This window comes from Ensifer sp. EB106-05-01-XG146 (assembly GCF_058791875.1).
On sequence record NZ_JBYTDX010000001.1, the window covers coordinates 4,008,619 to 4,060,708 of the forward strand.

The 52,090-nt window shown below is 63.6% G+C and carries 63 protein-coding genes (2 of these 63 running past the window's edge); 19 read left to right on the forward strand and 44 right to left on the reverse strand.

The annotated features are described in order from the left end of the window. Positions 1-852, forward strand: the final stretch of a protein-coding gene (gene pheT, locus AC3WVQ_RS19695) for a phenylalanine--tRNA ligase subunit beta (RefSeq protein WP_492382912.1). Its footprint begins 1,575 nt before the window's first position; 852 of the gene's 2,427 nt are visible here — the last part of the coding sequence; its start codon lies off the left edge, out of view; it ends in the stop codon at positions 850-852. Between the two features lie 61 nt (positions 853-913). Here pheT and AC3WVQ_RS19700 read toward each other — a convergent pair whose 3' ends face one another. From AC3WVQ_RS19700 to AC3WVQ_RS19710, 3 genes are all read right to left on the reverse strand, one after another. Further along, complete coding sequence (locus AC3WVQ_RS19700) at positions 914-1,312, reverse strand: VOC family protein (RefSeq protein ID WP_110818558.1); 399 nt, start codon at positions 1,310-1,312, stop codon at positions 914-916. After that, the gene (locus AC3WVQ_RS19705; protein WP_034804642.1) at positions 1,309-1,671 is read right to left on the reverse strand and encodes a nuclear transport factor 2 family protein; all 363 of its coding nucleotides are present in this window, start codon (positions 1,669-1,671) and stop codon (positions 1,309-1,311) included. Before AC3WVQ_RS19705 ends, AC3WVQ_RS19700 begins: the two co-directional genes overlap by 4 nt. A gap of 98 nt (positions 1,672-1,769) precedes the next feature. After that, entirely contained in the window at positions 1,770-2,765 is a 996-nt protein-coding gene (locus AC3WVQ_RS19710; RefSeq protein WP_034804639.1) for an aldo/keto reductase, read from the reverse strand. 249 nt (positions 2,766-3,014) lie between these two features. Between AC3WVQ_RS19710 and AC3WVQ_RS19715 the strand changes: the two genes are divergently transcribed. After that, positions 3,015-3,905, forward strand: coding sequence for a LysR family transcriptional regulator (locus AC3WVQ_RS19715; RefSeq protein WP_034804636.1), 891 nt, complete (start codon positions 3,015-3,017; stop codon positions 3,903-3,905). Between the two features lie 78 nt (positions 3,906-3,983). Further along, on the forward strand, positions 3,984-4,619 hold the full coding sequence (locus tag AC3WVQ_RS19720; RefSeq protein WP_034804634.1) for a hypothetical protein: 636 nt from the start codon (positions 3,984-3,986) through the stop codon (positions 4,617-4,619). Here the strand turns inward: AC3WVQ_RS19720 and AC3WVQ_RS19725 are convergent. Then, positions 4,571-5,044: a GNAT family N-acetyltransferase gene (locus AC3WVQ_RS19725; protein ID WP_090296277.1), complete on the reverse strand. Its 474-nt coding sequence runs from the start codon at positions 5,042-5,044 to the stop codon at positions 4,571-4,573. The two genes, AC3WVQ_RS19720 and AC3WVQ_RS19725, sit on opposite strands and share 49 nt — an antisense overlap. Before the next feature lie 19 nt (positions 5,045-5,063). Further along, the gene (locus tag AC3WVQ_RS19730) at positions 5,064-6,014 is read right to left on the reverse strand and encodes an aldo/keto reductase (protein WP_029742451.1); all 951 of its coding nucleotides are present in this window, start codon (positions 6,012-6,014) and stop codon (positions 5,064-5,066) included. Positions 6,015-6,213: 199 nt separating this feature from the next. Between AC3WVQ_RS19730 and AC3WVQ_RS19735 the strand changes: the two genes are divergently transcribed. Beyond that, the gene (locus AC3WVQ_RS19735; protein WP_110818557.1) at positions 6,214-7,200 is read left to right on the forward strand and encodes a Gfo/Idh/MocA family protein; all 987 of its coding nucleotides are present in this window, start codon (positions 6,214-6,216) and stop codon (positions 7,198-7,200) included. Between the two features lie 66 nt (positions 7,201-7,266). Here AC3WVQ_RS19735 and AC3WVQ_RS19740 read toward each other — a convergent pair whose 3' ends face one another. Continuing rightward, positions 7,267-7,722, reverse strand: coding sequence for a hypothetical protein (locus AC3WVQ_RS19740; protein ID WP_051659679.1), 456 nt, complete (start codon positions 7,720-7,722; stop codon positions 7,267-7,269). A gap of 77 nt (positions 7,723-7,799) precedes the next feature. Here AC3WVQ_RS19740 and AC3WVQ_RS19745 point away from each other — a divergent pair, with 77 nt between their 5' ends. Further along, positions 7,800-8,579, forward strand: a complete 780-nt coding sequence (locus AC3WVQ_RS19745; RefSeq protein WP_090296279.1) for a helix-turn-helix domain-containing protein — start codon at positions 7,800-7,802, stop codon at positions 8,577-8,579. Positions 8,580-8,583: 4 nt separating this feature from the next. Here AC3WVQ_RS19745 and AC3WVQ_RS19750 read toward each other — a convergent pair whose 3' ends face one another. The 4 genes from AC3WVQ_RS19750 to AC3WVQ_RS19765 are packed head-to-tail and all read right to left on the reverse strand — an operon-like array spanning position 8,584 to position 10,948. Next, positions 8,584-8,793: a hypothetical protein gene (locus tag AC3WVQ_RS19750; RefSeq protein WP_090296281.1), complete on the reverse strand. Its 210-nt coding sequence runs from the start codon at positions 8,791-8,793 to the stop codon at positions 8,584-8,586. Positions 8,794-8,810: 17 nt separating this feature from the next. After that, complete coding sequence (locus AC3WVQ_RS19755; RefSeq protein WP_244546751.1) at positions 8,811-9,179, reverse strand: DMT family transporter; 369 nt, start codon at positions 9,177-9,179, stop codon at positions 8,811-8,813. 3 nt (positions 9,180-9,182) lie between these two features. Continuing rightward, positions 9,183-9,890, reverse strand: a complete 708-nt coding sequence (locus tag AC3WVQ_RS19760; protein ID WP_060580604.1) for a class I SAM-dependent methyltransferase — start codon at positions 9,888-9,890, stop codon at positions 9,183-9,185. Further along, a complete protein-coding gene (locus AC3WVQ_RS19765; protein ID WP_049811024.1) occupies positions 9,887-10,948 on the reverse strand; it encodes a glycosyltransferase family 2 protein in 1,062 nt (353 codons plus the stop codon). Before AC3WVQ_RS19765 ends, AC3WVQ_RS19760 begins: the two co-directional genes overlap by 4 nt. Positions 10,949-11,084: 136 nt before the next feature. Here AC3WVQ_RS19765 and AC3WVQ_RS19770 point away from each other — a divergent pair, with 136 nt between their 5' ends. The 4 genes from AC3WVQ_RS19770 to AC3WVQ_RS19785 all read left to right on the forward strand — a co-directional run bounded on the left by AC3WVQ_RS19770 (position 11,085) and on the right by AC3WVQ_RS19785 (position 15,990). After that, positions 11,085-12,905: a hypothetical protein gene (locus AC3WVQ_RS19770; RefSeq protein ID WP_090296284.1), complete on the forward strand. Its 1,821-nt coding sequence runs from the start codon at positions 11,085-11,087 to the stop codon at positions 12,903-12,905. 73 nt (positions 12,906-12,978) lie between these two features. Further along, positions 12,979-14,583: an exodeoxyribonuclease VII large subunit gene (gene xseA / locus AC3WVQ_RS19775; protein ID WP_029742898.1), complete on the forward strand. Its 1,605-nt coding sequence runs from the start codon at positions 12,979-12,981 to the stop codon at positions 14,581-14,583. A 66-nt stretch (positions 14,584-14,649) separates the two neighbouring features. Further along, positions 14,650-15,234: a chloramphenicol phosphotransferase CPT family protein gene (locus AC3WVQ_RS19780; RefSeq protein ID WP_090296286.1), complete on the forward strand. Its 585-nt coding sequence runs from the start codon at positions 14,650-14,652 to the stop codon at positions 15,232-15,234. Positions 15,235-15,399: 165 nt separating this feature from the next. Then, positions 15,400-15,990, forward strand: a complete 591-nt coding sequence (locus AC3WVQ_RS19785; protein ID WP_492382913.1) for an NAD(P)H-dependent oxidoreductase — start codon at positions 15,400-15,402, stop codon at positions 15,988-15,990. A gap of 6 nt (positions 15,991-15,996) precedes the next feature. Here the strand turns inward: AC3WVQ_RS19785 and AC3WVQ_RS19790 are convergent, their stop codons facing one another. Then, on the reverse strand, positions 15,997-16,491 hold the full coding sequence (locus AC3WVQ_RS19790; RefSeq protein WP_029742901.1) for a MarR family winged helix-turn-helix transcriptional regulator: 495 nt from the start codon (positions 16,489-16,491) through the stop codon (positions 15,997-15,999). Between the two features lie 89 nt (positions 16,492-16,580). On the opposite strand from AC3WVQ_RS19790, the gene AC3WVQ_RS19795 reads away from it, so the two are divergent. The 3 genes from AC3WVQ_RS19795 to AC3WVQ_RS19805 all read left to right on the forward strand — a co-directional run bounded on the left by AC3WVQ_RS19795 (position 16,581) and on the right by AC3WVQ_RS19805 (position 18,584). Continuing rightward, entirely contained in the window at positions 16,581-17,459 is an 879-nt protein-coding gene (locus tag AC3WVQ_RS19795) for an EamA family transporter (protein ID WP_110818555.1), read from the forward strand. A 75-nt stretch (positions 17,460-17,534) separates the two neighbouring features. Then, positions 17,535-18,164 carry an RNA polymerase sigma factor gene (locus tag AC3WVQ_RS19800; RefSeq protein WP_090296431.1) on the forward strand — a complete coding sequence of 210 codons (630 nt, stop codon included), beginning with the start codon at positions 17,535-17,537 and terminating at the stop codon, positions 18,162-18,164. Positions 18,165-18,185: 21 nt separating this feature from the next. Beyond that, positions 18,186-18,584, forward strand: coding sequence for a VOC family protein (locus AC3WVQ_RS19805; RefSeq protein WP_034804610.1), 399 nt, complete (start codon positions 18,186-18,188; stop codon positions 18,582-18,584). A gap of 90 nt (positions 18,585-18,674) precedes the next feature. Here the strand turns inward: AC3WVQ_RS19805 and AC3WVQ_RS19810 are convergent, their stop codons facing one another. From AC3WVQ_RS19810 to AC3WVQ_RS19820, 3 genes are all read right to left on the reverse strand, one after another. Continuing rightward, positions 18,675-19,928 carry an aminopeptidase gene (locus AC3WVQ_RS19810; protein ID WP_034804607.1) on the reverse strand — a complete coding sequence of 418 codons (1,254 nt, stop codon included), beginning with the start codon at positions 19,926-19,928 and terminating at the stop codon, positions 18,675-18,677. Positions 19,929-20,016: 88 nt separating this feature from the next. Continuing rightward, positions 20,017-20,895, reverse strand: a complete 879-nt coding sequence (locus tag AC3WVQ_RS19815; RefSeq protein WP_244546756.1) for an MBL fold metallo-hydrolase — start codon at positions 20,893-20,895, stop codon at positions 20,017-20,019. 93 nt (positions 20,896-20,988) lie between these two features. Next, entirely contained in the window at positions 20,989-21,660 is a 672-nt protein-coding gene (locus AC3WVQ_RS19820) for a glutathione S-transferase family protein (RefSeq protein WP_110818593.1), read from the reverse strand. Between the two features lie 84 nt (positions 21,661-21,744). Here AC3WVQ_RS19820 and AC3WVQ_RS19825 point away from each other — a divergent pair, with 84 nt between their 5' ends. Next, positions 21,745-22,200 carry a MarR family winged helix-turn-helix transcriptional regulator gene (locus AC3WVQ_RS19825; RefSeq protein WP_246812749.1) on the forward strand — a complete coding sequence of 152 codons (456 nt, stop codon included), beginning with the start codon at positions 21,745-21,747 and terminating at the stop codon, positions 22,198-22,200. A 264-nt stretch (positions 22,201-22,464) separates the two neighbouring features. Here the strand turns inward: AC3WVQ_RS19825 and AC3WVQ_RS19830 are convergent, their stop codons facing one another. The 5 genes from AC3WVQ_RS19830 to tatA all read right to left on the reverse strand — a co-directional run bounded on the left by AC3WVQ_RS19830 (position 22,465) and on the right by tatA (position 25,942). Continuing rightward, positions 22,465-23,052: a dual specificity protein phosphatase family protein gene (locus AC3WVQ_RS19830; RefSeq protein ID WP_060519626.1), complete on the reverse strand. Its 588-nt coding sequence runs from the start codon at positions 23,050-23,052 to the stop codon at positions 22,465-22,467. 109 nt (positions 23,053-23,161) lie between these two features. Further along, on the reverse strand, positions 23,162-23,635 hold the full coding sequence (gene ybaK / locus AC3WVQ_RS19835; RefSeq protein ID WP_090296298.1) for a Cys-tRNA(Pro) deacylase: 474 nt from the start codon (positions 23,633-23,635) through the stop codon (positions 23,162-23,164). 21 nt (positions 23,636-23,656) lie between these two features. Further along, a complete protein-coding gene (locus tag AC3WVQ_RS19840; protein WP_034804565.1) occupies positions 23,657-24,010 on the reverse strand; it encodes an ArsC family reductase in 354 nt (117 codons plus the stop codon). 121 nt (positions 24,011-24,131) lie between these two features. Next, the gene (locus AC3WVQ_RS19845) at positions 24,132-24,764 is read right to left on the reverse strand and encodes a YitT family protein (protein WP_089043143.1); all 633 of its coding nucleotides are present in this window, start codon (positions 24,762-24,764) and stop codon (positions 24,132-24,134) included. Between the two features lie 8 nt (positions 24,765-24,772). Then, positions 24,773-25,942 (reverse strand): tyrosine aminotransferase, encoded by a 1,170-nt coding sequence (tatA, locus tag AC3WVQ_RS19850; RefSeq protein ID WP_090296300.1) that lies wholly within the window; start codon positions 25,940-25,942, stop codon positions 24,773-24,775. A gap of 15 nt (positions 25,943-25,957) precedes the next feature. On the opposite strand from tatA, the gene AC3WVQ_RS19855 reads away from it, so the two are divergent. Both AC3WVQ_RS19855 and AC3WVQ_RS19860 read left to right on the forward strand, forming a co-directional pair. Beyond that, positions 25,958-26,155: a hypothetical protein gene (locus tag AC3WVQ_RS19855; RefSeq protein WP_143034216.1), complete on the forward strand. Its 198-nt coding sequence runs from the start codon at positions 25,958-25,960 to the stop codon at positions 26,153-26,155. A gap of 28 nt (positions 26,156-26,183) precedes the next feature. Further along, positions 26,184-26,657: an Lrp/AsnC family transcriptional regulator gene (locus AC3WVQ_RS19860; RefSeq protein ID WP_089043352.1), complete on the forward strand. Its 474-nt coding sequence runs from the start codon at positions 26,184-26,186 to the stop codon at positions 26,655-26,657. Positions 26,658-26,685: 28 nt separating this feature from the next. Here AC3WVQ_RS19860 and AC3WVQ_RS19865 read toward each other — a convergent pair whose 3' ends face one another. After that, positions 26,686-27,744 carry a M14 family metallopeptidase gene (locus tag AC3WVQ_RS19865; RefSeq protein WP_060519636.1) on the reverse strand — a complete coding sequence of 353 codons (1,059 nt, stop codon included), beginning with the start codon at positions 27,742-27,744 and terminating at the stop codon, positions 26,686-26,688. A 171-nt stretch (positions 27,745-27,915) separates the two neighbouring features. On the opposite strand from AC3WVQ_RS19865, the gene AC3WVQ_RS19870 reads away from it, so the two are divergent. Next, positions 27,916-28,542 (forward strand): glutathione S-transferase family protein, encoded by a 627-nt coding sequence (locus AC3WVQ_RS19870; RefSeq protein WP_090296303.1) that lies wholly within the window; start codon positions 27,916-27,918, stop codon positions 28,540-28,542. Between the two features lie 67 nt (positions 28,543-28,609). Here AC3WVQ_RS19870 and AC3WVQ_RS19875 read toward each other — a convergent pair whose 3' ends face one another. The 6 genes from AC3WVQ_RS19875 to AC3WVQ_RS19900 all read right to left on the reverse strand — a co-directional run bounded on the left by AC3WVQ_RS19875 (position 28,610) and on the right by AC3WVQ_RS19900 (position 32,525). Continuing rightward, the gene (locus AC3WVQ_RS19875) at positions 28,610-29,182 is read right to left on the reverse strand and encodes a 2'-5' RNA ligase family protein (RefSeq protein ID WP_090296304.1); all 573 of its coding nucleotides are present in this window, start codon (positions 29,180-29,182) and stop codon (positions 28,610-28,612) included. Between the two features lie 132 nt (positions 29,183-29,314). Beyond that, complete coding sequence (locus AC3WVQ_RS19880; RefSeq protein WP_090296307.1) at positions 29,315-29,728, reverse strand: GFA family protein; 414 nt, start codon at positions 29,726-29,728, stop codon at positions 29,315-29,317. Between the two features lie 120 nt (positions 29,729-29,848). Beyond that, entirely contained in the window at positions 29,849-30,316 is a 468-nt protein-coding gene (locus AC3WVQ_RS19885; RefSeq protein WP_034804539.1) for an SRPBCC family protein, read from the reverse strand. Next, positions 30,313-30,642 (reverse strand): ArsR/SmtB family transcription factor, encoded by a 330-nt coding sequence (locus AC3WVQ_RS19890; RefSeq protein WP_060519878.1) that lies wholly within the window; start codon positions 30,640-30,642, stop codon positions 30,313-30,315. Before AC3WVQ_RS19890 ends, AC3WVQ_RS19885 begins: the two co-directional genes overlap by 4 nt. A 124-nt stretch (positions 30,643-30,766) precedes the next feature. Then, a complete protein-coding gene (locus AC3WVQ_RS19895) occupies positions 30,767-31,501 on the reverse strand; it encodes an SDR family oxidoreductase (RefSeq protein WP_060580615.1) in 735 nt (244 codons plus the stop codon). 265 nt (positions 31,502-31,766) lie between these two features. After that, a complete protein-coding gene (locus AC3WVQ_RS19900; protein WP_034804533.1) occupies positions 31,767-32,525 on the reverse strand; it encodes an alpha/beta hydrolase in 759 nt (252 codons plus the stop codon). A gap of 147 nt (positions 32,526-32,672) precedes the next feature. Here AC3WVQ_RS19900 and AC3WVQ_RS19905 point away from each other — a divergent pair, with 147 nt between their 5' ends. Next, on the forward strand, positions 32,673-33,119 hold the full coding sequence (locus tag AC3WVQ_RS19905) for a MarR family winged helix-turn-helix transcriptional regulator (protein ID WP_034804530.1): 447 nt from the start codon (positions 32,673-32,675) through the stop codon (positions 33,117-33,119). 101 nt (positions 33,120-33,220) lie between these two features. Here AC3WVQ_RS19905 and guaA read toward each other — a convergent pair whose 3' ends face one another. From guaA to AC3WVQ_RS19925, 4 genes are all read right to left on the reverse strand, one after another. Beyond that, positions 33,221-34,783 carry a glutamine-hydrolyzing GMP synthase gene (guaA, locus tag AC3WVQ_RS19910; RefSeq protein WP_034804526.1) on the reverse strand — a complete coding sequence of 521 codons (1,563 nt, stop codon included), beginning with the start codon at positions 34,781-34,783 and terminating at the stop codon, positions 33,221-33,223. A 207-nt stretch (positions 34,784-34,990) separates the two neighbouring features. After that, a complete protein-coding gene (locus AC3WVQ_RS19915; RefSeq protein WP_090296310.1) occupies positions 34,991-35,629 on the reverse strand; it encodes a 5'-methylthioadenosine/S-adenosylhomocysteine nucleosidase in 639 nt (212 codons plus the stop codon). Then, on the reverse strand, positions 35,626-36,078 hold the full coding sequence (locus tag AC3WVQ_RS19920; RefSeq protein WP_034805179.1) for a PaaI family thioesterase: 453 nt from the start codon (positions 36,076-36,078) through the stop codon (positions 35,626-35,628). The genes AC3WVQ_RS19915 and AC3WVQ_RS19920 overlap by 4 nt, the downstream gene beginning before the upstream one ends. A gap of 76 nt (positions 36,079-36,154) precedes the next feature. Next, complete coding sequence (locus AC3WVQ_RS19925; RefSeq protein WP_060580618.1) at positions 36,155-36,607, reverse strand: TspO/MBR family protein; 453 nt, start codon at positions 36,605-36,607, stop codon at positions 36,155-36,157. An 84-nt stretch (positions 36,608-36,691) separates the two neighbouring features. Between AC3WVQ_RS19925 and AC3WVQ_RS19930 the strand changes: the two genes are divergently transcribed. Next, positions 36,692-37,246 carry a GNAT family N-acetyltransferase gene (locus AC3WVQ_RS19930; protein ID WP_034804517.1) on the forward strand — a complete coding sequence of 185 codons (555 nt, stop codon included), beginning with the start codon at positions 36,692-36,694 and terminating at the stop codon, positions 37,244-37,246. 13 nt (positions 37,247-37,259) lie between these two features. On the opposite strand, the gene AC3WVQ_RS19935 is transcribed toward AC3WVQ_RS19930, so the two are convergent. From AC3WVQ_RS19935 to AC3WVQ_RS19980, 10 genes are all read right to left on the reverse strand, one after another. Beyond that, positions 37,260-38,363, reverse strand: a complete 1,104-nt coding sequence (locus AC3WVQ_RS19935; protein ID WP_244546754.1) for a DUF1513 domain-containing protein — start codon at positions 38,361-38,363, stop codon at positions 37,260-37,262. Between the two features lie 61 nt (positions 38,364-38,424). Continuing rightward, positions 38,425-39,414, reverse strand: coding sequence for a magnesium transporter CorA family protein (locus tag AC3WVQ_RS19940; protein ID WP_060519881.1), 990 nt, complete (start codon positions 39,412-39,414; stop codon positions 38,425-38,427). Positions 39,415-39,655: 241 nt separating this feature from the next. After that, positions 39,656-40,771 (reverse strand): imelysin family protein, encoded by a 1,116-nt coding sequence (locus AC3WVQ_RS19945; protein WP_090296312.1) that lies wholly within the window; start codon positions 40,769-40,771, stop codon positions 39,656-39,658. Then, a complete protein-coding gene (locus tag AC3WVQ_RS19950) occupies positions 40,771-42,300 on the reverse strand; it encodes a di-heme oxidoreductase family protein (protein WP_060580620.1) in 1,530 nt (509 codons plus the stop codon). The genes AC3WVQ_RS19945 and AC3WVQ_RS19950 overlap by 1 nt, the downstream gene beginning before the upstream one ends. Positions 42,301-42,349: 49 nt before the next feature. Further along, complete coding sequence (locus AC3WVQ_RS19955) at positions 42,350-43,630, reverse strand: imelysin family protein (protein ID WP_110818552.1); 1,281 nt, start codon at positions 43,628-43,630, stop codon at positions 42,350-42,352. A gap of 189 nt (positions 43,631-43,819) precedes the next feature. Continuing rightward, positions 43,820-45,106, reverse strand: a complete 1,287-nt coding sequence (locus AC3WVQ_RS19960) for an RsmB/NOP family class I SAM-dependent RNA methyltransferase (protein ID WP_034804507.1) — start codon at positions 45,104-45,106, stop codon at positions 43,820-43,822. 136 nt (positions 45,107-45,242) lie between these two features. Beyond that, positions 45,243-45,617, reverse strand: coding sequence for a septal ring lytic transglycosylase RlpA family protein (locus AC3WVQ_RS19965; protein WP_060519659.1), 375 nt, complete (start codon positions 45,615-45,617; stop codon positions 45,243-45,245). Positions 45,618-46,077: 460 nt separating this feature from the next. Further along, the gene (locus tag AC3WVQ_RS19970; RefSeq protein ID WP_090296317.1) at positions 46,078-46,953 is read right to left on the reverse strand and encodes an SDR family oxidoreductase; all 876 of its coding nucleotides are present in this window, start codon (positions 46,951-46,953) and stop codon (positions 46,078-46,080) included. Continuing rightward, positions 46,941-48,143, reverse strand: coding sequence for a tRNA epoxyqueuosine(34) reductase QueG (gene queG / locus AC3WVQ_RS19975; protein WP_162731847.1), 1,203 nt, complete (start codon positions 48,141-48,143; stop codon positions 46,941-46,943). The genes AC3WVQ_RS19970 and queG overlap by 13 nt, the downstream gene beginning before the upstream one ends. Further along, positions 48,124-48,816 (reverse strand): glutathione S-transferase family protein, encoded by a 693-nt coding sequence (locus AC3WVQ_RS19980; protein ID WP_090296322.1) that lies wholly within the window; start codon positions 48,814-48,816, stop codon positions 48,124-48,126. Before AC3WVQ_RS19980 ends, queG begins: the two co-directional genes overlap by 20 nt. Positions 48,817-48,977: 161 nt before the next feature. Here AC3WVQ_RS19980 and AC3WVQ_RS19985 point away from each other — a divergent pair, with 161 nt between their 5' ends. Then, positions 48,978-49,784 carry an undecaprenyl-diphosphate phosphatase gene (locus tag AC3WVQ_RS19985; protein WP_034804497.1) on the forward strand — a complete coding sequence of 269 codons (807 nt, stop codon included), beginning with the start codon at positions 48,978-48,980 and terminating at the stop codon, positions 49,782-49,784. A gap of 163 nt (positions 49,785-49,947) precedes the next feature. Here the strand turns inward: AC3WVQ_RS19985 and AC3WVQ_RS19990 are convergent, their stop codons facing one another. From AC3WVQ_RS19990 to pyrF, 4 genes are all read right to left on the reverse strand, one after another. Then, complete coding sequence (locus AC3WVQ_RS19990; protein WP_034804494.1) at positions 49,948-50,109, reverse strand: hypothetical protein; 162 nt, start codon at positions 50,107-50,109, stop codon at positions 49,948-49,950. 240 nt (positions 50,110-50,349) lie between these two features. After that, on the reverse strand, positions 50,350-51,330 hold the full coding sequence (locus AC3WVQ_RS19995) for a complex I NDUFA9 subunit family protein (RefSeq protein WP_060519663.1): 981 nt from the start codon (positions 51,328-51,330) through the stop codon (positions 50,350-50,352). Positions 51,331-51,450: 120 nt separating this feature from the next. Then, positions 51,451-51,738, reverse strand: a complete 288-nt coding sequence (locus AC3WVQ_RS20000) for a DUF1330 domain-containing protein (RefSeq protein WP_034804478.1) — start codon at positions 51,736-51,738, stop codon at positions 51,451-51,453. Positions 51,739-51,853: 115 nt separating this feature from the next. Further along, a protein-coding gene (gene pyrF / locus AC3WVQ_RS20005; protein WP_034804475.1) for an orotidine-5'-phosphate decarboxylase crosses the window boundary here: on the reverse strand, positions 51,854-52,090 show its 3' end. The gene runs 468 nt beyond the window's last position; 237 of the gene's 705 nt are visible here — the last part of the coding sequence; its start codon lies off the right edge, out of view; its stop codon occupies positions 51,854-51,856.

Sequence of the window (52,090 nt, forward strand, 5' to 3'; positions counted from 1 at the left end):
TTTGGCGGCGGCGCACCGGCACTGAAGCTTGCGAACCCGATTGCCTCCGACATGTCGGACATGCGCCCGTCGCTGCTGCCGGGCCTTTTGACGGCTGCCCAGCGCAATGCCGACAAGGGTTTCGGCGACGTCGCGATCTTCGAAGTCTCCGGCACCTATGAAGGCGATACGGCGGACGCGCAGCGCCGCGTAGCCGGCGGCATTCGTCGCGGCACGGCTTCCTTGAACGGTGCAGGTCGTATCTGGTCGAACGCCGCCAAGGGCGGCGGCAAGCCGGTCGACGTGTTCGACGCCAAGGCCGACGCGATTGCCGTGCTCGAAGCCTGCGGCGTGCCGATGGGCAACGTCCAGTTCGAACCGGGCGGTCCCGCTTGGTATCATCCGGGCCGCTCCGGCACGATCAAGCTCGGCCCGAAGATCGTTCTCGGCACCTTCGGCGAGTTCCATCCGAAGACGCTGGAAGCGCTCGACGTCTCCGGCGCACTCTGCGGCTTCGAGATCTATGTCGATGCCATGCCGGAGCCGAAGAAGAAGGCGACCCGCACCAAGCCGGCGCTCGATCTCTCGCCGTTCCAGGCGGTCAAGCGCGACTTCGCCTTCGTTGTCGACAAGGCCGTGGAAGCCGGCGCAATCCTGCGCGCCGCTTCGGGTGCCGACCGCAAGCTGGTGACCGGCGTCAGCGTCTTCGACGTCTTCGAGGGTGCATCGCTCGGCGAAGGCAAGAAGTCGATCGCCATCGAGGTGACCATCCAGCCGGTCGAGCGTACGCTCACCGACGAGGATTTCGAGGCGCTCACCGCCAAGATCGTCGCCAATGTGACGAAGACGACCGGCGGCGTACTGCGCGCCTGATCCGATCGACAAAACCGATACCGAAGGGCCGCTGCACCGCAGCGGCCCTTTTCGTTGCGGCCTATTGCGCGCGCTGCATCAGCTCGATGCGGTTGCCGAACGGGTCGTTGACATAACATCTGCGGTAGCCGGCAAGCGGCTCGTCCTCGGCGATCGTCACGCCGCCGGCTTCGAGCCTGAGGATCATCCGCTCGAGATCGTCGACCAAAAAGGCCGGATGGGCCTTGCGCGCCGGCACGAAATCCTGGTCGATGCCGAGGTGCAGGCGGATGCTGCCCCGCTCGAACCAGCAGCCGCCACGGCCAACCAGATTGGCGGGCTTGACGACCTCCGTCAGTCCGAGCAACCCGCCATAGAAGCCGCGCGCCAAGTCTTCGCCGCCTTCCGGTATCGCAAGCTGCACATGGTCGATGGCGAGCAGCCGGCCGGTCGATGTGGACTCGGGTCCGCCGTCCGTCATTGCGCGTGCAGGTGATAGATCTTGTTGACGATCAGCCAACGGCCGTCGATCTTCACCAGCGACAGGTAATCGGAGAAGCGCTCTCCGGCGAAGCTGTCGATGACCTTCACCGTGGCGGCGTCGCCGGTGATGTCGATCATCTGCACGTCCATTTCCGGCTGTGTTCCGGGTGGTGCCGCACCGGTATCGAGGATCGCCTTGATGAAGCCGTCACGCGTCATCCATTCGAGCGCGCCCTGGTAGTTGCCGATGATCGCCGCATCGGGATGGAACGCCTTGCGCAGCGCCCCTTCGTTGGCAAATGCCATGCCGTCCACATAGAGGTGCACCACTGCACTGATCGCCTGCTCGTCGGACATCCCGCTCCTCCCCAGTTGCTTGTTGCTCAGAGGTAGTGCGTTCAGCGGGAATTTCGATGGGCATTCTCTCCGCTGGGAGAGCGGAGAGAAATTTTGGCTCAACGATTGGTGAGTGCCAGCGAGGCGTCGGTGTAGCGTTTTCCTGCGACCAGGGTCGGCGAGAGTGCGTCGGACAGCCGGGTGGTTTCTTCGACCGTGAGCCGGATTTCCGCAGCGGCGGCGTTCTGCTCCAGATGGTCGAGCTTGCGGGCACCCGGGATCGGCACGATGAAATCGCCTTGGTTGATGACCCAGGCGAGCGCCAGCTGGGCGGCGGTCACGCCCTTCTCCTCGGCCAGCGCCTGCAGCGTCTCGACCAGTCGGACGTTGGCGTCGAAGTTCTCCGCCTGGAACCGCGGCAGCGAGCGGCGAAAATCGTCGGCTTCCAGATCCTCGGCTTTGCGGATCGCGCCGGTCAGCATGCCGCGTCCAAGCGGGCTGTATGGCACGAAACCGATGCCGAGTTCGCGGCAAGTGGCAAGCACGTCTTCTTCCGGATCGCGCGTCCACAGCGAATACTCGCTCTGCACCGCGGCGATCGGATGAACCTTGTGGGCGCGGCGGATGGTGGCGGCACTCGCTTCCGAAAGGCCGAGCGCGCGCACCTTGCCCTCGCGCACCAGCTCGGCCATGGCGCCGACGGTGTCCTCGATCGGTACGTCAGGGTCGACGCGGTGCTGGTAGTAGAGATCGATGACATCTGTGCCGAGCCGCTTGAGCGAGGCTTCCGCTACCGCCTTCGCATGCTCCGGCCGGCCGTCGACGCCCCTGATCGCCTGGACGCTCGGCACGCCGGTCTCGATGCGGAAGCCGAACTTGGTGGCGATGACCACCTTGTCACGCACCGGGCCGAGCGCCTTGCCGACGAGCTTTTCGTTCTCGAAGGGACCATAGACTTCGGCCGTGTCGAAGAAGGTGACGCCGAGATCGACGGCGCGCTGCAGCGTGCGGATCGATTCCGCTTCGTCCGCAGCGCCATAGGCGAAACTCATGCCCATGCATCCAAGGCCGATGGTGGAGACGGTAAGCTCACTTCCGAGTTTGCGGGTCTTCATGTCGTGTCCTTTATGGCTGCCATGCGTCGGAGCTAGCGCGTTGGGAGCGCACGTCTATCGTCCGAGGCATGAAATGGTGGGTGGCACCGCCGCCCACGCCCTTTTGTGGCGGCGCGACGGGTTCCTCTGCCTCATCGCCAGACGAGCTCCTCGCTTCGTCCTGACGCTGGCGACATGTGAAGAATAGGGCTCGATGGGGCGGCTGAAAATCACTGTCAATTCTCACGGGCTGTTCTATTATTTCGATCAATGAACAGAACACAGCTCTCCCAACTCGCGGTATTGGCCGCCGTCGCCGCCCACGGCAGCTTTCGTGGTGCCGCGCGCGAACTGGGCGTCGCACCTTCGGCCGTCAGCCACGCCGTCGGCAGCCTCGAGGCGAGCCTCGGCATTCGTCTGCTTGCCCGCACCACCCGCAGCGTCGCCCCGACGGAGGAGGGGCGCCGGCTGCTCGAACGGTTGGCGCCGGCGCTCGACGAGATCGCCCATGCACTGGAGGCAGCCGCCGACGCCCGCGAGCGCCCGGCCGGCAATCTGCGCATCACCGCACCGCGGTTCGCTGCCGATCTGATCCTGGCGCCGCGCCTGGGCGCCTTCCTGGATCGGTATCCCGAGATCGTGCTCGAAATCGCCAACGAGGACGGCTTCACCGATATCGTCGAAGAAGGTTTCGACGCCGGCATCCGGCTCGGCGAGAGCCTGGAGGCCGACATGATCGCGGTGAAGGTCGGCCCGGAGCTGGAAAGCGCCGTCGTCGCGTCTCCCGAATATTTCCAACGCTATGGCCGGCCGCAGCATCCGCGCGACCTCGCGCAGCATCGCTGCATCCGCCGGCGCTTCTCCAACGGCACGCTCTATCGCTGGGAATTCGAGAAGCATGGCGAGGAATTGACGGTATCGGTCGAGGGACCGCTGATCCTTGGCGAGGACCGGCCGATCATCAAGGCGACAATGGGCGGCGCCGGTCTCGCCTATCTCTTCCTCTCACGGGTCGAGACCGCGATTGCCGAAGGGAAGCTGGTGCGCGTCATGGAGGACTGGTGCGCGCCCTATGCCGGCCCCTATCTCTACTATCCGAGCCGCCGGCAGATGCGGCCGGCACTGCGCGCTTTCATCGACTTCTTCCGGCACAGCGGATAGCAGCCGGCGCAAAATCGGGTGGCGCGACGGGCCCGGATGGAATGCCATTGGTTTCGTGTCTTGATGAGAGGAAGGCCTATGAAAAAGCCCGGTTCGATGAAGGGTCTTGAAGATCTCGGCCGGGTGCGGCTTTCTCGAAACTTCTTCTTTCGCGATTTCCTGCATTCGGAAATCGCCGACTTCTACCGTATCCCGAACATTCCCGATGATCCGGATCTGGCGATCGAGGCCGGGCGCCGTCTCTGCGAGGAACTGCTGGAACCGCTGGAAGCGACCTTCGGCCGCCTCGTCATCCGCTCGGGCTACCGCAACCGCGCCGTCAACGGCTTCGGCAATGCCAATGGGCTCAACTGCTCGACCAATGCGGCCTCTGCCGCCGACCACATCTGGGACATGCGCGATGCCGACGGGTGCATCGGCGCCACCGCCTGCATCGTCATTCCCTGGGTCTGGGATCGACGCGGCGAGATCGGCGGCTGGCAGTCGATCGCCTGGTGGATCCACGACCATCTGCCCTACGCCTCGCTCTGCTTTTTCCCGAAGCTATGGGCTTTCAACATCCAGTGGCACGAGCGGCCGGCGCGCCGGATCATGAGCTTCGTTGAGCCGCGCGGTGTCCTGACCAAGGCCGGCATGGAGAACCAGGCCGGCCGCCACGCCGAGGCCTATGCCGGGTTTCCGGATTTGAGGGCCGCGCCGATATTCACCTTGTAGCGCACGTGCTCGTCGGTGCCGGAGTAGCGGTCATAGAGCCGCCGCGCCGTCGCATTGTCGGCCTCGGTGTACCAGTAGAGCCGGTCCCAGCCCTTCTCCTGGCAATGCGCAATGAGATCGTCGATCATCGCCCGCGCCACGCCCTGGCCGCGCGCTGCAGGATCGACATAGAGATCCTCGATGTAGCATATCGACTGGCGAAAGAAGGTGGCGAGCTGCTCCTGGCAGATCGCAAAGCCGACCACCTGCCCGTCGAGCATCGCCAGCCGCGCAAAGAGCGGTGCGGCGGGATCCATAAGCCTCTTCCAGGTGAGGTCGATGATGTCTTCGGCGAGATCGGTGCCGGAAAAGGCGACATAGCCAGCCCAGAGGCGGCGCCAGTCCGCCTCGTCGCCGCCAGTCGCGGCGCGTATCGTCAATGCCATTGTGTGGTTTTTGCTCCCGTCACTCACCGACGTCGTTGAGTTTTTGCACCGCCTCGTCCGACAACTTGAGTTCCGCGGAGCGAATGAGGCTTTGCAATTGCTCAAGGCTGGTGGCGCTGGCGATCGGCGCTGTGACGCCCTTGCGTGTCCGGATCCAGGCGAGCGCGATTTCCGCCTGGGTCGCGCCCGTGTCGGCCGCGATGTCGTCGAGAACGCCAAGGATGCGCATGCCGCGTCCGTCGAGATATTTCTCGACGCCGCTGCCGCGCACGGAGCCTTCGAGGTCCTTGTGGGTGCGGTATTTCCCCGAAAGGAAGCCCCGCGCCAGCCCGAAATAGCTGATGACGCCGATCTCCTCGGCGATGCAGAGGTCGCGCAGCGGTCCTTCGAATGCGTCGCGGTCGTAGAGATTATATTCCGGCTGCAGCACCTGATAGCGGGGCAGGCCCTGGTTGGCGGACACGTCGAGCGCCTCGCGCAGTTGCAGCGAGTTCAGGTTGGAGGCGCCGATCGCCCGCACCTTGCCTTCGGACAGAAGCTGGTCATAGGCCGCAAGCGTCTCCTCGTAAGGCGTGTCGGGGTCTGGCCAGTGCGAGAGATAAAGATCGATATGGTCGGTCTGGAGCCGCTTCAGCGAATCTTCGACCGCCTGCAGGATCCAGCGGCGCGAAAGCCCCTTGCGGTCGGGGCCGAGCTCCGAGCCGACCTTGGTGACGATGACGGCCTTGTCGCGCGACCGGCCCGACTGTTTCAGCCACTTGCCGATGATCGTTTCGGACTCGCCGCCCTGATTGCCGGGCGCCCAGGAGGAATAGACATCGGCGGTGTCGATGGCATTGAAGCCGGCATCGAAAAAGGCGTCGAGCAGCGCGAAAGAGGTCTTCTCGTCGGCGGTCCAGCCGAAGACATTGCCGCCGAAGACGAGGGGCGCAATTGTCAGGTCGGTGCGGCCAAGTCTCAGTTTTTCCATGGTTTCGCTCCATTGGACTGGATGAGGGCATGTTGCGATCGGGAGGATTGCGAAGGAAAGATAGGGCAGAAAAGCTGACATTGTCACCCGCCTTTCGGCAACTTTCTGCACGTCGTACTTCTTCGCCAAACCGCTCACTGCCGCTTGCTAGGTACGTACCTCGGCGCTAGTCTCTGCCACCAAATCAGGGAGCCTTGTCATGTTACGTTTCGGAATTCTGTCCACGGCCAGGATCGGCCGCGACCTCGTCGTGCCGGCCATTCAGGATGCGGAAAATGCCGTCGTCTCGGCTGTCGCCAGCCGCGACTTCGCCAAGGCCCGGGCAATGGCCGATCGCTTCTCCGCGCCGCACGCCTTCGGTTCCTACGAAGAGATGCTCGCTTCCGATGTCATCGATGCGGTCTACATTCCGCTGCCGACGGCGCAACATGTGGAATGGTCGGTCAAGGCCGCCAATGCCGGCAAGCATGTGCTTTGCGAAAAGCCGATTGCCCTGCGCGCCTCTGAGATCGACCAGCTCATCGCCGCACGTGACCGCAACGGCGTCGTAATCGCCGAAGCCTTCATGGTCACCTATAGCCCGGTCTGGCGAAAGGTCCGCGCCCTAATCGCCGAAGGCGCGATCGGCCGGCTGCGCCACGTCCAGGGCGCCTTCACCTATTTCAACCGCGACCCCAACAACATGCGCAACATCCCGGCGCTCGGTGGCGGCGGCCTGCCGGATATCGGCGTATACCCGACGATCACCACCCGCTTCGTCACGGCCAAGGAGCCGGTGCGCGTTCAGGCAAACACCGATCGCGATCCGGAATTCGGCACGGATATCTATTCGAGCGTGCGCGCCGATTTCGGCGACTTCGAGCTGAGCTTCTACATCTCCACCCAGTTGGCGGCCCGCCAGGTCATGGTCTTCCATGGCGACAAGGGCTTCATCGAGGTGAAGTCGCCCTTCAACGCTGACCGCTATGGCCGCGAGGAAGTGGAGTTGACGAACCAGAACCACGCCCAATCCCAGCTTTTCCGCTTCCAGGACGCGCGCCAGTACAAGCTCCAGGCGGAGGCTTTCGCCCGCGCGGCCAAGGGCGAGGACGAGGAAGTGGTGACGCTGGAAAACTCCCGCCTCAATCAGAAATTCATCGACGCGATCTACCGCGCCAGCGCCAAGGACGGTTGGGAGACCATCTGATCAACGGAAAGGGCCCGCTGGTTTTGCCGGCAGGCCCGTTCCTCTTCATCTCCAGCGATCATCCCGTCAGGCAATCGCTGCCTGTTCCCGCGCAAGGCCGCGCAGCTTGAAGATCAGAAAGTCGGCGACCGTGATCAGGCCGATGACGATGAAGCCGATACCCGCGACTGTGAGGAACGGGTAAGCCGCGACCAGCAGTGCTACGCTTGCCACCTGCCAAAGGATGTCGCCAGCGATGCTGACGCGTGCCGCTGCTGCGACCGGCCCGCCGTTGCGCGCCGCGGCAAGGTGGAAGATCCCCCAAAATACCAACCCGACGCCGAGGATCTTCATCATCGGCGCTGTCGCGGCGGGGCTGAAGAGCGAAGCAAGCGGGGCGGCAAAAAGGATCAGCACGGCGCCGACGGCAAGAGAGTAGACGCCGTCGGCAAGGAAGGTCTTGTTGAGCAGGCTGCGGTTCGAGAGGTTCATCGTCGGCTCCATCGGTTTGTCGATGACCGGAGATTGCCGGTTCGGTGTCATCAAACCAATTACCTCTGAGGTAATGGATTTTACGACCGGCGCGCGCCACTCTCCGGCAGAACGGAGAATCACGATCCATGCAGTTTGGTGAACATCTGAAGGAATGGCGCGGGCATCGCCGCATGAGCCAGCTTGATCTTGCGGTTGCCGCCGGCATCTCGGCGCGCCACCTGTCCTTTCTCGAAACCGGCCGCTCGAAACCGTCGGAGGGCATGATCCTGCGGCTGGCCTCGGTGCTGGAAGTCCCCGCCCGCGACCAGGGCACGCTGTTTTCGGCAGCCGGCTATCGACCGCGGATGGCGACGCGGCCCGCCTCCGGGCTGGACGCCATGCCGCCGGTCGTTGCCAATGCCATCAGGCTGATCCTGGCGCGCCACGATCCCTATCCGGGGCTGGTGCTCGATCACGAGTATACACTGCTGGTCGTCAATCCGGCGCTGGCGAGCCTCGCGGTTGCCGCCGACATTCCGTTCCAGCCCGGCGAGAACTTTCTCGACACCTTTCTCGGCAACGACAATGTGCGCAAGCTGGTCGTCAACTGGGAGGCCGCGGCCGCCGATCTGGTGCAGCGGGTCAGAACCGAAGCCTGGCTGCAGGGTCCCCGCAGCCGCCTCGGCAAGCGGCTGGAAAAAGCGGCGTCCAATCCGGCCGTGACGCGTGCGACCGAAAACCATCCGGACACTGACCGGTTGCCGGTGCTGCCGATCGAGCTCGACGTCGGCGGCTTGCGCTTAAGCTTCATCACCACGCTTCAGACCTTCGGCTCGACCCAGGATGCGCTGGTCGAGGGGGTGCTGATCGAATCTTTCTTTCCGGCCGACGAGGAGACCAGGACGTTTTTCGAACGCAAGGGATGATCGGCTATCGGTCGCGCTCCAGGCCGATGGCAATCGCGCCGCAAATCATCAGCGCGACGCCCATGTTGTAAGCGCCGATCGCTGCCGCCGCCTGGATCCAGTCGCCGTTTGCGCCGGCAAGCGCCAGCAGCCCCGTGCCGGCAAACAGGCAGGCGCGGGCGGATTTGAGGCCGCATATGGCAATGCCGAGGACGAAGGATGCGGTGACGATCATGAGGCCCGCTTATCCCCTTAGGAGTTGATGATGATCATGCCGCTGATGATCAGCGCGGCGCCGAAGGCGTAGCGCAGCGTCACCGCCTCGCCGAGAAAGACGGCGGCAAGCAGCGGCACGATGCAGAAGGTAAGACCCATGAAGGAATAGGCGATCGTCAGTGGCACCGACTTGATCGTGAAGATCCAGATGATCGTGCCGATGCCATAGACGGCGAGCGCAATCAGCAGGGTAGGGCTGAGGGCCAGAGCCAGGAGCCCCTGGGCACTGGCATTCCCGGTCTTCGCGCTTGTCAGCTTGAAGAGGATCTGCCCGGCCGAGATCAGCACCGGCGTGAAGAACAGCCCGAACCAGACGGTGGGCGTGAGATTGAGGTTCATCGCCATGCCTCACTCCGCCGCGGCAGTTCTGTCTTCGCAATAGAAGATATCGCGGCCGATATCGACGCATGTGTGCTCGGCCGGAACGGGATGCATCGCCCGCAGGAAGGAGTGGGTATAGGGAAAGAAATTGAAGTGCGGATTGAAGGTGTAGCGGTACTCGCGCTCGCGCGGCACGACGATGATCAGGCGCCGGCGAGTGACCCGGCGAAGCTCGGCGATCGCCTTGCGGTAGTCGAGAATGTGCTCGATCACATGCGTGCAGACGACCGTGTCGAATTCGCCGTCCGCAAAGGGCAGGTCCTCGATCATCGCGGCGTGATATTCGATGCCTTCGATCCGGGCCGCATCGTCGATGGCGAAGTCGACACCGGCGAGGCGTTTAAGGTCGGGCTTGGCTTCCCGGATACGCTTCAACAGAACGCCGGTGCCGCAACCGACGTCGCAGACGCTGTCGCCGACGACGCTTGCCGCGATCTTGCGCACGCAGGCTTCGGAATTGTCCGTTCCCTCGTGCACTCTTGGGTGCTGCCGGTAGAGGTCCTCGTACTCGTTCGCCGACAGGAACGGCGCCCGTGCGCGAAAGTCGGCGAGATGGGCGATGTGCTTGCCCCAGGCGAGGCTCGCCATACCCTTGAACAGGCGCGAATCCCTGAGGATCGGCGGCATGACGTCTTCGATCAGGAAGCGTATGCGGTTGGTCGTTTCCCGGTTCATCCGCGGCGCTCCCGCACAATGCGTGGTGCCGACTGCAAGCCGGCTTCCTGGTCCTCGCCCCGGGGCAGAGCGACGCCGCTATCGACCTTCTCCAGCGGCGCAGCCCGTACCGGTGTCGCGATGTAGTGCAGCCGGAGCTGCTCGGTGCGGGCGCGCGAGACCGAATCGAGGATCAGGCCTGCGGTGAACATGATGATCGACATCATCAGCATGGCCAGCGCGAGGACCCAGGTCGGCATGCGCGGCACGAGGCCTGTGGCGAAATATTCGAGCAAGACAGGCATCATGAAGCCGATGCTCGTCGCAAAGAACGCCATGGCGATCACGCCGAAGAACGTGAAGGGCCGCGTTTCTTTCATGAGCATGGCGAAGGTCCAGAGGATCTTGGCGCCATCCTTGTACGTCGACAGCTTGGAATGGGAACCTTCCGGGCGCCGGCCATAGTCCAGTTCAAGCTCCGCGACCGGCAGTTTGAGACGCGAGGCATGGACGGACATCTCCGTTTCGATTTCAAAGCCGTTGGAAATCGCCGGGAAGCTCTTGGCGAAGCGGCGCGAGAGCACGCGGTAACCGGAGAAGATGTCGTTGAAATCGGTACCGAAAATTTCCCGGTACAGAATGTTGAAAAGCCTGTTGCCGAAGGCGTGACCCTGCCTGCCGGCATCGTCGTGAACGCCGCGCCGCGTGCCGACGACCATGTCGGCGCGCTCGGTGATCAAGGTGCGGATCAGGTCTTCCGCATCGGTCGGGCAATAGGTGCTGTCGCCGTCGGCCATGACATAGATGTCGGCGTCGATATCGGCGAGCATGCGGCGCACCACGTGCCCCTTGCCCTGCCGGCGTTCACGTACGACGGTCGCGCCGGCAAGCATCGCCTTCAACGCCGTGCCGTCGGTCGAGTTGTTGTCGTAGACGTAAATTCGCGCCGTCGGTAGTGCCGTCTGGAAACCCTCGACCACCTGTCCGATGGTCGATGCTTCGTTGTAGCAAGGCAGGAGAACGGCGATGTTGAAGCGGTCGAACATCAAGGTGGCTCGGTTGCTGTTGGATCGCGCCATCATAGGATCAGGGTGTTAACAAGACGCCAAGGTGCGCCGCGCGGGCCGGTCGAAGCGACCGGCCTCGCCGCCGCGCGCTTTACGCTTTCTTGATCGCAGGGACGTAAGATCCACGCGATCTAGAGGGCGGGAACCTATGTCGAGCGGAATGGCGGCACTACCGGAAATGGCGGCTACGCCCAGGCAGCGGCGGCTCTCGTCGAGCCTCCTTGGGATGGTGCTCGCCTATGGCGTGCCCACGGTTCTTTTCCTCGTCACCCAGTTCATGCGGGCGCCGGATTATCTCGGCCGCGACAATGACGATGCCATGCGCCTGGTCGAGGTGCGCGACCTCCTCGCCGGACAGAGCTGGTTCGACCTCACCCAGCCCCGCCTGGGGCTCGAGGGCGGAACGCTGATGCACTGGTCGCGCCTGATCGATCTGCCGATCGCCGGGCTCATGTTGATTTTTCGGCCTTTTGTCGGCGTGGAGCAGGCGGAAGTCCTGGCGCTTGCGATCTGGCCGATGGCGCTCGCGGTCGGGCTGCTTGCGGCGATGGGGCTCGCCGGACGCCGTGCCGGCGGCACGGTCGCCATGCATTTCTGCCTGGGGCTGACCGCGATCTTCATCGCCACCTCGAACCGTTTCCTCGGGGGGGCCATCGATCACCACAATGTGCAACTGGTGCTGGCCGCGGTCATGGCGGCGATGCTCGTCGATCGACGGTATCGTGCCCTAAACTATGCGCTTGCGGGAGCGGCGGCCGCACTCGCGATCGCCGTAGGTGCCGAAACCACGCCACTCGTGGCGGTCGTCTGCGCAATCGTTGCCTGCCAGTGGCTCTGGGCCGGCCAGACGGCCGCGCGTTCGACCGTCGCCTTCGGCCTCTCGCTGGCAGCCGGCCTCAGCGTCATCTTCTTTTCGACCGTCCCGCCGCGCCTCTATTTCGTCGCGACCTGCGACAATCTCTCGATCGCCTTCTATTCGCTGGCGCTGACGGGAGGCGTCCTCCTCGCGCTCGCCGCCGCCACTGTCAGCCACCGCGCGCCAGCGCTGCGCTTCGGCGCGCTCGCTCTCTGCGGTCTCGTCGTTGCCGCGGTCGCCCTGTCGGTGGCGCCGCAATGCCTCGGTAATCCACTGGCCGGTCTCGATCCGCTGCTCATCGAGCTCTGGCTCGACCATATCTCCGAAGCCCGTTCCGTCACGCTGATCGCTGCGCAGGAGCCGACCAATATCGGCGCCTACTATTTCACCGGCGCCTTTGCCTCGGCCATCTGCCTCTGGCGCATCTTGCATCGCGACCGGATCGATCTCCATCTGGTGCTCCTTGCCTTGGTGCTTTCGAGCCTGGCGATCGCCCTCGTCCAGGTCCGCGGTATGGCATTTTCCAACCTGCTCGCCATCGTGCCGATGGCCCTGCTGCTTGCCGACCTGCGTGCGCGGTCGAGCGGCGGAACGGCTGGCGCCCGCGCCTCCCTTCTCTATGTCGGAGCGCTGCTCGTTTCCGTTCCGGCGATGTGGGCCGTTGCCGGAACGCTTGCGGAAAAGGGGATCAGCGGGTTTGCTGCCGCGGAAGCAGCGGTCACGAACGGCGAGGCGTGCCTGACCGACGCCGCCCTTGCCGATATTGGGCGGCTGGCGCCGTCGCTGGTCGTCGGACCGTCGGATATCGGCGCGACGCTGCTTCGCCGCACCGAACACCGCGTGCTCAGCGCGCCCTATCATCGCAATGCCGGCGGCATGCTCCGCGAGCTGAAGATCGGCCTGGCCGAGCCCGAAGCCGCCGCCGTCCTGTTGCACCAGCTGGGGCAGCCGGTGCTCGCCTTCTGCGCCGTTGACGCTCAAACGCAGGTCATAGCTGCCCGCGCTCCGCGTGGTCTCTATGCGGATCTCGCCGCCGGGCGCGTGCCGGCATTCCTGTCGCCCCTGCCGGTTTCGGAAGGCTCGCCCATCCGGCTCTATACGCTGGCGCCTTGAGCGCCACGCCCCTGGCGCGTGGAAAGCGTGAGGGATGTGCTGGCCTTCGGCGAAGGGTGCGGTAAAAGAGGCAATGGCCTCTTTCTTCGACAGCGATTCTCCGAGCAACCTCACCGAATATTCGGTGTCCGAGCTTTCGGGCTCGATCAAGCGAACGGTCGAACAGGCCTTCGACCAGGTGCGCGTGCGCGGCGAAATCTCCGGCTATCGCGGCCCTCATTCGTCGGGCCACGCCTATTTCGCGCTCAAGGACGATCGGGCGCGCATCGATGCAGTCATCTGGAAGGGCACCTTCTCGCGCCTGCGCTTCCGTCCGGAAGAGGGCATGGAGGTGATCGCGACCGGCAAGGTCACGACCTTCCCGGGTTCGTCGAAGTATCAGATCGTTATCGAGACGATGGAACCGGCCGGCGCCGGCGCGCTGATGGCGCTGCTCGAAGAGCGCAAGCGCAAGCTGGCCGCCGAAGGGCTGTTCGACGCCAATCGCAAGCGGCAGCTGCCCTATATGCCCAAGGTGATCGGCGTCGTGACGTCGCCGACCGGTGCCGTCATCCGCGACATCCTGCACCGCATCGCCGACCGCTTTCCCGTCCATGTCGTCGTCTGGCCGGTTCGCGTGCAGGGCGATGGCTCGGGTGACGAGGTGGCAGCGGCGATCCGCGGCTTCAACGCGATCGAGCCCGGCGGGCCGATTGCGCGGCCGGATGTCCTGATCGTCGCGCGTGGCGGCGGCAGCCTCGAAGACCTCTGGGGCTTCAACGACGAGGCCGTCGTGCGCGCCGCCGCCGCCTCCGGGATCCCGCTGATTTCGGCCGTCGGCCACGAGACCGACTGGACGCTGATCGACTATGCCGCCGACCAGCGCGCGCCGACGCCGACGGGTGCTGCGGAAATGGCGGTGCCGGTCAGGGCCGATCTCGAAGCCGGTCTCTCCGGCCTGTCGGCACGCCTCAAGTCGGCTGTCGGGCGCCAGATGGACAATCGCCGCCAGGCGGTGCGGTCTCTGGCGCGGGCGCTGCCGTCGCTCGACCAGTTGCTGGCGCTGCCGCGCCGCCGTTTCGACGAGGCTGCACTCGGGCTCGGGCGCGGGCTCACGATGAACACGGCCAACAAGCGTCGTCAGTTCGAACGCGTGTCTGCCGAGCTGCGTGCCGATCTTCTCAAGGGCAAGCTTTCCGAGCGTCGCCAGCGCCTGGTCGACGCCATGAACAAGGCCGACCGCATCGTCGAGCGGCAAGTCCATCGCGGCGAGGCGCGGGTTTCTGCGGCCGACGCTGCGCTGCGCGCCTTGCCCTCGCGCCTCATCGGCCAGATCCATCGGGCATCCGATCGCGTCGCCGGGCTTGCTGCCCGGTCCGATGCGGCCGTGCGCGCCGACGTGCGACGCCTGCGCAGCGTCATCGTCGCCCAGGATCGCATCCTGCAGTCGCTTTCCTATCGTAACGTCCTGCAGCGCGGTTTTGCGCTGGTGCGCGATGCCGAAGGCGGGCCGGTGCGCCAGGCTGCGTCCGTCTCGGTCGGGATGACGCTAAGCCTGGAATTTGCCGACGGTCGCGTGTCGGCGATTGCCGGCGACGGGGAGGGCGAGCCAGGTTCTCCGCCGACGGCGCCCCGCAAGAAGCAGCCGAAGCCCGCAGACCCGGCGGGAGACCCGCCGAAACAGGGCAACCTGTTCTAGCGCGTCATCACGCTGTCATGCCGACGACATAACGCCAGCGTTCGCAAGAAAGTGACGGAGCCCGGCATGGTCGAGCGAGCCAAGATTATCTTCATCCACGGCGCTTCCAGCAGCGGGAAATCGACGCTGGCGCGGGCGGTCCAGGCGCAGATCGGCGCGCCGTTCTGGCATGTTTCGATCGACCATCTTCGCGCTTCGGGGACGGTGCCAATGGAAAGGTTCCGCCGCGGCGATTTTCGTTGGAAGGAACACCGGGCGCGTTTCTTCGACGGTTTTCACCGCTCGCTGGTCGCCTATGCGTCAGCCGGCAACAATCTCCTGCTGGAGCACATTCTCGAAGAGCCCGGCTGGGCGTCTGAGCTCGCGGTGATGCTTCAGCCGTTCGATGTGTTTTTTGTCGCGCTTCATTGTGAACGCGACGAACTCATCCGGCGCGAACGGCTTCGCGCCGACCGGCCGATCGGCAGCGCCGCAGATGATTTTCACCGCATTCACGTCGGACAGTGTTACGATCTGGAGCTTGGTCCGGGACAGGCCGCCGATGACGCCGCCGCGCAATTGATTTCCGCCTGGTCAGTGCGCCGCTCGCCCTCCGTCTTCGACACACTGGCGCTGGAAGCCCGGGCAGGATCGGGCAAATCCCCGTTCTGAAGAAGGCGGCTGCTGGCGGTCTAGGGAGCGAGCGTGTCGGCTCGCATGACTGCCTCCTCGGCGCGGCCTGACGGTCGCGAAAAACGGCATTGTATTCGGTTGATTTTTAAGCTCATTTTCCCGGCGACGGATCTTGATTCCAGATCGATATGTTAGGAACACCGCATGCGCATTCTGCTCGTGCTTGCCCACCCGCTCGAAGACAGTTTTGCCGCGAACGTGGCGCGTGAAGCGCGCGCCGCCTTGGAGGCGAGGGGACATTCGGTCGACTTACTCGATCTCTATCGCGAGGATTTCGATCCGCGCCTCAGCGTCGCCGAGCGCGGCAGTTACTTCACCGACACCTATGATGGGTCAGGCGCGGCAGATTGGATCGGCCGGCTGCAGGCGGCCGATGGGCTGGTGCTCGTCTTCCCGCAATGGTGGTTCAATTTTCCGGCGATCCTGAAGGGCTTCTTCGATCGCGTCTTTGCGCCGGGCATCGCCTTCGACAACGACCCGGCCGGCGGCCGCATCATCCCGCGGCTCCACAATATCAAGCTCTTCTGGGCGCTGACGACGACCGGCTCGCCCTGGTGGGTGGTGCATCTCTACATGGGTAATCCGGTGAAGCGGCTTTTGAAGCGCGGCATCGCCGCCTTCTGCGCCAAGGGACTGAACTTCCGCATGCTCGCGCTGCACGACATGGACCGGGCGACCGACGCCAAGCGCAAGGCGCATCTGGAGCGTGTCCGTCGGCTTGCCTCCAGTTTGTGATCGCGGCTACTCGAAGGTCGCGAGATATTTGCGCAGCAGTGCGTTGAGCACTACGCGTTCCTCGGGCGACAGCGCGGAAACGACGCGATGCTGGTTTGCCACATGCGCGGTCGCGGCCTCGTCGACACGGCGCAAGCCCTCGTCCGTCAAGGCGATGATCACCCCCCGCCTGTCCTCGGGATTGGCGATCCGTTCGACGAGCCCGGCCTTTTCAAGCTGGTCGATGCGGTTGGTCATGGTGCCGGAGCTGACCATGGTCGTATCCAGAAGTTCTCCGGGCGAAAGCCGATAGGGCGGTCCGGACCGACGAAGCGTCGCGAGCACGTCGAAGCTCGACGCATTCAATCCGCGCTCGGAGAACGACTTCTCGATTTCCCGGGCGATATGTGTCGAAACCCGTGAGAGCCGGCCAAGCAGGCCCATGGCCGAAACATCGAGGTCCGGCCGCTCCCGGTGCCATTGGGCCAAAATCCTGTCGACGCGATCCATCAAAACCTCCATGCATTTATCTCAGCATAGAGTATCTTGACTTAGAGATAAACCGCGTTATCGTCATTTTATCTTGATATAGAGATTCTTGAGGTAAAGATATGACTTCGAACCGCACCGTCGACCTTGCCTTGACCGCGCTGGCACCGGCCATCTGGGGCAGCACCTATCTCGTCACCACAGAGTTCCTGCCGTCTGGCTATCCGTTGACGGTTGCCATGCTGCGGGCCCTGCCGGCGGGGTTGCTCCTGCTCCTGATTGTGCGGCGCCTGCCGGACGGTATCTGGTGGCCGCGGACCTTCGTGCTCGGCGCGCTCAACTTCTCCTTCTTCTGGGCCATGCTGTTCGTTTCCGCTTACAGGCTGCCAGGCGGCGTCGCCGCAACCGTCGGTGCCGTTCAGCCGCTGATCGTCATCCTGTTGTCGCGCGTCTTCCTGGGCTCGCCGATCCGCCTGCTCAGCGTGGTTGCCGGCCTTGCGGGCATTGCCGGCGTCGCCCTGCTGGTGTTGACGCCGGGCGCCGCGCTCGATCCGCTCGGGGTGCTCGCTGGTCTCGCCGGAGCCGTCTCCATGGCCTTCGGCACGGTGCTGAGCCGCCACTGGGCGCCGCCGGTTCCGCCGCTCACCTTCACTGCCTGGCAATTGGCGGCCGGTGGCCTCATGCTCGTGCCGGTGGCGCTGTTCTTCGAGCCGTCGCTGCCGTCGCTGACCACCGCCAACGTCTTCGGTCTCGCCTATCTCGGCCTGATCGGCGCCGCCTTCACCTATCTGCTCTGGTTCCGCGGCCTGTCGCGCCTCGAACCTTCTGCCGTCTCGCCGCTCGGTTTCCTGAGCCCGGTCGTTGCCATCCTGCTCGGCTGGGGCGTGCTCGGCGAGCAACTGACGCCGGTGCAGGCGCTCGGCATCCTCGTCGTCTTCGCCAGCGTCTGGCTCAGCCAGCGCGCGCAACTCGCCCCGAAGGTGCGACCGGCGCGCGCCTGAAAGCAGGGCTTGCAACCACAGCGCATGCGCTTCACATTGCCGGCAACGTCAATCCTCAAAGAAGCGCACGCCCTGATGACCGAGCATCTGACGCCAGCGCTCTATTCCGATCTCCTCCGTTTCGCGAGGCGGCAAAGCCGCCGTGCGGCCGAAGCGGAGGATTTGCTGCATGAGGCGCTGATCGTCGCGCTCAAGGCAGGGCGTTTTCCAACCGGCGGCGATCGCGCCTGGTTCTGCGGTGTTCTCCGCAAGCTCGCAGCGATGCAGGCGCGCACCGCTGCTCGCCGTTTGCGCCGGGAGCTCCAAGCGGACGTTCCCGAAGTGGAAGAGCGGCGCTCTGGCGATCCGCTGGCCTTCGCCGTCACGCTTTCCCCGAGCCTCAGGATCGTGATGCTGCTGGCGATCGGCGGCCACAATCGCCTCGAAATCCGTCATCTCCTCGGCATTTCCGATGAAGCGCTGCGCCAGCGCATCCTGATGCTGCGCCGGGCCTGGCGCGATGCCGGCCATGTCGAGACCAATCTGGAGCTGACCGGACTTCGCTATCCGCTCGAAAGCGGCCGTATTCGTCAGGCCCTGCTGCCGGTCACCCGCGGCGGCCGCGCCGCCTTTGCCAGCCACGATCCGGACGGCCATCTCTTCGCGATCAATTTTTCGCCGCGCGTGTCTCACGAAACGGCAACCGGCGGCAACAAGCCGGCGTAACAAACACAAGGGAAGCAACCAATGTTGTCGAAACCACGTATCGGGGCCATCTGCTACTTCGTCTCGGATCTCACCCGCACGGAAGCCTTCTACCGTGATGTTCTGGGTCTCAACGTCCAGCGCATGGAGGACGACGAAGCCGGTTCCTGGCTGATGGCGAAGATAGAAGACGAGGTCGAGTTGATCTTCTTCGTCGTGGAGAGCAAGCCGGGCAACACACCGATCGTCGTGTTCGATCTCGCCGAGGGCGGCATCGACGATGTGGTCGCGGGCCTCGCTGAAAAGGGAACCACCATCGTCACGCCGGTGAGCCATGCGCCCGGCGGCTGGTCGGCAGAATTCGCCGATCCCGATGGCCACGTGCTGTCCCTCTACCAATCGGCGGAGATGCCGCGTCTGAAGCGGGCTGCCAACGGCTGAAGGGGCAGTTTCCCCAATAGAAAAGGCCGCCGCATGTGTTGTGGCGGCCACAAGCCTTTCAGGTCGGACGAGACCGGGGAGGGGCCGTGATCAGGCCCATTCACCCTTTCGCATGACCGGAACGCGGCTACCATCGGCGCGCACGCCGTCGATGTCGACCTGGCCCGAACCGATCATCCAGTCGATGTGGATCAGGCTGGAATTGCCGCCCTGGGCGCGGATCTGTTCCGGCGTCAGCTTGGTGTCGTCGACGAAACAGCCGGAATAGCACTGGCCGAGCGCGATGTGGCACGAGGCGTTTTCATCAAACAGCGTGTTGTAGAACAGGATGCCGCTTGCCGAGATCGGCGAGGAATGCGGCACCAGAGCCACTTCGCCGAGCCGGCGCGCGCCCTCGTCGGTGTCTAGCACCTTGTTCAGTACTTCCTCGCCGCGCGATGCCTTGGCTTCGACGATCCGGCCGCCCTCGAAACGCACCTGGATGTTGTCGATCAGCGTGCCCTGGTGCGACAGCGGCTTGGTCGAGGAGACATGGCCTTCGACGCGCAGCGCATGCGGCGTCGTGAACACTTCCTCGGTCGGGATGTTCGGGTTGCAGGTGACGCCGTTCTTGGCCTCCGATGCGCCGCCGCACCAGAGATGGCCATCGGCAAGCCCGACGGTCAGATCGGTGCCCGGGCCGGTAAAGTGCAACGCGGCAAAGCGCTCGCCGTTCAGCCAGGCCGAGCGCCGGGCGAGGTTGGCGTTGTGCTCCTTCCAGGCGGCCACCGGATCGGCGACATCGACGCGCGAGGCGGCGAAGATGGCGTTGGCGAGCTTCTCGACGGCAACCTCTTCCGGGTCGTTCGGGAAGACGAGCTTCGCCCAGGACGGGTTCGGGTAGGAAACGATGTTCCAGTTGATGTCGAAGTTCGAGATCTTTTCGAGCGCCGGCTTATAGGCAATGGAATTTGCCTTGTTGGCCCGCGCCACCTTGGCCGGATCCTGCGCCGAAAGCATCATCGGGTTGTCGCCGGAGATCGCAAGCCGCGCTGCACCACCGGCGAAAGCTTCGGCCATGCCCTTGAACAGCCAGTCGCTTGCCCGGTCGAAGCTCTCGTCCGGTGCATAGGCATAACGCGAAAGCGTCGTGTCCTCGTCCGAATAGAGCGTCGTCACGAGGCCGGCACCGGCCTTGTAGGCGTGCTTGGTGATCAGGCGAACAAGCGGCATCGCCGCGACCGGCGCAGTCATGACAAGGTCCTGACCGCGCTGAAGCTGCAGGCCGACCTGGATCGCGACTTCCGCGAGCTTGTCGAGTTTCACCGGGTCGATCGGATCGGGCGTATTGGCGGGAAAGGTCATGATCTACCTGTCTTTCTGAAATCGGAAGAAGAAGACTTAGAGTGCTTTGCGGCGAAAATGAAGGCTGAGCCCGGGAGGTTTCGTGCAATCAGCGCGCGCCGAGGGCCGCACGCACCCGCTCGACATTGCTCCTGTGCACAGCCTCATAAGGCGCGAAATAGAGGATCGCGCCGGAGGCGATATCCTCGGCGGCGAATTCCTTGAGTGTGCCGATGGCAGAACCGGTCGCGATCGCGCGGGTCAGCCGCTCGAGATAGCCGCGATTGGCATCGATCAGTTTCGGTCCGTAGCCGCCGCTGGCGATGCGTTCGCGGTCGCCATGGGCGGGTAGAATCCGAGCAATCTGCCATTGCCGCAGGCGCTTGAGTTCCGCGATGTGCGTCGCCGTCTGCTCAGCCTCGCTGATGAAGGTCGTCGTATCCTCAAGCGTATCGCCCGCCAGCAGCAACTTCTCCTCGGTCAGCCAGATCACGTTGCCATCGGCGCTATGGATGGCGAAGTGATGCAGTTCGACCCGGCGTGCGCCGACGGTCAGTGCAAGCGTCTCGTCGAACAGGCGGTTCGGCATCACGAGGGGCTGGATCGGCGGCGTCGCCGTTTCGATCTTCTCGCGGTTTTCTTCAAGTTTCGCTGCCGTCAGCTTGAGGGCGATGATCTCGCAATCGGCAAAGACCGCATTTCCGGCCACATGGTCCTTATGCCAATGGCTGAGCACGACGCGGATCGCGGTGACGCCAAGGCTTTCGAGATGGTTGCGGATCGCCCGGGCGTGATCGAGCGAGATATGCGTGTCGTAGACCAGCGCTTGCGCGCCGTCGACGATGGCATAGGAGGCGACGCCGAGTTCGTAGGCGCCGTCATCGAGCCAGTTCGCCGCCTGCGAATAGAGCCGCACTCCGGCAACACGCCCGTCATAGTAGGCATAGACGCCGGGATAGGGCTCAAGAACCGTAAGGGTCGAGATCATGTCGGTCACAAGGCGCTCCTCCAGCATGGCTTGCGCCCTGTCATAGAGCAGGCGCGCGCCAAACTGAAGGACGGCGTGATCACGCGCTCTTCGCTATGCCTGTCCGGCGCGCAGCAGATAGGCGTCGTGCTCCCTGAGGAAGGTCATCAGCCGCTCACCGTAATCCGGCGTCACGGCCGCCTTGACGCTCGGCCGCTCGGCGAGCGCCTTGCGCCAGGCGCCGACACGATCGAGTCCGTCGAAAATGCCGTGATCTGCAAGCGTGTCGAAGAGATCGAAGTAACGGAAGATCGGTGCGAAGACCGCATCGACGAGCGAAAATTGTGTACCGGCAAAGTAGGGACCTTCGCCAAGTGCCGCTTCCATGGTCGCAAGTTTGCCGGCCACCGCCTGGCGTTTCTGTTCGTAGGTTTCCCGGTCCTGAGCAGTCTCGAAGCCCCAGAGATCCGAAAGGATCGACGAGCCGAATTCCATCCAGCCGCGATGACGGGCGCGCTCCAGCGCATCTTCGGGGTGAAGCTTCGGGCCGGCTTGGCTTTCCTCGACATATTCGGCGATGACGGAGCTTTCAAACAGTACCGTTTCGCCGCTCTGCTGCGGCACCTGCAACAGCGGCACCTTGCCGAGCGGGGAGATTTTCAGGAACCAGTCGGGCTTGGCCTTGAGGTCGATATAGGTCCGCTCGAAGCGAACGCCTTTTTCGTCGAGCGCGATCGAGGCACGCTGCACATAGGGGCAGAGATGGTGGCTGACGAGGGTAAGCATGGCAATCTCCCGGTTGAGGTAAAGTAGATGCATATGCATGTATGTGGGCTTGCTTCGACTTTCAAGATGGATGTAATTGCATCTATGAGCAAAGAGACGAAAATCGACGAGAAGGGCCCTGGCCCCGAAACGACCGCGGCCTGGATCGGGCTGATGCGCGCACGGGAATGCGTGCTTGCTCGGATCGAGGCCGATTTCAAGGGGGCCAGCCTGCCACCGCTTGGCTGGTACGACGTGTTGTGGGAACTGGTTCAGGCCGAAGACGGCCGGCTGCGGCCCTTCGAGATCGAGGCGCGCACCTTGCTCGCGCAGTATAACTTGTCCCGCCTGATCGATCGCCTGGTCAAAGAGGGGTTGGTCCGTCGCGAAGCCTTCGACGCCGACGGTCGCGGCCAATGGGTTGTCGTCACCGAGGCCGGAAGGGCGCTGCGCGCGCGCATGTGGCAGACTTATGGGCCTTCGATAGAGTCCCATGTCGGCGCCCGGCTGACAGAAGCGGAGGCGCGGCAGCTCACGGGGCTGCTGGCGAAGCTCAGGTAGAGCACGTCAGTTCTCAAACAGGGTACCGGCGAACGATCGGGTAGCGCCTTCCAGGCAAGTTACCCCGCAGGTGGGGAGAGGGGGCGTGCTGGCGTGCTGTTCGTAGCGCCGCCGACCGGAGCCGTCACAGGAGAGGGAGGTCGTCGTTGCTGAGACGAACGGGTGCCATGCGTCTCCTTCGCCCCGCTTGTGGGGAGAAGGTGGCCGGCAGGCCGGATGAGGGGCCCCGCCGGAACGAGCGTCAATCTGGGACGCCGTCGTCGCCTAGCTGCTCAGCCCGAACGACTTCTCCAGCGCTTCCCAGGTCTCGTCCATGGCGAAGGTGCCGGAGAGATAGGGAATGGCCACGTGTCCATAGAGCGGCGAAAGCTGCCACTCGGCCGTTTCCTCGTCGACCCCTGCGATCTGCTGCAGGTAGATCGTCGAGACGAGGCCGGTGCGGTCGGCGCCGGCCTTGCAGTGGATCAGAAGCGGCTTTGGCGCGTCCCTGAGGATCGCCATCAGCGCGTCGGTTTCCTTGCGGTCGATCTCGGCCGAAGCGGACATGGGGAAGTTGATGAGCCGGATACCGTTGCGCTCGGCGGCGGCAACCTCTTCGCGATACCAGCGCTCGTCCGGCTTTTCGCCGCGCAGGTTGAGAATGGTGCGGATGCCGTAGGCCTTGGAATAGGCGGCGATCGCCTCCGGCGTCGGCTGTGCCGAACGGTAGACCTCACCGGCCACGAGCGTATGGAAATTGCCGGTCCACTGAAGACCGACGAGGTAGATGACTAGGGCCGCGACGAGCGCAGCCGTGCCGACGGCGAGGCGCTTCAGAAGACGCTTCGCGCTGGGAAATCTTGCAAATGCCATGTGAGAGACCCGACGCCGTTCCAAGGCGGGCGTGCATGCAAAAATTGCACATTTCGTCCCCGCATCAGCGGCTCGTATAAGGCATCTGTGATATTTTGATGGCAGTGCCTCAGGCGATGAGCGGTGCCGCGATCGCCTTTAGCGCGGTTTGGGCGTCGCGGGGTGCAAGCCGCACCTGCAGACCGCGCTGTCCGCCATTGATGTAGACCTGCACTTCGGCAAGTGCGGCCTCCTCGATTGCCGTCGGCACATGTTTTTTCTGGCCGAACGGGCTGATGCCGCCGACATGGTAACCGGTCAGCCGCTCGGCATCCGCCGGCTTCATCATCGCCGCCGACTTGCCGCCGAAGGCGGCGGCGAGCTTCTTCATGCTGACCTCACGATCCGAGGGAACGACGCAGCAGACCGGCTTGCCGTCGACTTCAGCCATCAGCGTCTTCAGCACCCGGCTCGGATCCTCGCCGAGCGCCTCGGCTGCCTGCAGGCCGACGCGCTCCGCATTGGGATCATAGTCATAGGCATGCACGCTGAAGGTGACACCGGCCTTCGAAAGCATCTGCGTGGCGCGCGTGGTCTTCGACATCGTCGTCGCTCCAAATGGGGGTCAGGCTTTGGCGAGTACGGCCTCGTAGAGGTCCGGCTTGAAGCCGATCAGCAGATTGCCGTCCGCTTCGAGCACCGGACGCTTGATCATCGAGGGTTGGGCGAGCATCAGCGCAATCGCCTTCTGTTCGTCGAGGCCCTGCCTGTCGGCCTCGTCGAGCTTGCGGAAAGTCGTGCCGGCGCGGTTCAGCACCGTTTCCCATCCGGCCTCCTTGCACCAGCGCTCGAGATGCGGGCGGTCGATGGCCTCGGCCTTATAGTCGTGGAAGCGATAGGCGATGCCCCGGCCGTCGAGCCAGGTGCGGGCCTTCTTCATCGTGTCGCAGTTCTTGATGCCGTAAATCGTAACCGTCATTCCCATGCTCCAGCCGCAGCGAGCAATTCCGAACGGCCGCGCCGCTGGGAATCGCGCAATTTCAAAGCGTGGCAGGAGTGATAGCCGCCCGATGCGCGGGAGGGAAGACCGAGACCTTGCGTCAGGTCACGCCGGCGTAGCGTCCCGGCTTGTGATTGATCGCCAGCGTCATGTTGACGACAGCGGCCCCGATCACCGAGAGCACCAGGTTCGATGGCGGCAACACGAAGAAGGCGGCAGCCAGAATGGTGAGATCGACCGCCAGCTGGAAATAGCCGGCACGGATGCCGAACCTTTCCTGGAGATAGATCGCGACGATGTTGATGCCGCCAAGCCCGGTGCGATGGCGAAAGAGGATCAACAGGCCCATGCCCATCAGCCCGCCGCCGACAACCGCCGCGTAGATCGGGTCAAGCCGGGCGATCTCCACCCAGCCGGCCGTCAGCCGAGAAAACAGCGAGACGAGGCTGACGGCGATGAAGGTGCGCAGCGCAAACATCCAGCCGAGCCGTTTGACCGCCAGGACGTAGAAGGGCAGGTTGACGAGCGAAAAGACCAGCCAGAACTCGGCGCCGGTCGCATATTGCAGAAGCAGTGCCAGGCCCGACGTGCTGCCCGTGAGCAGCATCGCCTTGCTGTAGATGATGATGCCGAGCGACATGATCAGCGTGCCCGTCAGGATCGCCAGCGCATCCTCGTAGAGGCGATGGCGTTCAGTCGGGGTTTCTGTCGCGTCGATGCTGTGCTCGGCCATCATGGTCCTCAGAGGTTCTTGAAGTTGGCGATGACGCCGTCGACTTCCGCCGTCTTCAGGCCGGCAATGTTGATGCGGCCGGAACCGGGCATGTAGATGCCGTGCTCGTTCCGAAGCCGCATGACGTCGGCCTCGGCAAGCGGAAGCAGCGAGAACATGCCTTCCTGGCTGGCGACGGCGCCGAGCGCCTGCCAGCGATCGCGCAAGCCTTCGGCGAGCGCGCGGCGGATGTTGGTGATGCGCAGCCGCATGGTTTCGAGTTCTGCTTGCCAGTCACGCTTGAGCTCGGCGTCGGAAAGGATTATCCGCACGATTGCAGCACCGTGATCCGGCGGCATCGAGTAGCTGGTGCGGGCAAGGCCGGCGAGGTTGGAGCGGACCGTATCGGCCGAAGACGAGGAGGCCGTCACCGCGAAGATCGCGCCGGCGCGCTCGCGATAGAGCCCGAAGGACTTGGAGCAGGAAACGGCAACCAGCGCTTCCGGAACGACGCCGATCAGGTGGCGGAGACCGGCGACATCCTCGTCGAGACCGCGGCCGAAACCCTGGTAGGCAAGGTCGACGAGCGGCAGCAGGCCGCGCTCGGCGATGACGGCGGCAAGCTCCATCCACTGCGTTTGCGTGATGACGCCGCCCGTCGGGTTGTGGCAGCTCGCATGCAGCAGCACGGCGTCGCCGGCAGCAGCGCTCTGGAGCGCCGTTATCATGTTGTCGAAGAGCACGCTCTGCGTCGGCACGTCGAAGAACGGGTAACCGGCGGGCTCAAGGCCAGCGGTCTTGAAGATGCTGGCATGGTTTGGCCAGCTCGGCAGCCCGATCCAGATGCGCTTGCCGCCCATCTGGTGGATGAGGTCGGCCGCGAGCCGGAGAGCGCCGGAACCGCCCGGCGTCTGCACGCCGGCGATATGGCTGCGATCGATGGTATCGCCACCGACCAGCGTCCAGAGATGATCGATGAAGACGAGATCGCCCTCGGGGCCGACATAGGACTTGCTGTCCTGCGTTTCGAGCAGGCGCTTCTCCGCTGCCTTGACGGCGCGAAAGATCGGGGTGTGGCCGGTTTCGTCGCGGTAGACGCCGACGCCGAGATCGACCTTTCCGGGGCGCTCGTCCTTGCGGTAAAGCCCGATCAGGGCCAGCAACGGATCATCGGGTTGGCGGATCAGAGCGTCGAACATGCCGGAAATTCCCCCTTGAGTGGCAGCGATGCGTTATCGGTCGAGAAAGCCTGCCGGCCGCCGTTCCTCCGGCTGCCCTGCGGCTTTCTTCTTAAGTCAGCGCAAGCGCAAAATCGATGCGATATTTGCCACGGAGACAATATCGACAGCGTGCTATTTGCGCAAAATTCTGCAATTCATTTGCTGATTTGCGTGCTGCGGCATATTCCCTGAAGCCGAAATCGAAGCGTTGGGGGCGATGATGGTTGAGAAGATGGCGGTGGAACTGGATCAGATCGACCGGCGGATTATCCGTCTTCTGGTGGAGGATGCATCGCTCAGCAACAACGCGCTTGCGGCGAGAGTCGGGCTCTCGCCGGCGCCGCTGTCGCGCCGCCTTGCCCGGCTCTATGCGGCCGGCGTCATCCGCCAGACGGTGGTCGTCGATCCGAAGGCAGCCGGCATCGGCTTCCAGGCCTTCGTCGAGGTGACGCTGGAGCGCACCGCAAGCAAGGTCGGCCAGCGCTTCATCGAGCTGGTGTCGCGCATGCCGGAGGTGGTGGAATGCCACACGGTCGCCGGCGATTTCGATTTTCTTCTGAAGATCGCGGTGCGCGACGTCGCGGATTACAAACGCCTGCTCTGGAGTGAATTCGAGCAGATCGCCGAGATCAAGACGTTGCGCTCGACCATTCTGCTCGACAGCCCAAAGATGACGGCCGCCACGGGGGCGTGACGGCCGCTTGAACATTCAATCCCAGGCCCTAGGCTTCAAGCGACCCGGGTTTGCGCCCGGCGCTCGACGGCGCAGCGCAGGCGATCTTCATCAAGTCCGAGCGCCGGCGTGCAAGGCGGGTCGAGACGCGGGTGACGATCAGCCCGTCCTGCGGCGCGCGCACCTCGAGGGCGCCGTCCGCCTGGCCGGGGCGCGTAAGGATCGTTGCGAGCAGATCGCCTGCCTTCACGCTCTCGCCGATATCCCGGTGGAACAGGATGGCGCCGGCCTCAGGGGCCCTGATCATCTCGATGTTGTCGAGCGGTGCGATGATGCCAGCGAAGGGTGCAATCGTTTCTTCGTCACCGGTAATGACGCCGCGGGCGACGAGGAAGCGGAAGACCCCTTCGGCATCCTTGCGAGCAAGCTCCGGATAAACGTCGCGCGTGCCGCGAAGCTCGACCGTCACCGAGAGGCGTCCCGGCAGGCGTGTCTTCTTCTGCCCGGTTTCGTATTTCCAGGCATAGGCGACAGCCTCCTCGAAGGCGGAGCTTTCGCCGTCCGAAAGGAAGACCGCCTCCATATCGAGCGCCGAGGCGAGGTCGCCCGCTTCCGGCCAGAAGGCGTCGTCGATATAGGCGTATTGCAGCGCCTCGTCGTCGCAATGAAGATCGAGCATCAGGTCGGCGCCGAGCGCCATATGCAGCAGCTGCCGTTTCAGCCGATCCGTCGCCGAGTAGCGGTCGAGATCGTCGATCAGCCGGTCACGGTCGCCAAGCGTGATCAGCGGAAAATCACGGTTGAAGTTCGTGCGTGAGCCGAGGTCGAAGCGGCCCTGCAACTCGCCGAAATGCGACTGCGCGGTGCCGATCGGATTTGCCTGGGGCACGACGGTGATGTCGCCGAGGATGGCGCCGTCTTTCTCCGCCTGCTGCAGCCGCTGCAGCAGGAAATGGGCAAGTGCGGTGCCCGGCAGTTCGTTGGCGTGCAGCGCCGCCTGGATGTAGGTCTTCGGTGCAGCGGCCGTTCTGCCCTTGAAACGGAAAACCGGTAGGCGCCATTCGATACCGGGCGTATCGCCGGCGATGATGATTTCGGAAACGTCCATGGGCTCCTCCCGTATCGTTCGTTGGTCGCGCTTATCGGCATTCCCAAGGCGCTCCGCAAGTCGCTAAGAACTAGGGTGCGGTTTCGGGTTGCGCCGACGTCGCTCTGGCTTTGACATGATCGGCAGGCCTATTGTTCCGTGAAGCATCCAGCACAGGTGGGAGACAGCAAGATGATCCTGATCGGCCAATATGACTCCCCCTTCGTGCGACGCGTGGGCATCGCGCTCAGCCTTTACGACATCCCGTTCGAACATCGTCCCTGGTCGTCCTTCGGCAATGCCGACGAGCTTCGGGCCTACAATCCGCTGACGCGCGTGCCGACGCTGGTTCTGGACGATGGGACGGTGCTTACCGACAGCCATATCATTCTCGATTATCTCGACAGTCTCGTTTCCGACGAACGGGTCCTGTTCCCGCGAACGGAACCGGCGCGCCACCGGGCGCTGAGAATCGCGACGCTCGCCACGGGCCTCGGCGACAAGGCCGTCAGCCTGTTCTACGAGAAGCGGTTGCACGGGGCGGTCTCGGCACTCTGGGTCGACCGCTGCCGCCGCCAGATCGAAGAGACGCTTCAAGTGCTCGAAACGAGCCGCGCGCAAAGCACGGGCGCCTACTGGTTCGGCGAGCGCATCGGCCATGTGGATATCGCCGTTGCGGCTGTGTTGCGCTTCCTCAAGGAGGTGCATCGCGATCTGGTCGCGATGGGACGCTATCCGCGTCTGCAGGCGCATGCGGACATGCTTGAAGCGCTTCCGGTGTTCCAGACGATCAGCCAACCCTTCATTCCGCCCGCGTAAGGGCGGGGTCACCGTCGGAGCCGGACTGGCACATCACCAAGGTGTGCGGCTACCTTCCGCCTGGACTTCAGCGCGACGGCAATAGCGGCCAGCGGGCGAGGATCTTCGTAGAGCCCGCCCCCTTGCGGGCATGGATCAGAACGAGTTCGCGCGCCACCCAGGAGACCGGTTCGGAAACGCGGAGATCCGGCGCGACCCGATCGTTCCGGTAGAGCGTCATATGGGGGATTGCCATGAGCGGGCGTTTGAGCGCCTCGATCTGCCGGACCAGCGCGCTGAAGCCCGGCGCGGCGTCGCGCGTCGTCAGGGCGCGCGGCCGGTCGCGGCCATTGCCGTTGCTGACCAACCTGTCGAGGCGGATCTCGACCGCTGGCACGTCGACGCGGTCACCCTGCCGCAGCGCATCCGCAACCGCGAAGTCGGGCAAGCCGCGGCCCTGCCAGCGCTTGTCGACAGAGACGTGCAGGCGATCGGGCCGATAGATGAAGCCATCCGCCATCTGGTCGGCGAAATCCCTTTCGGCAATCGCCAGTGCCTTCGTGGCAGCCGGCTCGTCCGGAAGCAGCGCGAAGTAGAGGATGTCGATTGCCGGCGCTGGCTGGGGACAGCCGAGATCGAATGCGAATTGGTTCGACGACATGGTGCCCTCCGCCGCCCGGGTCGCGCGCCACGACATGTGGTCTCGACCGGAGAAGGGGATGCCGGCTGACAATGCCAAGGACATCCGGCGGGGAATGGAAGACTTCACCCGTTGGCTGAGGCTGTTGCTTCGCTACTCCGTCGGCATCCGGCCAAATTTCTGCAAATTCGGATCGAGACGGTCCCAGGCAAGGCCGCGCACGGCGTAGGTCACCGCTTGCGGTCTGTAACGGCTGGGATCGTCGAGGCTTGCAGCGCGAACGCTGAAGAACTCCGGCATGGCTGAGAAGGTCATGTAGACCGGAGAGCCGCAGCTGGGGCAGAAGCCGCGCGTCTTCAAATGGCCGCTGTCGGCGACCATGTCCCAATGCGAGGCCTGACCTTCGAGCTTCACGCCCTCGCGGCGGAACGTCATATGCGATCCGTGCCCGGTCCCGCTTTCGTGCTGGCAATCACGGCACTGGCAGTCGTTGGAGAAGACCGGTTCTCCTGAGATCTCGTAGCGGATCGCACCGCAGGCGCATCCGCCGATATAGGACTTGCTCATACATTCGCTCCAGTCTCGGGCACGGCAAAGCCTTGCGCGTGGCTGCGAGGGCGACGCCGACCAATCACTTTGCCTGTTTCGGGGGGGGGGGCGGATCGCTATGGCGACCCGGCCTGGGCTTCAATGCTGTTCGTCGGTAATGGTGCCGAGTCGCGACAGGACCTTCGGCCAGCCATTGCTCATGTTGGCATAGGCGCTGTCGTTCTTCGGCGTGACGAAGCCGGAATGAACGAGCCGGAGGCGGGTGCCGTTGTCGACCTTCGTCAGCGTCCAGGTGACGACCGTATCGAGACGCGAGCCATAGCCGCTGTTGCCTTCGTCGCCACCTTTCCAGGAGTAGACGAAACGCTCATGCGGGCGCACCTCCAGCACCTGGCAACGGATGGTCCCGTCCCATGCGCCGGCGGGCGTCGTCCGGAAGGTGAAATGGGTGCCTTCCACCGGTTGGAAGCCGGTCGGCGGCATGATCCATCGGCCCATCAATTCGCCGTTGGTCAGCGTCCTCCAGATCGTCTCGGGCGTATGCGGAAAGACCTCGTCGACGACGATATCCTGGGTCTCGAGTTTCAAGGCTGCTGCGTCGGTCATGGATCGATCTCCTTGAGAAGGGTGCGCAGATTGGCGAAGCGGTCACGCCAGAAGGTACCGTAGTGGCTCATCCAGTCGACGAGCGGCGCCAGGCCCTCGGGCTCGGCGCGGTAATAGACGTTGCGGCCCTCCGGACGCTCGGCGACGAGACCCGCCTGTTTCAGCGACTTGAGGTGCTGCGAAATCGCGCCCTGCGTCACGCCGCTGCCGCGCGTCAGTTCAACGACGGTGATCTCGTCGGCATTGGCGATGCGCTCGAACACGGCGCGCCTGGTCGGATCGGCAAGGGCGCGCATGACGGCGGTGATGGGAGCGGTTTCGATCATCATGGATAAATAAATAGCGAATACTAATTGATTAGTCAACGCTATTGATTTGAATGCTGCTGCAGAACGAAAAGGCACGCTCGAGGCGTGCCTTCAGTCGCTTTGATCCCCGGAGCACATGGCCTCAATGCGGGCTCGCCGTCGGGCGCACGATGATCTCGCTGACGTCGACATCGTCGGGCTGTCCGATGGCGTAGGCGATCGACGACGCGATGGCGTCAGGACTGATGCAGACGGCCCGCCATTCCTTCATGGTTTCTCGTGCGGTCAAATCGCTGATCGTATCGGCGAGTTCGGAGGTCGTCGTTCCGGGCGAGATGACGGTAACGCGGATGCGGTCGGTCTCCTGCCTCAGGCCGTCCGAGATCGCCCGGACGGCGAACTTGGTGGCGCAATAGACGGCGGCCGTCGGCGACACGGAATGGCCGCCGATCGAGGAGATGTTGATGATCTGCCCGTCCCCTTGCGCGCTCATGATCGGCAGGGCCGCGGCGATACCATAGAGCACACCCTTGATGTTCACGTCGACCATGCGGTCCCACTCGTCGACCTTGAGCGCTGCCAGCGGCGACAGCGGCATCACGCCGGCATTGTTGACGATGACATCGAGGCGGCCGAATTCGGCCTGGGCAAAGCGGGCGAAGGCGGCGACGTCGCCGCGGTCGGTAACGTCGAGCACGCGAAAGCGGACCTCGCCGCCGGCGCCGGCGATTTCGCCGGCGATGCGTTCCAGCCGGTCGGACCGGCGTGCGCCAATCACGACCTTGGCTCCGGCAGCCGCCAGCAGCTTCGCAGCGGCTTCGCCGATGCCGCTGCTTGCGCCGGTCACGGCCACGACTTTTCCGTGAACATTTTCCATGGATATGCCCTTTCGAAAGGTGCGTTTCTGTTTGAGTCCGGCTCGGGCGTTGGGCCTGAGCGCCGGTGAGACAGAAGATAGAAAGGGCGATCCGTTCGATCGAGGTGCCGATCGAGCATGGGGCGGTCAGAAATTCTAACCAAAGATCTGGCGGCAACAGGGCCGGCAATGGCGTCCACCAGGATCTTCCGGATTGTCTTCGGGACAAGCAAAAGGGCGACGCGTCGCGCTTCGCCCTTTTGCCTTCGTTGCCGGTTGATATCGCTTATTCGCTCGCCTGCGCTGCCTGCTCGATCAGCTTGGCGACCGCTTCCGGCTTCGAGACGTAGATGGCGTGGCTGCCGGATGTTTCGACCACGGTGGAGCCAGCGCGTTTTGCCATCTGGCGCTGGGCGGCCGGCGGGATCATGTGGTCGTCGGTCGCGACCAGATAGAAGCTCGGCTTCTCCTTCCAGGCCGGAGCGGTGACGGCGCCGGCTGCCGCTTCGACGCCCCACGGGACCTGGGAGTCGGCCATGAAGGCGGCAATCTCAGGATCGACATCGGCCGCGAAGGCGGCGGCGAACTTTTCCTTGTCGAGCGAGAGGAAACCATCGACCGGCGGCAGGATCGGCGGAACGGGCGCGCCGGCCGGCGGGTTGGCGATGAGCGAGGAAACGGACTCGCCCTTATCCGGCGCGAAGGCGGCGATGTAGACGACAGACTTCACCTTCTCATCGGTGCCGGCTTCCGAAACGACCACACCGCCATAGGAGTGGCCGACGAGCACGATCGGGCCGTCCTGAGCGGCGATCGCACGCTTGGTGGCCGCGACATCGCCGGCAAGCGTCAGGGTCGGGTTCTGCACGATGGTGACGTTATAGCCGTCCTTCTTCAGGATGTTGTAGACGCCCTGCCAGCCGGAGCCGTCGGCAAAGGCGCCGTGAACGAGCACGACATTCTTGGTGGCGGGGGCGGCCTGGGCCGGCGTCAGCGCGCTTGCGGAGAGGGCGAAAGCGGCGGCGGTGATGAGGGACTTGAGCATTTCGGGTCTCCTTCGTTGAGTTGTTTTCGCGACATTCATTATCGCGATAACAATCGTATACGGCGACTCCGGTTTCTTGTAAAGATATTAATTATCGCGATATCTATTTTCGCGGAAGAAGCCGCAAAGCGCCACAAGGAGGTTGGAATGCCTGACGAACCGACAACGCTGCCGCTCGACAGCCAGCTCTGTTTTTCGATCTACTCGGCGTCGATCGCCATCAACCGCGTCTACAAGCCGATGCTCGATGCGCTCGGTGTGACCTACACGCAGTATCTCGTCCTGAGCACGCTTTGGGAGAGGGATGGGTTGACGATCTCGGCGATTGCCGATCGGCTGGGTCTGGAATCGAGCACGATCACGCCGGCTGTGAAGCGGCTCGAAGCTGCCGGCTTCCTGGGGCGGCATCGCAGCGTCACCGACGAGCGGCAGGTCGAGGTCCACCTCACCGCGAAAGGGCGCGGCCTCCACGTGAAGACCGGCTGCCTGACCGATGCGCTTCTGGAAAACTCCGGCTTCACGGTGCCGGAAATGATCGATTTGAACGAGCGGGTGCGGAAACTCCGCGATGGCATGCGCGACGCGGTGAAGTAGCGCTGCACCCGGGCCGCGACTGTGCCGGGAAGCAAAAAGGGCGCGCCGAAGCACGCCCTTTAACATTTTTTATCACCGACGCAGCAGATGCGTCCGCGCGTTTATTCCCACTCGATCGTGCCCGGCGGCTTCGAGGTGACGTCGTAGACGACGCGGTTGATGCCGCGGACCTCGTTGATGATACGCGTCGCCGCGCGGCCGAGGAATTCCATGTCGTAGTGGTAGAAGTCCGCCGTCATGCCGTCGACCGAGGTGACGGCGCGAAGTGCACAGACGAACTCGTAGGTGCGGCCATCGCCCATGACGCCGACGGTCTGCACCGGCAGAAGCACAGCGAAAGCCTGCCAGATGGCGTCATAGAGGCCGGCCTTGCGGATTTCGTCGAGATAGATCGCATCCGCTTCGCGCAGGATCTCGAGCTTCTCGCGGGTGATGCCGCCCGGGCAACGGATGGCAAGGCCCGGACCCGGGAAGGGGTGGCGGCCGATGAAGCTGTCGGGCAAGCCGAGTTCGCGGCCGAGCACGCGCACTTCGTCCTTGAAGAGTTCGCGCAGCGGCTCGACGAGCTGCATGTTCATGCGCTCCGGCAGGCCGCCGACATTGTGGTGCGACTTGATGGTCACCGACGGGCCGCCGGTAAACGAGACGCTTTCGATCACGTCGGGATAGAGCGTCCCTTGGGCGAGGAAGTCCGCACCGCCGAGCTTCTTTGCCTCTTCCTCGAACACCTCGATGAACAGGCGGCCGATGATCTTGCGCTTGGTTTCCGGATCGCTCTGGCCTTCCAGCTCGCCGATGAACCGGTCGGAAGCGTCGACGTGCAGGAGGTGCAGGTTGTAGTGCTCCTCGAACATCGCAACGACGTTCTTTGCCTCGTCCTTGCGCATGAGGCCGTGGTCGACGAGGATGCAGGTGAGCTGGTCGCCAACGGCTTCGTGGATCAGCAGTGCCGCAACCGAGCTGTCGACGCCGCCCGAGAGCGCGCAGATCACCTTCTTGTCACCGACTTGGCGGCGGATCGCCTCGACCGCCTTGGCGCGATAAGCCGACATCGACCAGTCGCCCTTGATGCCGGCGATCTTGTGCACGAAGTTGGAAATCAGCTTGGCGCCATCGGGCGTGTGCACGACTTCCGGATGGAACTGCACGGCGTAGTACTTGCGCTTCTCGTCGGCGATGAAGGCGAAGGGGGCGTTGGCGGAGGTCGCGACGACCTCGAAGCCTTCGGGGATCGCGGTGACGCGGTCACCGTGCGACATCCAGACCTGGTGGCGCGAGCCGAGGGACCAGAGACCGTCGAACAGAGCGCATTCCTTTTCGACTTCCAGGAAGGCGCGGCCGAATTCACGGTGATGGCCGCTCTCGACCTTGCCGCCGAGCTGGGCGCAAATGGTTTGCTGGCCATAGCAGATGCCGAACACCGGCAGGCCGGAATCGAAGATCACCGAGGGCGCACGCGGCGAGCCGATATCGAGCGTCGAGGCAGGGCTGCCGGAAAGGATGACGGCCTTCGGCTTCAGCCGCTGAAAACCTTCTTCGGCCGACTGGAACGGCACGATTTCGCAATAGACACCGGATTCGCGCACGCGCCGGGCGATGAGCTGCGTCACCTGGCTGCCGAAGTCGACGATGAGAACGGTGTCGGGATGGGCTGTCTGGGTCATTGGGTGCCTTCAAACAAGCTTGATCATGGCGAGCCTTTAATGAAAGCCCGCCATCGACGCAACGATTCTATTGCACCCGGACAATTCCGGGGTTTTGGAGCGGGATGAGGAAAAGTGCGTGCGGTTTTCCGCCCGCATCCCGTTCTGACCTGTGAGCATCGATCACGTTTATGGCCTTGGGTCGACCAGACCCGAAGCCATCGGGGTCTAGAGCGGGATCACGCCGCTCGAAACCGCATTCTCCAACCGGTCGATCACGCTTGCAAGCTTCTCGTCGATGACGTGAAGATACTCCGTCCAGTCGTTGACGTGCTTCAGTTCGGCCTTGCCGTCGGAAATGCCGCGAAGCGCAATCAAAGGAATGCCGAAGGACTGGCAGGCGCGCAGCACCGCGAAGGTCTCCATCTCGACCATGTCGGCGTCGATCGTCTCGTAGGCAGCGCCCGAGACGATGTTGGCGCCGGTCGAAAGCCGCGCTTCCGGAACGCCGGGGATGCGCAGCGGCAGCGGCACCACGGCCGGAAGGTCGAGAAACGGCGTTGCGCCCTTCTCGAAGCCGAGCGGCGAGGCATCCATGTCGCGGTAGCCGACGGAAACCGCCTGGTAAACTTCGGTCTGTTCGAGCGTGGCGGCACCCGCCGAGCCGAGCGAAACGACGAGATCGGGCAGGGCCCGCTCGGCGGCGAGTTCGGCAAGCGTGCGCGTCAACACGACGGCCGCCTCGACCGGCCCGACGCCGGTCATCAGCGGCTTGATCCGGCCTTTCAGGTGCGGACCGTACTCGGCATCCACGGCCATGACGTAGAGCACCTTGTGTCCGGCAACGTCCTTGACGGCAAAACTCATCCTTCGATCCCTTCGCGTCCGCGCACAACCATCATCGTTCCGGTCATCGAGGCGATCAGCTTTGCCGGTCCGTCGGAGCGGATCGCATAGCCGCGACCGTCGGAAACGATGATCGTCGATCCGGGCTTTGTCACCTCGCCGCGGAAGAGGAAGCGTTCGCCGCGCCCGGGCGAAAGCAGGTTGACCTTGAACTCGATCGTCAGGATCGAGGCATCCGGGTCGATCACCGAATAGGCCGCATAGGTGCCGGCTGAATCCAGCGCCGCGGAGATCACGCCGGCATGCAGGAAGCCGTGCTGCTGCGTCAGCTTGTCGTCGAAGGGCAGCTCGATTTCGACCGTGCCTTGCTCGACAAGTGTCAGTTCGGCGCCGATCGTGCGCATCGCCGCCTGCCGCGCGAAGCTCTCGCGAATGCGCTTTCGGAAATCGGGGGGATCACGGTCGTCCATCAGTCCATGGGCCTTTGTGTCGGGCGGCATCATTATGACCGCGGGACAGTGGCACGGTCGTGAAGGTCGGACAAGTTCAATTCATGAGCAAAATCGCGCTGTTGAGCGCCGTCGCAAACGCAACCCAGGCGAGATAGGGAAGGAACAGCAGGGCCGAAATGCGATCCCGTTGCCAACTTGCGACGACGAAGCCGGCAACCGCGATCACGAGCGCGATGATCACGATCAGCGCCGACGCTATATCCTGCATGCCAAAGAACAGTGGCGACCAGAGGAAGTTGAGGATCATCTGCGCCAGCCACAGGCGCATGGCGGCGCTGCGCCGATGATCGAGAAACATGCGGGCGCCGACAACGCCGATCATCACGTAGAGGATCGACCAGACCGGCGCGAAGATCCAGTCCGGTGGATTGAAGGCTGGCTTTGCCAGCGACCGGTACCATTCGCCGGGGATGTTGTTGGTGCCGATGAGAAGGCCGAGGCCGAGAACGGCGGCGATGAAGACTACGTATACGATGGTTCTGTTCATGATCTCGCCAGATAGAACAGACTTTCCGTCTTTCCAGCGGGGCCGCCGTTTTGAAGCCATCATGCACCACCTATATGAGCTGCCATGAAGACCTTCCGACGTATCGACATCCGGCCGGCCGGCCCGGATGACATCATGATGATCGCCTCCGTTATCGTCGAAACCTGGCGATCGACCTTCCGCGGGCTGATTTCCGATGCCTTTCTCGACGCCATGAGCATCGAGGAACAGGCGTTGCGCCACGCAAGACGCATGCGCATCGCCGACGTCTTCCATCTGGTTGCGGTTGACGTGAGCACGAACAAGGTGATCGGCTTTGCCAATTACGGCAAGGCGCGCTCGATGCCGCCGCGGTTCGACCGCGAGCTCTATGCGCTTTACATCCTGAAAGAGTTCCAGGGCGCGGGCATCGGCTCGGCACTGGTGCGCAGCGTCGCCGGTCACTGCCGGGAGCTTGGCGGCAAGTCGCTCTTTGCCTGGGTGCTTTCCAGCAACCCGAATCGGGGCTTCTATGAGCATCTCGGCGCCATTGCCGTTGGCCAGGGCCAGGTGAGCCTCGGCGGCGAAAACCACGACCAGACCGCCTATCGTTGGAACGATCTGGCAAAACTCTCCGGCGACGGCCGTTTTTCGGCCTGAGATCGTCTTAGGCCTAAGCCAACCGCACGATGTGCTGGTCCCAGGCCACTCGGCTCTTGTTAGCCTTGAAGTGGCCGTCATAGGAGGAAACGGCAAAGCCGTGGTCGGCTCTGGCGACCCCCGCCGCATCGGCGACGCGCTCTTCCTTCAGCACGGTACCGGTTCGTGCATCGAGCATCACCGCCACGCCGCCCTTCGGCGAAGTCAGTCCGATCAGCCCCTCGTTCCGGTTGACGGCGATGGCGCCGACATAGTTCGCCAGCGCTTCCGTCGTGCGCTCGGGCAGAGACAGGAACTTCAGGTCTTCGCCCTGGGAAAACGAGCCGACGAGCGGCGGCAGGTCGCTGCGCGCACCCTCATACTGGCAGGCGAACCAGATCTCGCCCTTCGGACCGATATCGACATGCCGGGTCGACAGGCGGCTGAGATCATCCGGCAGACCGTGCTTCTGTACGAGCGCGCCGGTTCGCGTATCGACCAGCGTCAGGCTCGGCTCCATATGGTCGAGATTGAGCTTGGTGCGGCCAAAATCCGGATGGGTCTCGATGCCGCCATTTGCAATCGCCAGCAGTTTCCCGTCGGCGCTCAGCGTCATGTCGTGTGGGCCGATGCCATAGGTCGGGAATTCGCCGATGCGGGTGAAGTTGTCGCTGCCGTCATAGATGCCGACCATGCCGCGATTGGCGGCAAAGTCGTTCTCGGTGGCGTAGAGCAGCTTGCCGTCTGCCGAGAAGCAGCCATGCCCGTAGAAATGCCGGCCGTCGGCAGCGGTGATCACGATCGGCTCGGCCGTGCCGTCGGTTGCAAGGATCATCGCATAGGTGCCGGGCCTGCGGGCAAAGGCGACGGTGCGGCGGCTGACGGGCGAATAGGCCATGCCGTGTGCACGGGCCGGCAGCGCCGTGCGGTCGATGATCTCGCCCGCTTCCGTGAGCGTCGCGACGCCATAGCTGCCGTCCGGCGCCATGAAGGCCGAGGCAAAGACGGCGTCGGCCCTGGTCAGGGCGAAGGCTCGCTCAGGCGCGAGGCTCGCCACCCAGGCCGCGCCCGCCATCCTCAGGAAACTGCGCCGGTCGATCAGGCCCGTGGCGGCTGTCATGCCATCCTCGCTCGTCATGGAAATCTGCAAGCCCTGGGCGGAGTGCCCGCTCAGGGCTGCGATGCAGCAGGTTGCGCGCTCAGAGCCAGCCCCGGCGCTTGAAGTAGAAATAGGGCACGATCGCCGAGATCACCATCAGCATCAGTGCCGCAGGGTAGCCGAATTCCCACTGCAGTTCCGGCATCACCCCGAAGTTCATGCCGTAGATCGAGGCGACCAGCGTCGGCGGCAGGAAGACGACGGCGGCAACCGAGAAGATCTTGATGATTTGGTTCTGCTCGAGGTTGATGAGGCCAAGCGTCGCGTCGAGCAGGAAATTGATCTTGTTCGACAGGAACAGCGCGTGATCACCAAGCGACGTCGCGTCCCGCTGGATCAGCTTGATCCGCTGCCGGCTTTCCTTGCCTGCCTTGCGCGGCCCCATGCCTTCGAGCGCCACATGATAGGCGACGAGCCGGCCGATGCTGACCAGGCTTTCGCGGATGACCGTCAAAAGGTCGCCCTTCTGGCCGATCTGCTCGATCAGCGACTGCAGGTCGCGCGTCTTCTTGGTGGCGCTGGCATTGGTCTTGCGGAACACATCCCGCGAAATTCCGTCGACCTCGCTGCCGGCGCGCTCCAGGGCATCCGCCGTACGGTCGATGATCGCCTCAAGCAGCCCGAGCATCACCAGTTCGCCGCTTTCGCAGATCTGGCCGTTTGCCTTCTGGATGCGATTGGAAAAATTCTGGAACGGCTTCGGGTCCGCGTGGCGCACGGTAACCAGCGTCGTGCCCTTGAGAATGAAGGTCACCGGCACCTTGACCGGATAATCGCTGTCGAGCTTGGCGGCGGCCGTCATCGTCATGAATTCGGCGCCGGCCTCCTGGTAGAGGCGGTCGGAAAGCTCGATCTCCTGCATCTCGTCGCGGGTCGGGATCTCGATGCCGAGCTGGCCTTCGACGAGCCGCGTTTCCTCGGCCGATGGATTGTAGAGGTCGTACCAGATTGCCGGCGTCGGCAGGGCGATGCCGTCGATCATGTCGACAAGCACGAGGTGGCTGTTCTGGCTTTTGTAGATGCGCAGCATATTGGGCTCCATAGGGCGAGTCATCCGACCGCCTGAAGCCCTGATCAATCAGGACCGGACGGCCGTGAGCGTGAAGGCTCGACTTCGACTGTCGGGGTTCATTGGGAGTTGGTCCTTGTGGTGAAACGTGCCCGCGAGAGCGGACACGGGAAGCGCTTTGCGCCCAAAAACCTTGATTGTCAACACTCGGCGCTTGAGCGGGATGCGGGCGGAAACCGCGCACACGTTTCCTCATCCCGCTCTAGTCGCCGTCGGCAAAGGAGAAGCCCGCGCCAAGCCCGATCGCACCGCCGAAATCCTTGTTCAGTCGATCGAGAAGGTCATTGGTATTGAGCGACAGGAAGGCGAGCTTGGCCCGTTTGTCCTTGTCCTCGAGCGCCTGATCGATCGGTCCGTCGATGTTGCCGGCCATGCCGATCACCGACTTCAAGACGAAGTCGGCGGAACCCGCGACCGAGCGGCTGTCTTCCGGCAAAAGGCTCTGCATGTCGGCAACGTCGAACAGTGTCTTCAGGCCCCGCACGTTGGCGGCGATCGACGGCATGGTGTTGCCGGAGCGCCAGTAGATCGCGAGCTTCGGATGTCCCTTGTCGTCCTTGCTCTCGTAGAACGGCTTCAGCCGCTGGTCCTTCACCGTCTCGACGCCATGGACGAGAATGCCGAGCAGTTCTGTTGCCGCTTCGCGGTTGTCGCGGAACTCGGGATTGTCAGGGCCCGGATGTTTCCAGGCAGCCTGAATGCCATCGGGCTTCTGCCATGCGGCCAGGAACTCGTTGGCGATCGTGTCGAGGTTCTTGGTGATCGCTAGGCCGTAGCGGCAGCGGAAATCGCCATCCTTGTTCAGAAGTGACTCGGCGCCCGTGCCATAGAGCACGTATTCGAGCGCGCCGAGCCCTTGTGCGGCGACGCTCTTGCCCTTGAGTTTGGCTTCGTCCGTTGCGCTTTCATCGTGCTTCGAAACGATCGCCTGCACCTGCTTCAGGCCCGTGCTCTTGCGGTCGGGGTAGAACAGGAACCGCTCGAAGCGGTTCTGCTCAAGTGCCGGACCAAGCCTCACCACCTCGATCGCCGACCAGGCGCCGACCATCTCGGAAAAGGCAACGCGAGCGCCATCGACCGTCGCCTGCGACGGCGCCGCGCAGAGCTTGGCCGTGGCCTGCGTGGCGGCAGCGGTCTTTTCCGTGAGGTTGCGATAGCCGGGGATGATGAAGCCGTCGACGGCTTTGGCCATGACCGCGGGCACGGCCGCCTCGTTGACGACGCGCGGCGAGAGCGCGCTTCCTTCCTGGGCCACCGCCGGGAAAACGGCGGTCAAGGTCAGGGCAAAAGCGAGAGTAAGCGTATGCGTGCGGGGCATTAGAGTGACTCCAGGAAGGCAAGGAGATCGCGGCGATCGCTTGCGGCAAGGGCGGCAAAGGCGTCACGGGCCTTCTGCCCTTCGCCGCCGTGCCAGAGGATCGCTTCGGTGAAATTGCGGGCGCGTCCGTCGTGGAGCAGGAAAGTGTGCCCACTGACGGTCTTCGTCAAGCCGATGCCCCAAAGCGGCGGCGTGCGCCACTCGCGGCCGGTGGCCACACCCACCTGCTGTCCGTCGGCAAGACCCTCGCCCATGTCGTGCAGCAGGAAATCGGAATAGGGCCAGATCAGCTGGAACGACTGCGCCTTGTTGGCCGCGTCCCGGCGGGTGACGAATTTCGGTGTGTGGCAACTGGTGCAGCCGAGTTCGTAGAAGACCTTCTTGCCACGCAGTGTCTCCGCAAAGCTCGCCTTGCGCCGCGCCGGCACGGCCAGGTTCTCCGAATAGAAGGTCACGAGGTTGAGCACCGGGTCGGGCGCTTCTGTGGGGCCAAGGCGTGCCTGCTCGCCGGTCGGCATGGTCAGGCATTTTGCCTGGGCCGCGGTGCAGTCGCCATGCGGGCGGTCGGCGTCGGGTGAAGAGATGCCGATGTCGGTGGCGAAGGCATCGGCGCTCTGTTGCCGCACGGTGGCGTTCTGCGCCTTCCAGCCGAAGCGCCCGAGCATGAGCTTGCCGGTCCTGGCGTCGCGCGTCAGCGCCGGCCGTCCGCTGATGCCGTCGCCATCCCTATCGTCGGGGTCGGCAAGGGCGAGGATGTCCGCCTCGTGGATCGCCTCGATCAGGCCAAGGCCGATCATCGGCTGCGCCACACGCGGCGAGAGCGTGGTTTCCGGATCGAGCGGGCCATAGGCGAGATCGGCCACCGAATAGCCTGGTCGGCGCAGAGAGGCCGTTTCGCCGTCGGGGAAAGTGAAGGGCTCCTCGGTGTAGCTGATCTTCAGATGGCCTTCGGCGGCAAGGCCGGGCACGGCGCTATCCTGAAGCTGGGCGCCATAAACAGCGTCGCCGAAGTTCACCACCTCGTGCGCCGCAATCATCCGGCGCTCCTCGTCGTCGCGGGGCGGCCGCGCCAGGCGGAAGAACATCGAGGTTGTATCGACGGCACCTTCCGGTGGCCGGCCGCGCCCGTCCTTCAGGTGACAGCTCTGGCAGGCTCGGGCGTTGTAGAGTGGTCCGAGCCCGTCGGAGGCCTGTGTGGAGGAGGGGGAGGAAACCCAAAGCTTGCGAAAGAGCGCGTTGCCGAGCTTGAAGCCCTCTTCCTCTTGGAAGGTGAGATTGGCCGAGAATTGCGAAAAACTGTCGGCATTGACGGGCGCGATCGAGGTGGCCGCACCGCCGGACATGGCTTCGAAGGTTTCCGCCTTGGAGAAATCGGTCGCAGGCCGCGTCACCGCCTGGACCCGCTGGCGGTCCTTGTCGTTGAGGTCGGAGCGTTCGGTCAAAAGGCCGTCGCCGGCGAAGGCGGGCAGGGCCGTGAAAAGCGCTTGAACGAGAACAAGCGCGCAAAGGCGGAAAGCGCCAGATTTCATCTCAGGAGGATCGGGCCGCGTCTTTGTCGACGCGGCCCGCCTTTTCAGCTTATTGGAAGACGGCGTTAGGATTATCCAGGCTGTCGGAACCTTCAAGCTCGACGGTGCCGAGATCCAGCGACGCAATGACGCGCTGTACGGTCTTTGCCTGGGCGATCAGGCCGTCGATCGCCGCCTGAACGGTGGCGTTGCCCTCGGCATTGCCTTCGCCGATCATCTGGTCGTAGGCCTCGGTCGTTTCCGCGCGCTTGGCCATCGCCTGCATCTTCTCGACCGTGGTCGAAAGGTTGCCGGCCATTTCCTTGTCGAGCGCTGCATCCTTGGCGGCGACGAGTTCGGACAGCGACGGGCCGGTCATCTTCGTGCCGTCGACGCGGGTATATTCGCCGGTATAGGCCGACTGGATGCCGATCGCGTCGTGCAGGTGCGAGTTGTGCGTGTTGTCGGAGAAGCAGTCATGCTCTTCTTCCGGATCGTGCAGCAGCAGGCCGAGCTTCATCCGCTCGCCCGCCAGTTCGCCATAGGAGAGCGAGCCCATGCCGGTGAGGATGGCGACGAGACCAGCCTTCGGGTCGGCCTCGACCGCCTTGGTCGCGGCACCATCCGGCGTCCAGTTGGCAACCATCTCCTTGAGGTCGGAAACGAGCAGCTCGGTCGCAGCCTTGAGGTAGGCGGCGCGGCGGTCGCAATTTCCGCGGGTGCAGGCCTTGGTGTCGTAGTCGGTGAAGGGGCGGTTGCCGGCGCCGGCCTTGGTCCCGTTCAGGTCCTGGCCCCAGAGCAGGAACTCGATCGCGTGGTAGCCGGTCGCGACGTTTGCTTCGATGCCGCCGGCTTCCTGTAGCGTGCCCGCCAGGAATTCCGGCGTGATGTTGGAAGCGTCGACGTCCTTGCCGTCGATCTTGATCGTCTTGTTGGCGATGACATTGGCGGTGAACAGCGCGTTCTCGTCGCTCTCGGTGCCATAGCTCGGATCGACATAGTCGATCAGGCCCTCGTCGAGCGGCCAGGCGTTGACCTTACCTTCCCACTCGTCAACGATCGCATTGCCGAAACGGTAGACTTCGGTTTCCTGGTAGGGGTTGCGGGCCTTCTTCCAGGCGTCGCGCGCGGCCTTCAGCGTTTCTTCGCTCGGCGTCGCGATCAGCGCGTCAACGGCCTTGTCGAGCGCTTCTGCGGTCGTCAGCGCGTCTTCGAACTTGGCGTGGGCGACGGCGGTGTAGTGCTTCACCACGGCGGCGGCATCGGTTGCGGCATGGGCCGGCTGCAGGGCCATCGCCGAGGTCGCCGTCATCAGCGCCAGCGCGGCGCCCCGGAAAAATTTCTTGGTCATGACCCTCTCCTGTTGCGTCCCCCGGCGCCGTCGAACGAGCCGCAAAACATGGCGTCGTTCAGCCGTCGAGCCATCAGAAAAGGCCCCGCCGAGCCCGCTTCTCATGAACCAAAAGCAAACTTGTGTCAAAGTGTATAGTTTAGAACGCTTTCAATCTGATGCGCGTCTTTTGCCGATCGTCAAACGGCGTTAACCCTTGCGTTGCATCAGGCAGAAGAAGAAGCCGTCCGTGCCGGTGGAAGCGGGTGTCAGCGTCACCGTCTTCATGTCTGCCGACCAGGGCTGCGGCTTGTCGGTGCCGAACAGCGTCGCCCAGATATCGGCGGCCGACAGGATCTCGAATTCCGGATTGTCTTCGCAGAAGCCGTAGACCTGCGCCTCGTTTTCCTCAGGCAGTACCGAGCAGGTGACGTAGATCAGATGGCCGCCGGGACGGACGAACTGGGCAGCGCTTGCCAGCGCTTCTTCCTGCTGGGAGATGCGCTCTTCGAGGTTCTTCTGGTTCAGCCGCCACTTGGTGTCGGGGCGACGGCGCCAGGTACCGGTGCCGGTGCAGGGCGCATCGACCAGCACGCGGTCGAAACGGCCGGCAAGCGGCGCGAGGCTGTCGGTGGATTCATGCACCTGGACATTGCGGGTGCCGGCGCGCTTCAGCCGCTCGATGATCGGGGCTAGCCGCTTGCGGTCGGTGTCGTAGGCGTGCACCTGGCCCTTGTTGTTCATCGCCGCCGACATGGCGAGCGTCTTGCCGCCGCCGCCGGCGCAATAGTCGAGCACCTGTTCGCCTTCCTGCGGATAGGCGAGATCGGCGACGATCTGCGAGCCCTCGTCCTGAACCTCGAACCAGCCCTTCTGGAAGGAAAGCTCGGCCGTGACGTTCGGCAGGCGCGAGGCGCCTTCGCCGGCGGGAATGCGGATACCATTACGGGCGATCGTTGCGGCCTCGGCACCGCTACGCTCCAGTGCCTTCAGGACCTTGGCGCGCGACGCCTTCAGCGTGTTTGCGCGCAGGTCCAGCGTCGGCCGGCCGGCGAGCGCCTTGGCTTCTTCCAGCCAGTCGTCGGAAAAGTTCTCTTCAAAGGAGGCCTGGACCCATTCGGGGATGTCGCCCTGCACATGGGCCGGGGCGTCCTCGATCCGGCGCGACCTGAAGGCTTGAAGCTGTTCGGCCGGTGCCTCCGGCGCGAACTTGTCGCCATCGAGCTCGGCGGCCAGCGCCTCGGGCGAAAAGCCCCACTGGCGGTACATCACCGCGTGGCCGAGGGCCGAGGCGCTGTCGCTATCCATCAGGTAGGCGTGGGAGAGCTTCATGCGAAGGGCGTCGTAGACGATGTTGCCGATCGCCGAGCGATCGCCGGATCCGGCGAAACGGTGGCCAAGGCCCCAATCCTTGAGCGCGTCGGCGACCGGGCGCTTCCGCTTTTCGATATCCTCAAGAACCTCAATGGCTCCAGCGAGCCTGCCGCCCAAACGCATCTTCGATCAACTCCTTTTTCGCCGTGGTAACGGCGATGGCATCGAAGAGCAAGACGGCGGAGAAGATTAACCGCCGAGAACGGTCTTTAGCGAAGTAGATCCACCCGCCCGCAGGCCGGGTAGCAGTATTTCAAGATCAGGAATTGACGACGCGATAGCAGACGCTGGCAGTGCCGGAGCGGACCATGCCGATCTGCGATGCTGCAGCCTTGGAAAGATCCATGACGCGACCGCGGATAAACGGGCCACGATCGTTGATGCGAACGATAACGCTCTTGCCGTTGCGCTTGTTGGTGACCTGCACCTTGGTGCCGAATTTCAGGCTGCGATGGGCGGCCGTCAGGTGAGCGGCATTCATGCGCTCGCCGGAGGCGGTCTTGGAGCTCAGCGCATACCAGGATGCGCCGCCGCAGCCGGCGCCGGCTGCATGGCTATCGGAAACGGAGACGAGACCGATAGTGGCCGTGAATAGCGCTGCAGCGGCAGCCGTCTTGATCTTCGCTGGCGTCAAACTGGCGATCCCCTCGGTCAAAACACTTGGTTAAAAACTTCTGAGAACCGCTAATTGGGGCGAAAAATGGCAAAAACGTGCTTCAACCATTTACGCTCTATTAGGATTTATTAAAAAATGACGAAATTTCAAAAACGAAGATTGTTTGAAATAGTTTAAACGCAGACAGGAGTTCTTTGGAATCAGGGGTTGAGCGTTCGCCAGCCTCCGCACGTGAGCCGAACCCGCCCGTAAACGAAAAATTTCATTAAAAATTTCGAATTGGACCAATTTTCCGGAATCCGGATGGTCGAAAATTCGTTACTAGCGCGCAGGTTGTATGAAATTAGCCAAGTATCGAACGAATATCCAAAGAATGTCACAATTGCGATGGCCGAGCCCTGGCCATTACTGACGGACTGACTATCGACGTTCTATAAGCATTACGGGTTATGCTATCTGGCGGGTGCCGTATTGCATTTCACTGTCCGCGCCACGCGCCCGACTGCCAAAGCTGTGCAAGCGAGACGCGATAATCCGGAAAGGCAAATTCAAAACCGGTCGCACGCATGCGGGCATTCGAAACCCGCTTGTTTTCTCCATAGAAAGTGCGGGCCATCGGTGACAGTTCGGCTTGCTCGAAAGGCGTTTCCGGCGGCGGCTCGACGCCCATCAGCCGGGCGGCTTCCGCGACCACGTCCTGCGGCGGCGCCGGCTCGTTGTCGGTGATGTTGAAGACGCCGCTGGTGCCATTGTTGGCGAGGAACAGCGCTGCGGCGCCGATATCCTCGACGCGGATTCGATTGAACACCTGGCCGGGCTTGACCAGCCGCCGTGCCGTGCCGTTTTCGAGATTGCAGAAGGCGTTGCGTCCGGGTCCGTAGATGCCGGAGAGCCTGAGCACCGCGACCGGAATATCCTGGTTCTTGCCGAAGGCGATCCAGGCGTCCTCCGCTTCCACGCGCTCGACAGAGCGGGCCGAGACCGGCTTGCGCAGCATGTCCTCGGTGACCCATTCGCCGCCATGGTCGCCATAGACCCCGACCGTTGAGAGATAGCCGATCCATTCGAGGTTCGGCGCGATCTGCGTGAGGTCCGGGCTCGTGGTGCGGAACATGGGATCGCCATCGCGACCGGGCGCGATCGACTGGATCAGATGAGTTGCCTTGCCGAGGGCGGCGGCAAGGTCGTCGGAGATCGTCTCGCCGTCGAAGAGCACCGGGCGGATGCCGGCCCTTTCGAGTTTTGCCGCCTTCTCCTCGCTCCTGGTGGTGCCGATAACGCTTGTGGCCGTTGGGGCCATCGCTTTTGCGATTGCCGTACCGGAGTAACCGGCGCCAAGGATCAGGACATGCATCGGCTCACTCCCGCGATCTGCCATTCGTTGAGGACGTCTTCGTCCGTCTCTGGCTCGCATTGTTCGGCAAATTCCGCAAGCGCCGCAGGCGCGACCAATCGTGACAGCGCCCAGACCGCCATCGCCCGCACCACGGCTGAGGTGTCGTTGACGCGGGCCTTGACTGCGGGCACCAGCGCCTGGCTGCCTGAATTGCCGGCGGCGATCAGCACGTTCCGCACGAACCGGTCGCGACCGATGCGCTTGACCGGTGAGCCTGAGAACAGGCTGCGAAAGCTCGGATCATCCAGGTCAAGCAGGGTTTCGAGCGACGGCGCCTTCAGATCGTCGCGTGCTCTGAGCTTCATTTCCGAGGCTGCCTGCGCGAACTTGTTCCAGGGGCAGGCGGCAAGACAGTCGTCGCAGCCATAGATGCGGTTGCCGATCAGCGGCCGGAATTCGGGATCGATCGGCCCCTTGTGCTCGATCGTGAGGTAAGAGATGCAACGTCGCGCGTCGATCCGGTAGGGCGCCGGGAAAGCGTCTGTCGGACAGGCATCGAGGCAGGCGCGGCAGGAGCCGCAATGGTCGCGCTCGGCTTCGTCGAAGGCGAGGTCCGCCGTCGTGAACAGGCTGCCGAGAAAAAGCCAGGAGCCGAATTCGCGGCTGACCAGATTGGTGTGCTTGCCCTGCCAGCCGAGGCCGGACTGCTCCGCCAGCGGCTTTTCCATCACCGGGGCGGTATCGACGAAGACCTTGACGTACTCGCCAGCGCGCGCGGCAAAGCGGGTCGCGACTTCCTTGAGCTTGCCCTTGATGATGTCGTGGTAGTCGCGGTTCTGGGCATAGACCGAGATCGCACCGCGATCGGTCCGCTCAAGAATGCCACGCGGATCGTGTTCCGGGCCGTAGTTCATCGCGAACATGACGACGGAGCGCACCTCGCTCCAGAGCGTGCGCGGATCGGAACGGCGCTCGGCTGTCTCTTCGAGCCAGTCCATCGTGCCGTGAAAGCTCTCGTCGAGAAAGTCTCGAAGCCGGGCCGGTGCTTGCGGAATGGCATCCGGCCGGGTGATGCGACAGAGATCGAAGCCCTTGTCTGCCGCCTCTGCCTTCAGGAACGCCGTCAGCTTCAGCCGGCGCCGTTCCTCACTGTCTGCCTTGGCATCGATGCCGGGCACGGTATTCGCCTCAGAAGTCGAGATCCGCATAGTGCGGAACGGGGGTGACGCCGCGCACGCGCTCGGCAAGCAGCGGCCGGAAGGAGGGGCGGGACTTCAGCCGCTGGTACCACTCCTTGGCGCTCGGGGCGTCCGACCAGTCGATTTCGCCGAGATAATCGAGCACGGACACCGTCGCGGCGGCGGCAAGATCGGCATAGGAGATCCGGTCGCCGGCAAGCCAGGTCCGCGAGCCGGCAAGCCAGGAGAGATACTTCATATGCTGGCGGATGTTGGCGCGCGAGGTCCGCAGGACCTTGCTGTCGGGTGCGCCGCCGCCCTGGTCCGGCGTCATCTGCAGCTTGAAGATCCGCTCGCGCACCAGCGGCCGCGTCACATCGGCTTCCATCTTCTGCAGGAACCATTCGACCAGCCGGCGGATTTCCGCGCGCTGGAACGGATCCTCGGCCAGAAGGCGGCGATCCCGCTTCATGATGCCATTCGTCTCGTCGAGATATTCCGAGATGATCGTCGCCCCACAGAGCGCCCTCATACTGTCGTCAACATAGACCGGTAGCGTTCCGGCCGGGTTCAAAGCCAGGAAGTCGCGCCGGTTCTCCCAGGGCTGCTCGTCCGTCAATTCCGTCTGGTAGCCGTATTCCGAAAGGATCAGGCGAACGAAGCGTGAAGCGGCGGACATGGGGTGGTGATACAGTGTCGGCATCGATGATCTGGCTTCTCAGGGCTTTGGCTTGGGGGCGTCAGCGTGGCGGCGCAAGCGTCTGGCCACGGCTCATGTGTTAGAGCTATAGAAATTTGTGGTGGCAAACACAAGCGAATCAGCCTTTTCCTCCCACTCCAAAACTTGTCAGGAAATTCTCATATATGGCGGATCAATCGATCATCAGTGCGCTTGTCCTCGGTCTGATCGAGGGCCTGACGGAGTTCATCCCCGTCTCGTCAACGGCGCACGTCCTTCTCGCCGGCCACTTCCTCGGCTTCAAGTCGCCGGGCAACACCTTCGCCGTCCTCATCCAGCTCGGCGCCATTCTGGCGATCCTGCTCGTCTATTTCCAGAAGCTTCTGTCGATCGCGCTGGCGTTGCCGACAAGCATCAAGGCGCGCCGCTTCGTCGTGTCAGTGCTGCTCGCCTTCCTGCCGGCGGCGGTCATCGGTGCCATTGCCCATGATTTTATCAAGACGGTGCTGTTCGAGACGCCTGTCCTGATCTGCGTCGTACTGATCGTCGGCGGCGTCATCCTTTATGCGATAGACCATCTGCCGCTGAAGCCGCGCTATACCGACGTGATGGACTACCCGCCGTCGCTGGCGCTGAAGATCGGCCTGTTCCAGTGCCTGGCTATGATCCCCGGAACGTCCCGTTCCGGCGCGACGATCGCCGGCGCCCTGCTGATGGGCACCGACAAGCGTTCGGCCGCCGAGTTCTCGTTCTTCCTGGCGATGCCGACCATGGTCGGCGCCTTTACGCTGGACCTCTACAAGAACCGCGATGCGCTCTCCTTTGACGATTTTACCCTGATTGCAGTCGGTTTCATTGCGGCCTTCGTCGCCGGCATCTTCGTCGTGCGCTCATTGCTCGACTTCGTCTCGCGGCGCGGTTTCACGCCTTTCGCCATCTGGCGCATCATCGTCGGGATCGCCGGCCTGATCGGTCTGTGGCTGCTTGGCTGAGCAGAACCGACGATCTCAATGACAAAAGGCGCGTCCCCGACGCGCCCTTTTCCTTGACCTGTTGTCAGGCCCTAAAAACAAAGCCGCGTGCGTCTCATGGTGAAACGCACGCGGCTACTGGCCCCCGCCAATAACTTTTGATGCCTCGTCGAGGCGCCGGCCCTTAGTGGCCGGAAAGGTCGATCGATGCCGTGGTGCACGGATCGACGCCATAGGCCGGTGCGCAATCCTTGCCGCTGCTGGCGACCGTGTTCGGCGCCATGAACGATCCAGCCAGAATGATCAGTGCCGCACACGCAAAAAAGATTGCGATCGACTTGCCCATGGACGCTATGCCTTTCGAGATTGATGCCGCCGCCCGCCGTCATGCCTTGGGATCGGGGGCGCGAGGCGGTGTTTAGTTGGTGGATATGACATGATCAATATCAGGACATGTTGAATTTGCGGTAAATGCCAATCGCTTTTCCGACTGCGGCAGAACTGCAACGCTGTTACCGCAATACAACAGAAAACGGCCGCCGGTGGTTCCGGCGGCCGTTCAAAAAAATCGTTGGGTTGCTGCCGATCAGGCGGCGCGGCCGCTACGGGTGTACTGGCCCTGCGGGCGGTAGCGCACCAGATAGGTCGGCAGGATCGATTCCAGCATCGTCGGGTCGATGCCGATGCCGGAAAGTGTGCGGCCTTCCGATACGGCCTTTGCGGAGACGACATTGTCGGATTTCAGCAACACCACCTGGTCGGCGGTAAGCGGCGGCGTGACGAAGGGGATCAGCGACGAAACGCTGCCGATCAGAGACGCGACGCCGAAGGGCAGCGAGACGAGCGTGCGCTTGCGGTCGATCGTGTTGAGCATGATCTCGAGACAGTCGCGGAAGCTCAAGACGTCAGGGCCGCCGAGTTCGTAGATCTTGCCCTTGGCGATCTTGCCGTCGACGGCGCGGGCCACGGCTTCGGCGACGTCGGTCACGTAGACGGGCTGGAATTTCGTCTCGCCGCCGCCGATCAGCGGCAGGACCGGCGAGAAGCGGGCCATGTTGGCGAATTTGTTGAAGAAGCCGTCCTCTGGACCGAAGACGACCGACGGACGCAGGATGATCGCGTCAGGCTTGGTCTCAAGGATAGCGGCCTCGGCGCGGCCCTTGCTGCGGGCGTAGTTCGATGCAGAGGAGGCGTCGGCGCCGATGGCGGAGATATGGGTCAGCGTCGCGCCGACGCCGCGGGCCGCTTCAGCCACGGCACGGGCGCCGAAATCCTGGACCGCATCGAAGGTGTTGCGGCCGCTCTCGAACAGTACGCCGACGCAGTTGATGACGTGATCGGAGCCTTCAACGGCGCGGTCGACCGATTTACGGTAGCGCAGGTTCGCCTGAACGAAGGAGATCTGGCCGACATTGCCGAGCGGCTGGAGATGACCGGCAAGGTCCGGCCGGCGAACGGCGACGCGGATGCGATAGCCGCGTTTGGCGAGCGCGCGCACCACATGACGGCCGACGAACCCGGATCCGCCGAAAATCGTCACCAGCGGCGGAAGGTTGGACAAGGTCATGGGATGTGCACTCCTGATCGGATCGGAAAGAATTGATTGCTACATAACCCAACAGCCGCGAGAGGTGAAGGCCAATCGACGCCTGCGTGCAGAGCCTGCTAAAGGTTGGGGGCGGTGGGATCAGACGCCTTCGACGACCACCATCTCGGCGTCGGCGACTTCCTGGCGGATCGCGGCGGCAATCTGGTACTCGGGAGAGTTATAACAGTCGATCGCCGCCTGCAGCGATGGAAATTCGATGACGACGTTGCGGGCGCGAACGCCACCCTCCAACCGATGATGCAGCCCGCCGCGTGCCAGAAAATTGGCGCCGTATTTCTCGAAGGCGGGCTTTGCGGCCGCTACATAGTCCTTGTAGCGCTCGGGGTCGCGGACATCGACCCGTGCGATCCAGTATCCCTTGGCCATATTGAGCTCCTCGTCTTGCAGCACGAAAGGCTGACGGGAGTGTTACTTCCGGCAAATTTGGGCCGAGGTCAAGCGGATCGACCGGGCGCGCTGGTCCGACGGGTGTCGCCCGGCATCAGCGGGCGAGCGCACCGTTCATTTCGGCAAGGATGGCGCGGGCAGCCGCAAGCGGCTCGGCGGCTGCGACGATTGGGCGCGCGACGACGAGATGGCTGGATCCGGCCTTGAGCGCCTCGGAGGGCGTCATCACCCGCTTCTGGTCGCCCTTGTCCGCGCCGGCCGGGCGAATGCCCGGGGTGACGAGTGCCATGTCCGGCCCGATGATCTTGCGCACTGCCGCCGATTCTTCCGC

Excerpts from the sequence above, each read along its gene's own strand:
- AC3WVQ_RS19700 (WP_110818558.1), bottom strand. The coding sequence starts at position 1,312 with ATGACGGACGGCGGACCCGAGTCCACATCGACCGGCCGGCTGCTCGCC.
- AC3WVQ_RS19705 (WP_034804642.1), bottom strand. The coding sequence starts at position 1,671 with ATGTCCGACGAGCAGGCGATCAGTGCAGTGGTGCACCTCTATGTGGAC.
- AC3WVQ_RS19710 (WP_034804639.1), bottom strand. The coding sequence starts at position 2,765 with ATGAAGACCCGCAAACTCGGAAGTGAGCTTACCGTCTCCACCATCGGC.
- AC3WVQ_RS19715 (WP_034804636.1), top strand. The coding sequence starts at position 3,015 with ATGAACAGAACACAGCTCTCCCAACTCGCGGTATTGGCCGCCGTCGCC.
- AC3WVQ_RS19720 (WP_034804634.1), top strand. The coding sequence starts at position 3,984 with ATGAAAAAGCCCGGTTCGATGAAGGGTCTTGAAGATCTCGGCCGGGTG.
- AC3WVQ_RS19725 (WP_090296277.1), bottom strand. The coding sequence starts at position 5,044 with ATGGCATTGACGATACGCGCCGCGACTGGCGGCGACGAGGCGGACTGG.
- AC3WVQ_RS19730 (WP_029742451.1), bottom strand. The coding sequence starts at position 6,014 with ATGGAAAAACTGAGACTTGGCCGCACCGACCTGACAATTGCGCCCCTC.
- AC3WVQ_RS19735 (WP_110818557.1), top strand. The coding sequence starts at position 6,214 with ATGTTACGTTTCGGAATTCTGTCCACGGCCAGGATCGGCCGCGACCTC.
- AC3WVQ_RS19740 (WP_051659679.1), bottom strand. The coding sequence starts at position 7,722 with ATGACACCGAACCGGCAATCTCCGGTCATCGACAAACCGATGGAGCCG.
- AC3WVQ_RS19745 (WP_090296279.1), top strand. The coding sequence starts at position 7,800 with ATGCAGTTTGGTGAACATCTGAAGGAATGGCGCGGGCATCGCCGCATG.
- AC3WVQ_RS19750 (WP_090296281.1), bottom strand. The coding sequence starts at position 8,793 with ATGATCGTCACCGCATCCTTCGTCCTCGGCATTGCCATATGCGGCCTC.
- AC3WVQ_RS19755 (WP_244546751.1), bottom strand. The coding sequence starts at position 9,179 with ATGGCGATGAACCTCAATCTCACGCCCACCGTCTGGTTCGGGCTGTTC.
- AC3WVQ_RS19760 (WP_060580604.1), bottom strand. The coding sequence starts at position 9,890 with ATGAACCGGGAAACGACCAACCGCATACGCTTCCTGATCGAAGACGTC.
- AC3WVQ_RS19765 (WP_049811024.1), bottom strand. The coding sequence starts at position 10,948 with ATGGCGCGATCCAACAGCAACCGAGCCACCTTGATGTTCGACCGCTTC.
- AC3WVQ_RS19770 (WP_090296284.1), top strand. The coding sequence starts at position 11,085 with ATGTCGAGCGGAATGGCGGCACTACCGGAAATGGCGGCTACGCCCAGG.
- xseA (WP_029742898.1), top strand. The coding sequence starts at position 12,979 with ATGGCCTCTTTCTTCGACAGCGATTCTCCGAGCAACCTCACCGAATAT.
- AC3WVQ_RS19780 (WP_090296286.1), top strand. The coding sequence starts at position 14,650 with ATGGTCGAGCGAGCCAAGATTATCTTCATCCACGGCGCTTCCAGCAGC.
- AC3WVQ_RS19785 (WP_492382913.1), top strand. The coding sequence starts at position 15,400 with ATGCGCATTCTGCTCGTGCTTGCCCACCCGCTCGAAGACAGTTTTGCC.
- AC3WVQ_RS19790 (WP_029742901.1), bottom strand. The coding sequence starts at position 16,491 with ATGGAGGTTTTGATGGATCGCGTCGACAGGATTTTGGCCCAATGGCAC.
- AC3WVQ_RS19795 (WP_110818555.1), top strand. The coding sequence starts at position 16,581 with ATGACTTCGAACCGCACCGTCGACCTTGCCTTGACCGCGCTGGCACCG.
- AC3WVQ_RS19800 (WP_090296431.1), top strand. The coding sequence starts at position 17,535 with ATGACCGAGCATCTGACGCCAGCGCTCTATTCCGATCTCCTCCGTTTC.
- AC3WVQ_RS19805 (WP_034804610.1), top strand. The coding sequence starts at position 18,186 with ATGTTGTCGAAACCACGTATCGGGGCCATCTGCTACTTCGTCTCGGAT.
- AC3WVQ_RS19810 (WP_034804607.1), bottom strand. The coding sequence starts at position 19,928 with ATGACCTTTCCCGCCAATACGCCCGATCCGATCGACCCGGTGAAACTC.
- AC3WVQ_RS19815 (WP_244546756.1), bottom strand. The coding sequence starts at position 20,895 with ATGATCTCGACCCTTACGGTTCTTGAGCCCTATCCCGGCGTCTATGCC.
- AC3WVQ_RS19820 (WP_110818593.1), bottom strand. The coding sequence starts at position 21,660 with ATGCTTACCCTCGTCAGCCACCATCTCTGCCCCTATGTGCAGCGTGCC.
- AC3WVQ_RS19825 (WP_246812749.1), top strand. The coding sequence starts at position 21,745 with ATGAGCAAAGAGACGAAAATCGACGAGAAGGGCCCTGGCCCCGAAACG.
- AC3WVQ_RS19830 (WP_060519626.1), bottom strand. The coding sequence starts at position 23,052 with ATGGCATTTGCAAGATTTCCCAGCGCGAAGCGTCTTCTGAAGCGCCTC.
- ybaK (WP_090296298.1), bottom strand. The coding sequence starts at position 23,635 with ATGTCGAAGACCACGCGCGCCACGCAGATGCTTTCGAAGGCCGGTGTC.
- AC3WVQ_RS19840 (WP_034804565.1), bottom strand. The coding sequence starts at position 24,010 with ATGACGGTTACGATTTACGGCATCAAGAACTGCGACACGATGAAGAAG.
- AC3WVQ_RS19845 (WP_089043143.1), bottom strand. The coding sequence starts at position 24,764 with ATGGCCGAGCACAGCATCGACGCGACAGAAACCCCGACTGAACGCCAT.
- tatA (WP_090296300.1), bottom strand. The coding sequence starts at position 25,942 with ATGTTCGACGCTCTGATCCGCCAACCCGATGATCCGTTGCTGGCCCTG.
- AC3WVQ_RS19860 (WP_089043352.1), top strand. The coding sequence starts at position 26,184 with ATGGTTGAGAAGATGGCGGTGGAACTGGATCAGATCGACCGGCGGATT.
- AC3WVQ_RS19865 (WP_060519636.1), bottom strand. The coding sequence starts at position 27,744 with ATGGACGTTTCCGAAATCATCATCGCCGGCGATACGCCCGGTATCGAA.
- AC3WVQ_RS19870 (WP_090296303.1), top strand. The coding sequence starts at position 27,916 with ATGATCCTGATCGGCCAATATGACTCCCCCTTCGTGCGACGCGTGGGC.
- AC3WVQ_RS19875 (WP_090296304.1), bottom strand. The coding sequence starts at position 29,182 with ATGTCGTCGAACCAATTCGCATTCGATCTCGGCTGTCCCCAGCCAGCG.
- AC3WVQ_RS19880 (WP_090296307.1), bottom strand. The coding sequence starts at position 29,728 with ATGAGCAAGTCCTATATCGGCGGATGCGCCTGCGGTGCGATCCGCTAC.
- AC3WVQ_RS19885 (WP_034804539.1), bottom strand. The coding sequence starts at position 30,316 with ATGACCGACGCAGCAGCCTTGAAACTCGAGACCCAGGATATCGTCGTC.
- AC3WVQ_RS19890 (WP_060519878.1), bottom strand. The coding sequence starts at position 30,642 with ATGATCGAAACCGCTCCCATCACCGCCGTCATGCGCGCCCTTGCCGAT.
- AC3WVQ_RS19895 (WP_060580615.1), bottom strand. The coding sequence starts at position 31,501 with ATGGAAAATGTTCACGGAAAAGTCGTGGCCGTGACCGGCGCAAGCAGC.
- AC3WVQ_RS19900 (WP_034804533.1), bottom strand. The coding sequence starts at position 32,525 with ATGCTCAAGTCCCTCATCACCGCCGCCGCTTTCGCCCTCTCCGCAAGC.
- AC3WVQ_RS19905 (WP_034804530.1), top strand. The coding sequence starts at position 32,673 with ATGCCTGACGAACCGACAACGCTGCCGCTCGACAGCCAGCTCTGTTTT.
- guaA (WP_034804526.1), bottom strand. The coding sequence starts at position 34,783 with ATGACCCAGACAGCCCATCCCGACACCGTTCTCATCGTCGACTTCGGC.
- AC3WVQ_RS19915 (WP_090296310.1), bottom strand. The coding sequence starts at position 35,629 with ATGAGTTTTGCCGTCAAGGACGTTGCCGGACACAAGGTGCTCTACGTC.
- AC3WVQ_RS19920 (WP_034805179.1), bottom strand. The coding sequence starts at position 36,078 with ATGGACGACCGTGATCCCCCCGATTTCCGAAAGCGCATTCGCGAGAGC.
- AC3WVQ_RS19925 (WP_060580618.1), bottom strand. The coding sequence starts at position 36,607 with ATGAACAGAACCATCGTATACGTAGTCTTCATCGCCGCCGTTCTCGGC.
- AC3WVQ_RS19930 (WP_034804517.1), top strand. The coding sequence starts at position 36,692 with ATGAAGACCTTCCGACGTATCGACATCCGGCCGGCCGGCCCGGATGAC.
- AC3WVQ_RS19935 (WP_244546754.1), bottom strand. The coding sequence starts at position 38,363 with ATGACGAGCGAGGATGGCATGACAGCCGCCACGGGCCTGATCGACCGG.
- AC3WVQ_RS19940 (WP_060519881.1), bottom strand. The coding sequence starts at position 39,414 with ATGCTGCGCATCTACAAAAGCCAGAACAGCCACCTCGTGCTTGTCGAC.
- AC3WVQ_RS19945 (WP_090296312.1), bottom strand. The coding sequence starts at position 40,771 with ATGCCCCGCACGCATACGCTTACTCTCGCTTTTGCCCTGACCTTGACC.
- AC3WVQ_RS19950 (WP_060580620.1), bottom strand. The coding sequence starts at position 42,300 with ATGAAATCTGGCGCTTTCCGCCTTTGCGCGCTTGTTCTCGTTCAAGCG.
- AC3WVQ_RS19955 (WP_110818552.1), bottom strand. The coding sequence starts at position 43,630 with ATGACCAAGAAATTTTTCCGGGGCGCCGCGCTGGCGCTGATGACGGCG.
- AC3WVQ_RS19960 (WP_034804507.1), bottom strand. The coding sequence starts at position 45,106 with ATGCGTTTGGGCGGCAGGCTCGCTGGAGCCATTGAGGTTCTTGAGGAT.
- AC3WVQ_RS19970 (WP_090296317.1), bottom strand. The coding sequence starts at position 46,953 with ATGCATGTCCTGATCCTTGGCGCCGGTTACTCCGGTACGGCAATCGCA.
- queG (WP_162731847.1), bottom strand. The coding sequence starts at position 48,143 with ATGCGGATCTCGACTTCTGAGGCGAATACCGTGCCCGGCATCGATGCC.
- AC3WVQ_RS19980 (WP_090296322.1), bottom strand. The coding sequence starts at position 48,816 with ATGCCGACACTGTATCACCACCCCATGTCCGCCGCTTCACGCTTCGTT.
- AC3WVQ_RS19985 (WP_034804497.1), top strand. The coding sequence starts at position 48,978 with ATGGCGGATCAATCGATCATCAGTGCGCTTGTCCTCGGTCTGATCGAG.
- AC3WVQ_RS19990 (WP_034804494.1), bottom strand. The coding sequence starts at position 50,109 with ATGGGCAAGTCGATCGCAATCTTTTTTGCGTGTGCGGCACTGATCATT.
- AC3WVQ_RS19995 (WP_060519663.1), bottom strand. The coding sequence starts at position 51,330 with ATGACCTTGTCCAACCTTCCGCCGCTGGTGACGATTTTCGGCGGATCC.
- AC3WVQ_RS20000 (WP_034804478.1), bottom strand. The coding sequence starts at position 51,738 with ATGGCCAAGGGATACTGGATCGCACGGGTCGATGTCCGCGACCCCGAG.